Source organism: Adhaeribacter swui, from assembly GCF_014217805.1.
In the GTDB taxonomy this organism is placed as follows: domain Bacteria; phylum Bacteroidota; class Bacteroidia; order Cytophagales; family Hymenobacteraceae; genus Adhaeribacter; species Adhaeribacter swui.
In genome coordinates this window covers 5,363,442-5,421,112 of record NZ_CP055156.1, presented here as the reverse complement: position 1 = coordinate 5,421,112, position 57,671 = coordinate 5,363,442, and the positions used below count along the sequence as shown (strand labels likewise).

Genomic DNA, 57,671 nt, shown 5'->3' with positions numbered 1-57,671 from the left:
CCAGGGCTGGGTGCATTAGTTTTAATTTGCTTTTTACCAATTTGTAAGATAACAAAACCCAAAACTGCACAAAAAAACATAACACTTACCATAGGCAACACCGTTTGGTTATGCAACACGCTTACCGCCGCCGAGGCCAAGGCCCCTGCACCCATGCGCATGCAGCCCAGTAAAGCCGAAGCGCTACCTGCCTGCCGGGCAAAAGGGGTTAAAGATAACGCCGACGAATTAGGTACATTTAACCCCTGACCAGCTAAAAATATAAAAATTAAAAATATCAGGGCGTATTTATCGTACCAGTTGGCCCAGGCGCCTACAACCAGAATGGCACCCACCAATGTTTGTAAAGTTAAAGCAAACGTAAGAAGCTGTTCGCTGCTAAACCACTTGAGCAATGGCGTATTTAGTTGGGTAGAACCGATCATGGCGGCGGCCAACAGGGCAAATATCCACCCGTATTCTTGTTCGCTAACCTGGTAAATATTCATAAACACATCTGGCGAGCCCGATATATAGGCGAAAGGTGCCGCTGCTCCAATACCGCCGGCCAGCATATACGTTAAAAATTGAGGATTTTTTAAAACAGTATAAAAGTTTTGCAATACAGGTTGCGGCAAAAGCGATATGGTTTTATCGGGTGGGTGTCCGGCGGGTAAGGCAAAATAAATGCCTATTAACACTACCGCTACAATACCCGCTAACACAATAAAAATAAATTGCCAGCCAAAAGCGGCCGTTACGTAGCCTCCTACGGTAGGGGCAATCATGGGCGACACACTAATCACTAAAGTTTGTAGCGAAAGAACCTTTGCAATTTCGTTTACCGGAAAAAGATCGCGCACCAAAGCCAAAGCCGCTACCATCCCGGCGCAACCTCCAATAGCCTGAATAAATCGCATGGCTATTAACGTATTTGCTGTTTGCGTAAATGCGCAGGCAATAGTCGCTAGTACGTAAACAACTAAGCCCACATACAACGGATTTTTACGGCCAAACCGGTCGAGTAAGGGGCCATAAAGTAATTGCCCCAGCGCAATACCAATTAAGTAGCTGGTTAAAGATAATTGAATCTGATCGATGGAGGTATTTAAATCGCGGGCAATAGCTGGAAAGCCCGGTAAATACATGTCAATAGAAAACGGACTAATCGTAGCTAATGCGCCCAAAATAAAGATAATCCCGAAACGTTTTTTGGGGCTCATAACCTAGAATCTAAACAATAAAGCAAGTTCCCGGATTCTGGTTTGCTGCAACTACGAAACCAATCGAAAACTTACCGAAAATATAGAGTATACTGTTTCGGGCTGCTTTAGTTAAAATTATAGAGTGCTTTATTTCGGTTTTTTTATTGAGCTAAAATCAGAATTTTTAAATTTAGAATAGCTAGGTCAATAAGAACAACTCTATTAAGTCTGATGAAAGTTGGTTATTATTTAAATGAAGATAATTTTAAAAATTTAAAAATTAGGCGACTCGTGGAGCAGTTTGGAATTAGATTTTGGCTAAGTAACGCGATTAGGAGGGGGAGTTAAACATTAATAAAACAAAAAGAGAAAACCATATCGGTTTTCTCTTTTTGTTTTATTAATGAAATTTAAAGATTTTATAGTTCAGAGTACGATTTGCCTTTTACTAAAATCCGGAACACCATGGCGGCTTTGTCTTTGTATTGCTTTAAGGAGGAGCTTACCTGCGCGGCGGCGGCCCACTCGAAACTCACTTGTTCTACGGCAGCTTCTTTTACCTTTTTCGGAGCTAGTGCTATCGTGTTTTTTGCGCCAGAGTTATTCAGCCATTCTGCGGCTCCTTCGGGCGTAGTACAAATTTCCATTTTTACGGCTTTATTGGTTATAACTTTACGTTGCATATAAGCGGTAATTTCGTCCAGAATCAATAACTCGGGTAGTTCATAATTAGCCAGGTGCACAAACCGAATCACGCCAGCCGTTAAAATCCGGGGGCAGAAAACCGAAGTAAAGGTTCTTTGTAAATTTATATCGGTGTAAATTACATTCCGGACATCGTGCAGAAAGTAAATTATGTTATTTTCTTTGATAAACTCACTAACTACCGACGCACTTAACGCTAAATCTTCGGCGGTAGGGGATTGCTGCCAGCTTAACTGAACAAAGGAACGATCGGCTTCTACGGTAAGCAAAGCATTTCCTATTTCCAGCGTTTGAATACAGTTGGTTGTTTCCATAATAGTGCTATCGTTGGTACTCATGGGGTCGGTTGGTTTTTAGCAGATTATAAGATTAATTTATGGGTATTATGCTTTTGGTGTTGTTTTAGTAAATATATATGGTTTTGTTTATTAAAATATTTCCAAGGTAATCCAAAGCTTATTATTGAGAAATTGGCCGGAATAGTACAAGAATATTCTTGGTTAAAAACACAACTACCCCAGTGCGCGCAATAAATTACAGCAAAATAAAAAAACACGGAAGCCAAAGAGCTAAGGCAAAAATTAAAATCTTACCTGACTGATTAACTTACAAAAGAGAAAGGCTGCTTAATCCGGAATAAAGCTAGAAACAAAAAATCGCCGTAGTTCCGGTTTTAATACCATAATCAGGTGAAATAAAAAAGAAGAATTAAAGTCACCGCAGAAGCTGCTTTTCCCCGTGTATTGTATTATTTGTTTTTATGCCACAGATATCCTTATTTCCGGCTAACTAAATTTTTATGTTACTTTCGCCGTAAGGGTACTTCTTTTAAAATGAAAGTGGCCGGAATTACCTGGTTAACGCTTCTTTGTGAATACAAAATTTTAAAAATTTAAAAATAAACCCCTACTATCAGGTTTTAAACTGACCGATTATTTTAAACTGACCGATTATGTTACTAACCGAAAATGAAAAACAACCAGTAGCTATTGTAACGGGCGCCGGGCAAGGCATAGGCTTTGCCATTTGCCGGGAGTTAATGAAACAAGGAGCCGCGGTTGTTTTAAATGACTTGGATGCCGAATTAACGACCCAGGCCGCCGACCAGCTAAATAAAGAATTTGGCAAAGGTTGTTTAGGCGTGCCCGGTAATGCGGCCGATGTTACGTTTATAAATAACTTAGTTGCCACTGCAGTTAAAAACTTTGGAAAAGTTACCATTGCCATTGCTAATGCCGGCATCACTTTGTTTGGCGATTTTTTTACTTATACCCCGGAAGCTTTTCAGCAAGTAATGGATTTAAACTTGCGCGGAACTTTCTTTTTGGCGCAAGCCGTAGCCCGGCAAATAAAAGAACAACAAACGGGTGGCAGTATTTTATTTATGTCGTCGGTTACGGGGCATCAGGCGCATAAAAATTTAGCCGCTTACGGCATGACCAAAGCCGCCGTGGAAATGCTGGCTAAAAACCTGGTTATTGAATTATCCGCGTATAAAATAACGGTAAATGCCATTGCTCCCGGAGCTACCCTTACCGAACGCACCGTTTCGGAAGAAGATTACGAGAGTACCTGGTCCCGGCTTACTCCCTTGGGGCGGCCAGCTTCGCCGGAAGATATTGCCCAGGCCGCGGTGTTTTTAACTTCCGATAAAGCCCGGCACATTACCGGCCAAACCATTGTAATTGATGGCGGTTGGTCTTCCATTAGTCCTTCGCCGTATTAATAATTACTGCCGGTTTAGGGAAGCTGCTTTACTCTGTGGTGCTTAAAAGTTCATAACCTTTTTGCCGGTTTGTGGTTAAAATGGAGTAAAAACCTGTAGGAATAAAATTATTAAAAATTGACTTTTTAGTTTACGTCAATTTAACATTAACTTTTCAGTAGAAAATCGCTACTTCGCGTTAAAGCTTACTTGGAGTTTACCAATTCTTGTTACTTATGGCTAATCAAAATACTACCGAAACTTTAACCCAGCTCGATGAGCTAAGTATTAATACCATTCGTTTTCTTTCGGCCGATATGGTGCAGAAAGCCAATTCGGGACATCCGGGTTTACCTTTAGGCGCCGCTCCCATGGCTTACGTATTGTGGTCGCGTTTTTTGCGGTTCAACCCCCAGGACCCACACTGGCAAAACCGCGACCGGTTTATTCTTTCGGCAGGACATGGTTCGGCTTTATTATACAGTTTATTGCATTTGTACGGCTACGATTTGCCTATGTCGGAACTGGAAAACTTCCGGCAAATTGGTTCTAAAACCCCGGGCCACCCCGAATCCATGCTTACCCCTGGTATCGAAGTAACTACCGGACCATTAGGTCAAGGCTTTGGCAATGGGGTTGGAGTGGCAATGGCCGAGGCATTTTTAGCCGCCAAATACAACCGCCCAGATTTTAATTTAATCGATCATTATACCTATGGCATTGTAAGCGATGGCGATTTAATGGAAGGCGTAGCCGCGGAGGCTGCTTCTTTAGCCGGCCATTTAAAATTAGGCAAACTGATTTTTCTCTACGACGATAACGATATTTCGCTGGATGGCCCCACCAGTTTAGCCTTCACTGAAGATGTGCTGGCTCGTTTCGAAGCTTATGGTTGGCACACCCAACGGGTAACCGATGGCAACGACATCGAAGCCATTGACCAAGCCATTCGGGCGGCCCAGGCCGAAACCGAAAAGCCTTCTTTGATTTCGGTAAAAACCATCATTGGCTACGGCAGTCCGTTGCAGGGCACCAGCAAAGTACACGGCAATCCGCTGGGCGAAGAAAATTTAAAAAAAGCCAAAGAAACGCTCGGCTGGGATCCTGGCAAAAGCTTTTATGTACCCAACGAAGTCCGCGACCATTTACTGGAACCCGGACAACAAGGAGCGCAACTGCAAGCCAAATGGCAAAGGCTGTTTGATGAATACACTAAAAAATTTACCCAGGAAGGTGAAGAGTTACGCTTAACCTACAACGGTGAACTACCCCAAGGTTGGGATGCAGATTTACCCGTATTTACTCCTGCTGATTCCATGGCCACCCGGCAAGCCTCAGGCAAAACGTTGGAAGCCATTAAGAAAACGGTTCCTTGGATAATTGGCGGATCCGCCGATTTAGCTAGTTCCAACGAAATGCCGACCAAAGGCGAAGTTAGTTTTCAGCCGGGCAGCTACGACCACAGCAATATTTGGTTTGGAGTGCGCGAACACGGCATGGGTTCTATTTTAAATGGCATGGCTTCGCACCGGGGCGTACGCGTTTACGGCGGTACTTTCTTAACTTTCTCGGATTACATGCGCGGTGCCATACGTTTGGCGGCTCTTACCGAAGCGCCGGTTACTTACGTATTTACCCACGACAGCATTGCGTTGGGCGAGGACGGACCTACCCACCAACCCGTGGAACACGTGACCGCTCTCCGTACCATTCCGAATTTAACCGTAATCCGGCCGGCCGATGCCAACGAAACCGTAGAAGCTTGGCGGGTAGCCATGACCCGCATGAAAGGTCCGGTGGCTTTAATTCTTACCCGTCAGAAATTACCCACCTTCGACCGCAATAAGTATGCCCCGGCCCGTGACCTGGAAAAAGGCGCTTACATTCTCAGCGACGCCGTTGGTACCCCGGATGTTATATTTATTGGTACGGGTTCGGAGGTACAATTAGCTTTAGGCGCCCAAGCCGAACTTGCCAAAGAAAACATTAAAGCCCGGGTAGTAAGTATGCCGTCCTGGGAGTTATTTGATCAGCAAGACCAGGCATACCGCGATGCAGTACTGCCACCAGCTGTCCGGAAGCGGATAGCCGTAGAAGCAGGTATTACCCTGGCCTGGTACCGCTACGTAGGCACTGAAGGCGAGGTAATCGGCATCGATCGGTATGGTGAATCGGGACCAGGCGAAAAAGTACTGGAGGAATTTGGATTTACGGTTGCCAACGTGTGTGAAAAAGCCCGTGCTTTAGTAAAACAATAAACGCCATGAAAATAGGACTTGCCGCCGACCACGCCGGCTTTGAACAAAAGCAGCAGCTCATCAAACAACTGCGCGAAGCCGGACACGACGTAAAAGATTATGGCGCCCACCAGTACGACGCTCAGGATGATTACCCCGATATTATTGTGCCTTTGGCCGAAGCTGTGAGTAAGCAAGAAGTAGACCGTGGCATTGCCGTGTGCGGCAGTGGAGTGGGCGTATCGGTGGCCGCTAATAAGTTTCCGGGCATACGGGCGGCTTTAATCACCGAAAGTTACTCCGCCCACCAGGGTGTGGAACACGACGATTTAAATTTAATGTGTATTGGCGGCCGGGTAATTGGCCCCATGCTGATTTGGGAGTTAGTACAAGCTTTTTTGAACGCTGAATTTCAAAAAGAAGAACGCTTTCAACGGCGCTTAGATAAAGTTATCGCTTTAGAAAAAAAGAATAAATCATGAAAAGTTCTCTTGCTCAAATTTCATCTTTTGGCCAGAGTATCTGGCTAGATTATATCCGCCGCAAGTTTATTGCCTCCGGTGAGTTAAAAAAATTAATCGACGAAGACGATCTACGGGGAGTTACCTCTAACCCGGCCATTTTTGAAGAAGCCATTGCCCGCAGCGATGATTACTGGGACACCATCAAAACTTTATCCAAAACCGGTAAATCCACCGAAGAAATTTTTCTGGCCGTAGCCATTGAAGACGTGCAAAACGCCGCCGACGTTTTTAAAGAGGTTTACGAAAAAACAGATGGACTGGACGGTTACGTGAGTTTAGAAGTTTCGCCGATTCTGGCGCAAGATACCGCCGGAACCGTGAAAGAAGCCCAGGCCTCCTGGCAAACGCTCGCCCGGAAGAATGTAATGATTAAAGTACCTGGTACGCCCGAAGGTTTGCCAGCCATTACGCAGCTCATCAGGGAAGGGATTAACATTAACGTTACCTTGTTGTTTAGCCTGGAGCGCTACCGGCAAGTGGCCGAAACCTACGTGGCTGGTCTGGAGGAACGGGCACAAAAAGGTGAACCCATTGATAAAGTCGCATCGGTAGCCAGTTTCTTTTTGAGCCGGATTGATGCCCTGGTAGATCCCATGCTGGAAAAAGTAAAACAGAATGGCGGCGATCAAGCCGCACTGGCGGAAAAAGTGATTGGTAAAACCGCTATTGCGAGCGCCAAAATGGCTTACCAGATTTATAAAGAAGTTTTTAACTCAGATCGATTTAAAGCTTTAGCCGAAAAAGGAGCCAAACCCCAGCGTTTGTTGTGGGCCAGCACCAGTACCAAAAACCCGGCTTACCGCGATGTGTTGTACATTGAATCCTTAATCGGTCCGGATACGGTAAATACCGTGCCTATGGAAACGCTAAATGCTTTCCGCGACCACGGCGAACCGGCCGGCCGCTTGGAAGAAGGTACCGAAGAAGCCCGTAATTTGATTGCGGAATTACCGCAAGTTGGCGTGGATTTAAACGCGGTTACCAAACAGTTGGAAGAAGAAGGTATTCAAAAATTTATCAAACCGTTTAACAGTTTACTCCAGGTGCTGGAAGATAAACGCAAAGAAGCTGCCGCGGTATAATGAGTTCCACCACATCCATTAAAGCTCTTTTTCTGGACATAGGAGGAGTTTTACTTACCAACGGTTGGGACCGAAATGCCCGGAAACGAGCGGCCGAGAAATTTGATTTGGATTACGAACAACTGAACGAACGGCACCATCTTACTTTTGACACCTACGAATCGGGTAAGTTAACCCTGGAAGAATACCTGGACCGGATTGTTTTCTACGAACCGCGCCCATACTCGACCCAGGAATTTACTCGCTTTATTATGGAGCAAACCAGCCCTTTCCCGGACATGATCAACCTGATTACCGATTTAAAAAAACGCTATAATTTAAAAATTGCGGCGGTTAACAACGAAGGCCGGGAATTAAATGAGTACCGCATCAAGCATTTCGGGTTAAATAACTTCATGGACATGTTTGTTTCCTCGTGCTATGCCCATTTCAGGAAGCCAGATCACGATTTATTTCGCATGGCTTTAGATATAGCCCAAGTTTTCCCGGATCAAGTAATTTATGTAGATGACCGCGCCATGTTTGTACAGGTGGCCAGTAGTTTGGGTATGCACTGCATCCACCACACCGATTATAATTTAACCAGGCAAGCGCTGGCTAATTTAGGCTTAGTTTAAGTCCGGGTTTGCCGGCACCCAAAGTAGCTTGCCCGATCACGCGCAATAATTTTTAAAAAATTTTAAATCCGCAATTTCATTAACATTACTTAAGTTTTTATGAGCGATACATTATTCGATTTTGGCATGGTTGGTTTAGGGGTGATGGGCCGGAATTTACTATTAAACATGGCCGACCACGGATTTGCTGTTTCGGGCTTGGATCTGGATCCCAACAAAGCCTTAGCCCTGGAAAACGAAGCCGATAAAGGAAAGCCGGTAAAAGGCACAACCAACGCCGAAGAATTTATTCATTCGTTGCGCAAACCCCGGGCCTTAATGTTGCTGGTACCCGCTGGTAAAGCGGTAGATGCGGCCATTGCCAGTTTGTTGCCGTACCTGGAACCCGGTGACATCGTGATTGATGGCGGTAATTCGTATTTCCCCGACACGGATCGGCGGGTGGTGGAATTGGGCGAAAGAGGTTTGCACTTCTTTGGTATGGGTATTTCGGGTGGTGAAAAAGGCGCGCGCTTTGGTCCCAGCATGATGCCCGGCGGCGACCGGCAGGCTTACGAACGGTTGCGCCCGATTTTTGAAGCGGTGGCGGCCAAAGTAAACGGCGAACCCTGCGTTACTTTTTTAGGCAATGGCTCGGCGGGCAACTACGTGAAAATGGTGCACAACGGCATTGAGTATGGCATCATGCAGCTTATCGCCGAAATTTACGATTTCATGAAACGCGGTTTAGGTTTAAACGACGACCCTTTAGAACAAGTATTTAGCGACTGGAACCAGACCGAAGTACAATCTTTTTTAATTGAGATTACGGGCGAAATTTTAAAAAAATCCGATGACGTTACCGGCCAACGTTTGGTAAATGTTATTTCGGACAGGGCCCGGCAAAAAGGTACGGGTAAATGGACGTCCCAAAACGCCATGGATTTGCAGGTGCCCTTGCCAACGGTAGATATGGCTGTAACTATGCGCGACTTATCGGCTTACAAAGACGAACGCGTGCTGGCGGCGCAACAATTAGGCGGCATTTCTGCTAATGCGGCTGCCGATGCCGGAAACCAAGAAGTGATCAATCAGTTACGCAGTGCTTTTTACTTTGCCATGCTCGCGACTTACGCGCAAGGGTTTGTGCAATTGCGTACGGCTTCTAAGGCTTACAACTACGAATTAGATTTGCAGGAAGTAGCTAAAATCTGGCGAGGGGGCTGTATTATCCGGGCCGCTTGCCTGGAAGATATCCGGCAAGCTTTTGCGACTAACCCGGATTTGCCCAATCTTTTGCTGGATGCCAACATTGGTGCTGCTTTACACCAACATCAGGCAGACGTGCGCGCGATTGTAAAATTGACTATAGAAAAAGGTATACCCATGCCGGCCTTGCTCTCCACGATTAGTTATTTTGATGCTTACCGGAGCGCCATTTTACCTACTAATTTAATACAAGCGCAACGCGATTATTTTGGCGCCCATACCTACGAACGAATCGACCAGTCGGGCATTTTCCACACGCAGTGGAATTAAGCTAATCCGCAGCAAAGCTAGCGCTATTCAGAGCCAACTTGATTGCTTGATTTTAGCAAAATTTAAAAAATAAAAATGTTCCGGGTTGTAAAGAGGTCTTAGTGGAAGCAAGCTTTGCCTTTATTGCTCAGCAGCATTTAACAACTGATTAAATCTTTTTAGTAATACTTTTATGAAAACAGGCGGAAAAACAGAACCAACTGTAGTAGTTATATTCGGAGGAACCGGCGACTTAACAAAACGCAAGTTGGTTCCTGCATTTTATAATTTATTTCTGGATGGCTGGTTGCCCGAAAAGTTTGCCATTATTGGCTTAGGCCGCACGCCTTTAAACGACGAAGAGTACCGCCAGCGTTTATTCGATGGTCTTACGGAGTTCTCGCGCAGCGGTAAGCCAAGCCCCGAAAACTGGGAAAGTTTCAGTCCCGAAATCCTATATCATCAATCAGAGATAAACGATCCGGCCGCCTACACACAGTTAGTCGAAAAAATTGCTACTTTAGATAAAGCCTGGGGAGTACGCGCCAATCGCTTATTTTACCTGTCTATTGCGCCGCAGTTTATTGAGGCCGTAACAACCAACGTGCACGCTGCCGGTTTGGCCAGCGATGTGGCCCGTGACCGGATTATCGTGGAAAAACCCTTTGGTAAAGATTTAGAATCGGCGCGTCAGTTAAACCAACTGCTTACCCAAACTTTTAAAGAAAGTCAGATCTACCGTATCGATCATTATCTGGGCAAAGAAACAGTGCAGAATATTCTGGCTTTCCGGTTTGCCAATGCATTATTTGAGCCGCTTTGGAACCGCAATTACATCGATTCGGTACAGATTACGGTGGCCGAGCAAGTAGGCGTGGAAGAGCGCGGTGGGTACTACGAAGGAGTAGGTGCTTTGCGCGACATGATCCAGAACCACTTACTGCAAATTATGTGCATGGTAGCTATGGAGCCGCCCGTTTCATTCGAAGCCGAAGAAATCCGGAATCGCAAGGTAGATGTATTGCGGGCGGTGCGCCGGTACACGCCGGAACAGGTAAACTTGCACGCCGTTAGAGGGCAATACGGACCTGGTTGGATGCAGGGAAAACAAGTGCCCGGTTACCACGAGGAGCCCAACGTAGACCCGCACTCGAATACCGAAACCTACGCGGCCGTTAAATTTTTTATTGATAACTGGCGTTGGCAAGGCGTACCTTTTTATTTACGAACCGGTAAGCGCTTGCAGGAAAAAACGTCTTCCATTACGGTCCAATTTCGGCCGGTGCCACATTCCACTTTTTCGGCCTCTTTTTCGGAAAACTTGCTACCAAACCGTTTAACCATTAACATACAGCCACAAATGGATATCCGGCTGCGTTTTATGGCCAAAAGACCCGGTTTAGAAATGCAGCTAACCCCAGCCAAAATGGTTTTTGATTACGACGATTGTTCTACACAATCGCCGGAAGCGTACGAAACGTTGCTGCTGGATGCTTTGCAAGGCGATGCCACTTTGTTTATGCGTTCTGACCAGGTAGAAACCGCTTGGGAGGTAATTACGCCCATACTGGAAACCTGGGAGTCCCGGCCTTCCTTAGAATTTCCGAATTACTCCGCGGGCATGTGGGGTCCCGAAAATGCCGAGGCTTTAATCGCCCGCGAAGGTCACACGTGGGCCGTAACCATTTCGCGTAACGGGCAGGCTAAAGAGTCAAAAGAAAAAACGAAAGCATGATTCAAATTTTTAAAAATATCACGGCCTTAAGTCAGGCTGCTGCCGAGATTTTTGTGCAAGTAGCCCAGGCAGCCGTTAAAGAAAAAGGCAAGTTCTCCGTGGCCTTAACCGGTGGTTCTTCGCCGGAAGGTATGTACCGGTTATTAGCGCAATCCCCATACCGGGAGCAGGTTCCTTGGGAACAAACTTACATTTTCTGGGGCGACGAGCGCTGGGTGCCGCTTACGGATGAACGTAGCAACGCCAAAATGGCTTTTGAAACATTGTTAAGCCACGTACCAGTACCCAAAAATCACATTTACCCAATGTGGGCGGATGTGGCACCAGAACAATTCGCTTCTGATTATGAGGATTTATTAAAAAAGTATTTTGATGACGAAGAATTGCTGTTTGATTTAATGTTGCTGGGCATGGGCGATGATGGACATACCGCTTCGTTGTTTCCGGGAACGGCCGTGCTGCAGGAGCAAGACCGTTGGGTGCAAGCCTATTACTTAGAACCGCAACACATGCACCGCATTACGCTAACAGCGCCTTGCCTGAATCGGTCGAAAAAAATTATGTTTCTAACCTACGGCGAGAAAAAAGCCAATGCCTTGTACGAAGTGCAGGAGGGGGCCAGAAATCCGCAAAAATATCCCTCACAATTGATTGAGCCCTTAACGAAAGATGTGGTTTGGTTGGTGGATGAAGCTGCGGCTTCTAAATTGTAAAAATTTAAAAATTTCAACTTTAAGCTAATTTTACTGAATACTTAAGTTATAAGGCGGCGGCTGTTACTGCTAGCAATAATATAAATAGACTACTATCAGAATTATAGTTTCTGGAATGAGATAGAAGGGTAAATGGCGTTCGGGAAGGCTATTTACCCTTTCTTTCTTATAAATTACAGCAAATTATTTGTGGGAATATTTGTATTGTTTAGTAAATTAGCCGGTAAACTTAATTTTTATCCACTATGGCCCAGTATAAATTACAAGTTAATGGCCGGAGCTATCAGGCCGATGTAGAGCCGGACACCCCCTTGCTGTGGGTTTTGCGGGACCACCTGGGATTGGTTGGTACCAAGTACGGTTGCGGAATTGCGCAATGTGGTGCCTGCACCGTGCACGTAAACGGCGAAGCTACCCGTTCCTGCGTTTACCCGGTTTCGGCGGTTGGTACATCTAAAGTAGTTACCATCGAAGGTTTATCGCCCAAAGGAGATCATCCGGTACAAGCGGCCTGGAACGAAGTGGACGTGTCGCAGTGCGGTTACTGCCAAGCTGGCCAGATTATGACGGCTGCCGCTTTACTAAAGAAAAATCCGAAACCAACTTCGGCCGAAATCGATGCCGGTATGACGGGTAATATCTGTCGTTGTGGTACTTACCACCGCATTCGCGAAGCCGTTCAATTAGCCGCCACTAAAACCAAATAGCTATGTCAACGCAAGTACAAAATAGCCGGCGTAATTTTTTAAAAGTTTCCGCTGCGGCCGGTGGCGGTTTATTCCTGGGTTTTAATTGGTTTAGTACCGAAGCCGCAACTACCTCGGTTTTAGATGAAGCCGCCTTGGCCGCCGGGAGTATCGAGTTTAACAGCTACCTCAAAATAGCTACTGATGGTGTTATAACCATTTTTTCACCTAATCCCGAACTCGGCCAGAATATTAAAACTTCTTTCCCGATGATTGTAGCCGAAGAGCTAGACGCGGATTGGAGTAAAGTAAAAGTAGAGCAAGCCAAATTAGATAAAAAATACGAACGCCAATTAACCGGTGGTAGTGGGGCGGTGCCGCACTCCTGGCAACGTTTACGCAAAGCCGGTGCTACTGCCCGCCAAATGCTAATGGAAGCCGCCGCCAAACGCTGGAAAGTTCCGGTTTCGGAATTAATCACGGATAAAGGTGTGGTTTGGCACAAAAGCAGCAACCGTAAACTAACTTACGGCGAACTGGCTACCGAAGCGTCGCAAGTTCCGGTTCCTGCTGAAGTTAAGCTTAAAGATCGCAAGGATTTTAAATTAATTGGTAAGCCCATTAAAAACGTGGAGCACCAGGCCATTGTAACGGGTAAACCTCTTTTCGGGCTGGATTTTTACCGCGAAGGCATGTTGTTTGCCATGGTGCAACGACCCGCTTTTGGGATGAAGTTAAAATCTGTAGATTCGGCTGCTGCGAAAGCCATGCCAGGCATTGTGGATGTGGTTACGTTTAAAAATAGTGTAGCCGTGGTTGGTAAATCTACCTGGCAGGTTAAAAAAGCACGCGAAGCTTTAAAAATTGAATATGAAAAAGATGGCAACGTAGAAAGTACCGCTGACCACGACCGGATTTTGCAAGAGTTGCTGAACAAGCCCGACGCTACCGAGCGCCGCAAAGATGGCGACGTAGAAACCGCTTTCAAAAATGCCGCTAAAGTAGTTAAAAGTGAGTACCAGTGTCCGTTCTTGTCGCACAGTCCGATGGAACCCATGAACTTTTTTGCGCATGTTCGTCCAGACGGTGTAGAATTAGTTGGCCCAACCCAAACCCCGGATCTGGCGCGTACCGAAACGGCTAAACTGTTAAACATCGATCCTGAAAAAGTTACCGTAGAAATTACCCGTTTAGGCGGTGGATTTGGTCGGAGGTTAAAAGCCGATTATGCTTTAGAAGCCGTGGAAGTGTCTAACCTGGTAAAAGCTCCGGTAAAACTAATCTGGACCCGGGAAGATGACATGACCGGCGGATCTTACAGGCCAGCAGTACGTTACCGCTTTGAGGCTGCCTTGGATGCGCAAGGAAATTTAATTGGCTATAAGTTGCGCGGAGCCAGCATTAATGCCGGTAACTCTACCCGGGAACATAATTTCCCATCTGGCGCGGTAGATAACTTATTAATTGATTCTGTAGAACACCAATCCCCGATTACCACGGGACCTTGGCGGGCGCCCATTACCAACTTCCTGGCCTTTGCCGAACAATCTTTCCTCGACGAAGTGGCGCAAGCAGCAGGTAAAGACCCCGTTCAATTCCGCTTGGACTTACTGGATAAAGCCAAAGCCAAACCAGTAGGCGATATTAAATACGACATCGACCGGATGAAAGGCGTTATCAAGTTAGCGGCCGAAAAAGCGCAATGGGGTAAAAAGAAAGGTGTTTTCCAAGGTTTTAGCGTTTATTTCTCTCATGCTTCTTACGTGGCACAGGTGGGCGAAGTAGTGGTGCAAAAAGGCAAACCCGTTTTAAAGAAAATTTACGCAGCCGCTGATTGCGGCATTGTAGTAAATTTAAGCGGTGCAGAACAGCAAATGCGTGGCGGTATCGTGGATGGTATTGGCCATGCCATGTACGGCAACCTGGTATTTAAAGATGGTTTGCCTACGCAAAAGAACTTTGATACCTATCGTTTAATTCGATTAAAAGAAATTCCGGAAATTGACGTAAACTTTGTAGATAACGGCATAGACCCGACTGGTTTGGGCGAACCAGCTTTACCGCCAACTGGCGGCGCTGTAGCCAATGCTATATTTAAAGCCACCGGAAAACGTTTACGTAATCAACCATTCGCGGAACAACAAGAGCTTAAAGCAGTTATCTAGCATAGCAAAAATTTAAAAAAGCCCGAAGAAAACCTGTTTTTCTTCGGGCTTTTTTCTTGCTTAAACTTTAATTCTCACTACTTTAAAATTTTAAAAATAAATTCTTTTAAGTTTTGAAATTTATTGAACAAATGACTGATAATCAACAGGTTTGATTTGGTTTATTCCATTGCTATCCTGAATTATATGGATAGGGTAAGTGTTAAGATAATAGCCAGGTGAGTAAGTTTAAAAGCCTTTTACATCACCTTGGTATCAAAACATTTTACATATCTATACCGCATTATATGATAGCCGTTCAGGAAGAAGTAGTTGCTAAACCAGTAGTTCGTAAGTCTAAATTGTGGATGCCTAAGCGGGTGTTAATTACACCGGCTGCCTTGCAAGAACCTTGGGGGCAGCAGATGTACGAGCGGGTTAAATCGTTAGGTTTACCGGTAGAAGAGTTAAAGCAGAACCGTTTAACTGATTTACGCGGCGAAGATGAACGGGAAACTTACCGGAAAGCCAAAAGTACCTTAGCCATTGTAACGACTCCCGCGAGCGCTTTTAAATTACAACCCATTCCTCCATCAGCCGATTATCAGTTTCATTTGGCCGAGGGTTGTCCGGCGCATTGCCAGTATTGTTATTTAGCCGGTAGTTTACAAGGTCCCCCGGTTATCCGGACCTACGCGAACTTGCCGGCAATTCTGGAAAATTTAAAAAATTACCAAAAACCGGGTCAGGTTACCACTTTTGAAGCGAGCTGTTACACTGATCCTTTGGGTATTGAGCATCTGACAGGCAGCCTGTCTGAAACCATACGTTTTTTTGGAGAGCAGGAAAATATGCACTTACGCTGGGTATCTAAGTTCGACCAGGTAGATCATCTTTTAGGTTTAGCGCATAATGGCAACACGCATCCAAGGCTTAGCTTGAATACCAATTTTGTGGCTTCCCTGATGGAGGGCGGTACTGCTTCGGTGGATGCCCGGATTGAAGCTCTCCGGAAATTAGCTATGCCCAAAGCCATGGGTGGAGGAGGTTATAAGGTGGGGGTGGTACTGGCTCCCATTATGCCATTACCCGATTGGGAAGAACAATACACGCATTTACTTGACCGGATAGAACAAGCTTTAAACTTTCCGTGCGAGGTAACTTTTGAGCTGATCACCCATCGCTTTACTCCGGGGTCTAAAGCTTTATTGCAAGAATGGTATCCCAATACATCTGTAGATTTCGACGAAACTAACCGTACTTTTAAGTTTAATAAGTTCGGGGGCAAAAAGTTCGTGTATCCGGCCGTTACCATGGGTATGTTACGCAGCTTCTTTCAAAGCGAGTTGAAGCGGCGGTTTCCGGAGGCTCCCATTTTATACTGGACCTAAAGCAAAAAGGCAGGTTTTCCCTGCCTTTTTTGTTACCCAATTTTTTAAATTATTTGCTTTCCCGAACTATAAACTACAACAAAAAAGCCTTATTCAACAGCTTTTTTAAATAAGCTGTTTTAAGAATTGCAGCGCTTCCTGCGTGAATTGATTTATTTGGAATGCCTCCTGGAAATTTACTTCCGATGGATCCTGGGTTATGGCCTCGGCTAAAACATTTAAATGCTGGGCCAATTCTTCGTAATTTTCTTCTTTAGTACTGGTGTAGTTTTTTAATTCCATAGTGGGTGTTGGTATGCTTTTACTACAACTAAAATCAGGCTAATTGTTCAGGTTAAAATACGAAATCGCACTTCCTTTACTTCCTACAGGAGAAACCCAATTACTTTCCCGGAAAAATTAAAATCATCCGGGAGCACATTAAGTTAATTGCCAAAGATGTATTTTCCAGTACCTACTGATGATTTCAGATGATAAGAATAAAGTAGAAATTTTAATTTTTAAAAAAAATCGTTCTTAGAGCTTAAATTAAATAAAGCAAAGATGAAACTTAGCAAAAACTAACAGGAAAATGGCTTATTAAATAAATTATAAGTTACTGATTAACAGTACGTTTAATAACTTGTCGCCTGAACCATAGCCATTGCTGGACTGTTGTATTTAAGTATGCAGACATTTCAGCCTTCTACTATCTTTTATACTCTAGACGCGCTTAATGACCGTGGTCAGAAAGCTTTACTATCTCACCCAGCGGCGCAACACGAAGCTATTCAGCAGCATAATCGCTTGCCCGCTCTGGAGAGCAATCATTTTCAGGTAAAATCCGAAGTATTGGTTTTAGGTCGGTTAAAGACCTTGGTGTGCCGCGAAAGTGGCCGGAGTTCTGATTTTATTTCGCCGAGTTTAGCCAACGGCTGTATGGGCGCTTGTGCTTATTGTTACGTAGACCGGAACAAAGCCGTAAACCCAATTACCCTATTTACCAACACCGAAGAAATATTAGCGGCCGTAGATAAGCACGTGCAAAAACAAATTTGGCCCAAAGTGCCTAATCAAACCCACGCGCAGTTTTACACCTACGATATTGGTTGTAATTCGGATATTTCGGTGGATGCGGCTATATCGGATAACGTGCAGGTAGCCGTGGATTTTTACCGGAAGCACCCCAAAGCTTTTGCTACTTTTGCCACTAAATTTGTGAACCCCGAACTGCTCACCTACGATCCACAAGGTAAAGTACGGGTCCGGTTTAGTTTACTGCCGCACAAAGTAAGCAAATTGGTAGATGTCCGTACCGACTCCGTAGAAAAACGCATCTTAGCTATTAACGACTTTTACCAGGCTGGTTACGAAGTGCACGTTAATTTTTCGCCGGTTATTGTGTATGACGGTTGGCAGCAAGATTACCGCGAGCTTTTTGAGCAACTAAACGCGGCCGTGCACCCGAAGGTAAAAGAGCAAATGAGCTGCGAAGTTATTTTCTTAACGCACAATTTCTGGCAGCACCAAACCAACTTAGAAATTAACCCTAAAGCCGAGGCCCTTATCTGGACACCCGGAAACCAGGAAACCAAACGCAGCCAGTTTGGCGGTATTAACGTCCGGTACCAACATCAATTAAAGGCTCAATACATTGCCGAATTCAAACAATTACAGCAGGAAATTATTCCTTGGTGCCCCATTCGGTATATATTTTAAAAAAGAAGGCCGGTACTATACCGGCCTTTTTCATTTCGTAATCATTTTGTAATTATTAAATCCGACTGTAATCCGAATCAGATTCTTCCGGTTTAGTTTCTTTGCTACCAAATGGTTGATCATTCGTCCGGATACCGTTGGTATGGCCATCCATTTCGTCGTAGCTGCCTTCAAATTCAAAGCCGGGGCCTTGTGCTATAGATTCTTTACTATCCGGATCATTGGCCCCGTAGCCGGTAGATTCATTTCCGCCAATATGTAAGTTACTCAAAGAGTCTTTCTGATCGTTCCGTTCGGTTTCTCCATTCGGTCCCACGTTCCGGTAAGCGCTTGGATCCATTTGGTTGCCATTTGCTTGGTCTTGGTGGTAATCAGAGTTTACGGATTTAGGTTTATTAGGAGTTGTTTGTTTATCTTCTTCTGCTAATGCCATCGTAGTAATTGCTTAGTGAACTTATCTTTACGCAGCAATAGCAACTAGGTTATTTTTCAACCAACTCCATACAGGTTAATAAAAATTAAAACCAGGGAATTAACCTAGAGCGCCTCTAAACCGCAGGCTTACCTGTTCTACGTGTTGCTTAATCATCGTAAACTTCTCCGGGTTTTTAATTTCCGGTTCGGAGCTACCTTCCAATACCGCTTTAATATATCGTATTTCTTCTTTGGCCGATTTATCTGCCTGGTACTCCCGCGAAGGAGTGTAGGTAGTAAAAATGCGGTCTTCAAACTTCTTAATTAAAACTTGTAACTTTTGGGTTACAATGTCCAACATTTGATCTTTGGATTCGGCATCTTTCAATTTTTCAATTACCTTGATAGTGATTTCTTCCATCTGATTTTTAATTAGGTTTATACTACAAGCTAGTTCCGGTTAGCTGTTGGATAAAGGTTAACTTGCAAACCCCGGACTTAATCTTTTATTAAAATCTTGTTTGAATTTTATTATTAATAGGAGGGCATTTAAGTAGAACCTCCTCATTTTTTAAATTTTATTCCTGAACCGTTTTCTTCTCATCGCTAATACACTCTGATGGAGATATAACACCTGACTTTTAAATTAATCTGTTATATCGTATTATATTAAATAGGTTTCGTTTTAAATGATATAATTAGAAATTAATGTATTTATGTAGTTTGTAGCCTCAAATTTAAGGTATAAAATTTAAATATATGTAATATTTTGTAAAATTAACCTTAATTTTGATGCTTGTTTTATAGAATATAAAAATTTTTAAAAATTTAGAGTTATTTCAACTTTATAATAAGAACTACTTATTTCCATGCATTTAACCCCACGCGAAACGGAAAAACTATTGTTGTATTTGGCCGGTGAATTAGCTGAAAAAAGGCGGGCACGGGGCTTAAAACTAAATTATCCCGAAGCCATTGCTTTAATAAGCAGCCAGGTGCAAGAAGCGGCTCGTGATGGTAAAACCGTGGCAGAGTTAATGCATTTTGGGGCTACTATTTTAACCCGGGAAGACGTGATGGAAGGTATTCCGGAAATGATTGAAGAAATACAAGTAGAGGCCACCTTCCCTGATGGTACCAAACTCGTTACCGTGCATCATCCTATTCGCTAAATTAGAATTATAAGTACATGATTCCAGGAGAGTATTTTATTCCGAAAGGCGATATAGAAGCCAATATTGGCCGCCGAACCGAATCGCTGGTGGTAGTAAATACCGGTGACCGGCCGGTGCAAATAGGGTCGCACTGTCATTTTTTTGAAATAAACCCCGCGTTAGCTTTTAACCGGGAGCAAGCTTTTGGCATGCGTTTAAACATCCCGGCTGGCACCGCCGTGCGCTTCGAACCCGGCGAAGAAAAAACCGTGATGCTAGTAGAATTAGGTGGACACAAAAAAGCTTATGGTATGAACCAACTGGTAAACGGCGATACCACCAACCCCGAAGTTAAAAAGCAAAGCTTACTGAAAGCCGCTGCCGCTCAATTTAAGATGAATGGTTTATGAGCCTGAAGATAAACAAAATTAAGTACGCCAACATGTACGGCCCCACCACCGGGGATAAACTGCGGCTAGCCGATACCAATTTAATTATTGAAATTGAAAAAGATTATACGGTTTACGGCGACGAAAGTAAGTTTGGCGGCGGTAAAACCATTCGCGACGGTATGGGGCAATCCAGCACGGCTATGCGCTCGGAAGGCGTGTTGGATATGGTAATAACCAGCGTAATTGTGCTGGACCATTGGGGCATTGTGAAAGGAGATGTTGGCATTAAAGACGGCAAAATTGTAGGAGTAGGTAAGGCTGGCAATCCGGATATTATGGATGGCGTGCACCCCGATCTGATTATTGGCGCCTCCACGGAAGTGCACGGGGGCGCCGATTTAATTTTAACGGCTGGTGGCATTGATTCGCACATTCATTTTATTTGTCCGCAGCAAATAGAACACGCCCTGTACAGTGGCGTTACTACCATGATTGGCGGCGGCACCGGACCAGCCGATGGCACGAATGCCACGACTGTAACGCCCGGTAAATGGTTTATTCAAAAAATGCTTGAAGCCGCCGAAGCTTTTCCCATGAACCTGGGTTTTTTAGGGAAAGGCAATTGCGCCACCGAAGCTCCCCTGGAAGAGCAAATACTAGCGGGGGCCTTAGGTTTAAAAATTCACGAAGATTGGGGCGCCACTCCTGCCGTGATTGATGCTTCTTTAAAAGTAGCCGACAAATACGATGTGCAGGTAGCCATCCATACGGATACCCTTAATGAGTCTGGTTTTCTGGAGCATACCTTACAAGCCATTAACGGGCGGGTAATTCATACGTATCATACCGAGGGAGCTGGTGGCGGACACGCGCCGGATATTATCCGGGCAGCTTCGTTCGCCAACATTTTGCCTTCATCTACTAATCCCACCCGGCCTTATACCATTAACACCATTGATGAGCACCTGGATATGCTCATGGTGTGTCACCACTTAGATAAAAATGTGCCCGAAGATGTGGCTTTTGCGGATTCGCGCATCCGTCCCGAGACCATTGCGGCCGAAGATATTCTGCATGACATGGGCGTTTTTAGCATGATGAGCTCGGATTCGCAAGCCATGGGTCGGGTAGGGGAAGTAGTAACCCGCACCTGGCAAACCGCCGACAAAATGAAAAAACAACGCGGTTTTTTACCCGAAGATGCCCCGAAGAATAACGATAATTTCCGGGCCAAGCGGTTCGTAGCCAAATACACCATAAATCCGGCCATTACCCATGGCATTGCCACTTACGTGGGTTCTGTGGAATCTGGTAAAATGGCGGATTTAGTGCTTTGGAAACCGGCTTTGTTTGGCGCGAAGCCCGAAATGGTTATTAAGGGCGGAATGATTATCGCGAGTAAAATGGGCGACCCGAATGCCTCTATTCCAACGCCGCAACCGGTCATTTACCGGAAAATGTTTGGCGCGTTTGGCAAAGCTTTATATAAGACCTGCGCCACTTTCGTTTCGCAAGCTGCTTATGATCATGGCATTGTGGCGGAGTACGAACTAAAAAAAATGGTGTTGCCGGTAAGTAATTGCCGGAACATCAGCAAAAAAGATTTGATTCATAACGATCAAACACCCAATATCGAAGTTAACCCGGAGAACTACGAGGTACGCGTGGATGGCGAAAAAATAACCTGTGAACCTTTAAAAGAAGTAGCGCTGGCGCAACGGTATTTCTTATTTTAAGCTGCTGGAAATGGAAAAATTTAAAAAATACCTGTTCCAGCTAGATTGTAGTTTAATACAATGATTATAAAAGAAATAGTAGGAAACACGGCAAGTGTACCTATCAATAATCGGGAGATAGATTATTTGCACCTGGAGTGGTTTGAAACCACCAAACGCATTATTCGCAAAGAAACAGCAAATGGCCTGGAGCTTGCCGTTAAATTATGGCAGGAAGGTATCCGGTTGCAAGAAGGCGACATTTTATGGCTGGATGAGCAAAAAGCCATCGTGGTTTCCATCCTGCCTTGCGAAGCCATTGTCATCACCCCACATAATTTATTGCAAATGGGTACCATCTGCTACGAAATTGGGAATAAACATTTGCCCTTGTTTATTCAGGACGACCAGGTATTAGTATCCTACGAAGCGCCTTTATTTCGCTTGCTGGCCGCCGCGGGTTATGAGCCTACCATCCAAAAGCGGAAACTATTAAATATGTTAAAAGCCAATGTGCAACCCCACGAACACGGCCGGGAAGGTAAATCCAGCGAAACCTTATTTACCAAAATTTTAAATCTGACTACAAAAGCCTGATTATTTTGAGTGCAACTACCAACCTGCTGCATTTGCTGCAACTAGCCGATCCCATGTTACCCATTGGGGGATACAGCCATTCGTACGGTTTGGAAACTTACGTGCAACAGAACCTGGTAAATAGTGTTAGCTCCGCCAGCGAGTTTATTCAAAATATGCTTACCCAAAATATTTTTTACAATGATGCCGCCTTTGTTCATCTGGCTTATCTGACCGCAAGTTCCGGAGATTTAAAGCAATTGCTTTTACTTGATGAAGAATGTACCGCCCTGAAAGGTCCCCGGGAAATCCGGCAGGCCAGTCAAAAGTTAGGCATTCGGTTAATTAAAATATTTCAGCGCTTGATTCATTCGGAGTTTGCTATCGCCTACGAAAATGCCATTATTCAACAAAAAGCGTTTGGTCATTACAGTTTAATTTTTGGCTTGTATGCGCAGGCTTTCGGCATAAGTATTTTGGATGCTTTAACGGCCTTTTATTACAATGCGGCAGCCGGTTTAGTAACTAACTGCGTCAAGCTAATTCCTTTGGGGCAAATGGATGGTCAGGAAATTCTTTTTAAGCTACAAAGTACCATTAACCATCTGGTTCAGGAAAACTTAGTTCTGCCCAGGGACATGGTGGGCGTTTGTTCTGTGGGGTTCGACATCCGGAGCATGCAACACGAGCAACTTTATAGCCGCTTGTATATGTCCTGAAAATTTAAAATTTTAAAAATCCTTTTCCATGCATAATAAAGAACGGAAATACATTAAGATTGGCGTGGCGGGCCCGGTTGGCTCGGGTAAAACGGCTTTAATTGAGCGCTTATCCCGGCAGTTTGTGAATACTTACAGCGTTGGGGTAATTACCAATGATATCTATACAAAAGAAGATGCCGAATTTTTAACCCGCAATAGCCTTTTACCGCCAGAGCGAATTATTGGCGTAGAAACCGGCGGTTGCCCCCACACCGCTATTCGCGAAGATGCCAGTATGAACCTGGAAGCCGTCGACGAACTAGCAACCCGTTTTCCGGATTTGGATATAATTTTCATTGAAAGTGGTGGCGATAATCTTTCGGCTACATTTAGCCCCGAGCTGGCCGATGTAACCATTTTTGTGATTGATGTAGCCGAAGGCGATAAAATTCCTAGGAAAGGGGGACCGGGCATAACGCGTTCCGATTTATTATTGATTAATAAAATAGACTTAGCGCCCTACGTAGGAGCCAGCCTGGAAGTAATGGAGCGGGATGCGGCCCGCATGCGGCCGGGGCGTCCTTTTATCTTTACCAACCTCATGAACCTGCAAGGGCTGGACCAGGTAATTGCCTGGATTAAGAAGTTTGCTTTACTGGAAGATATGGTAGCTACAAAGCAGCCGGAATAGAATGATTAGTGAACTAAAAATTACGGTAGCCAATCGTTTAGGTAAAAGTTACGTTCAGCAAGCTTACGCCACCCATCCGTTTAAAATTGCGCCGGTGGGCGAGCATCCCGAAGATCCTACGCTACACTTAATGATCCGGAGTTCTTCACCAGGTATATTGGATAACGATCAACATCAGATCGAAATTAATGTAAACGAAAGCTGCCACTTAAATCTACAAACCCAATCGTACCAGCGGATTTTTAAAATGGAAACCGGGGCTACCCAGCAAATGGTAGTGAACCTGGCCTCACAAAGTCATTTTTGCTTTTTTCCGCATCCTTTGGTACCGCACGAGAACGCAAAATTTCAGGCGCACACTATCATAAACATGGATCAAAGTGCCAATGTAATTTGGGGCGATATTATAACCTGTGGCCGAAAATTTTCGGGTGAAGTATTCCGGTTTACTTCGTTGCGTACTATTTTAGAAATCTACCGCCACAAAAAACTTATTTTTAAAGATCACCTTTTGCTAACTCCCGGATCAAACCAGGTGACGGGAATGGGACAATTCGAAAATTTTACCCACCAGGCAACCTTGGTTTATGTGCCGGCTTGTCTAGAATCTTCCTTGTTGACTGACTTGCACGCCTATTTTTTAAAAAAAATAAATATTGCCGTTGGTATAACCGAGCTTGCCGCCAAAGGCATACTAATCCGGATTTTAGGACATAGCGGCGAATACTTGTTCTCTTGTCTTCAGGAAGTAAGTTCTTTACTGCAAAAAACAACCATAATTCCGGAAGCTGTTCTCACTCCTTTATAATAATGTTTACATGAATTCTGACTTGCAACTTTTACTCGTTACGGCTATTGGTATAAGTTTTATTCACACCTTAACGGGGCCTGATCATTATGTACCCTTTATTGCGCTTTCTAAATCCCGCAACTGGTCGGTATCCAAAACCATTGCGTGTACCGTAATTTGCGGATTAGGCCACGTGGGTAGTTCTATTGTGCTGGGCTTAATAGGTATTGGTTTGGGCTGGTCGTTATCTAAATTAAGTTGGCTGGAAGAAGTGCGCGGTGGCCTGGCGGGTTGGGGATTACTTTTATTCGGTATATTGTATACAATTTGGGGAATTGAACAAGCTTACCGCAACAAACCACATAAACATTTCGACGCGTACAATGATGGTTCCGTTTATGTGTATGAGCATCGCTCCGGCGAAATTGTTTATTCCCAGGATCGCAAGAAAGTTACCCCGTGGGTGTTGTTCATCATTTTTATTCTGGGCCCTTGCGAACCTCTTATTCCTTTGCTCTCGTACCCGGCAGCTCAAAATTCTACAGGAGGAATATTCTGGTTAGTAGGTATTTTCACGCTCTTTACTTTACTTACAATGGTACTTATGGTAATATTAGGTTATTACGGAATTTCGTTATTTAAAAGTGCTACCTTAGAACGTTACGTGCATGCCATTGGGGGAGCTACTATAATGGTATGCGGTATTGGCATGTTGTTTTTAGGATGGTAAATGTTCCCAATAAAGGTGTTTTAAACAAGCGGTAGATGATATAAGTAGCTTTTATTCTAACTTTAGTGCTTTAATTGTTTTATGATTACTGCCCAAAATGAAAAATTTTAAAAAATATTACATTATACCAGCCGAGCCGGAAGAAATTTACAATGCTTTAACCAATCCTGCTACCTTGCAGCTCTGGACTGGCGAAAAGGCAGAAATGTCTACGGAGCCTGGTTCCGAATTTTCGCTCTGGGACGATAGTATTGTGGGTAAAAATCTGGAGTTTGAAACCGGCCGCAAGATAGTGCAGGAATGGTATTTTGGCGAACAGGCGGAGCCGTCCATTGTGACAATCATTCTGCATCCTCATAAACAAGGCACATCCGTAGAATTACGGCACACCAATATTCCCGATCTGGATTTCGAGGATATTGTGGAAGGCTGGGATTCTACTTATTTTGGAGCACTGCAAGATTTTTACGACGAATAATTATCTGGTATTTTTATAGTTTTAAAAAGCTGATAGATTAATAGAATTGTTGCGGGAGATTTAATTAAATTTGTGTTTCTATGGCTTTATCTTTTACTTCTTTAAACTCCGGCAGCAACGCTAATTGTTATTACGTTGGTAATGAACAAGATGCAGTTTTAGTGGATGCGGGATTATCTTGCCGGGAAACCGAGAAACGTTTACAGCGCTTAAATTTATCTATAAAAAAGGTAAGAGCCATTTTTATATCGCACGAGCATTCTGACCATATTCGGGGGTTAGCCATGCTGGCCCGCAAGCACAAAATTCCGGTATTTATTACCCCAGCTACACTTGTTAATAGCCGCTTTACCACCGAAAGAATTATAACCGTGCCGTTAATTGGCCATAAACCGGTTACTATTGGCGAATTGCAGATTACCGCTTTCCCTAAGTTTCACGATGCCTCTGATCCGCATAGTTTTTTAATTTCTAGCCAAGGTATTAATGTTGGGGTATTTACCGATATTGGCCATGCCTGCGAACAGGTAATTTATTATTTTAAACAATGCCATGCCGCTTTTCTGGAGGCCAACTACGACGATGATTTATTAGATAAAGGGCCTTACCCGTATTATTTAAAAAACAGAATTCGCAGTGGTAAAGGGCATTTATCTAATAAACAAGCCCTTGACTTGTTTATAACGCACAAATCTTCCTATTTGAGTCACGTTTTACTCTCTCACCTTTCCAAGCAAAACAACTGCCCCCAATTAGTGCACGACTTATTTACGGATAATGCCGCCGGCACTAATGTCATTATTGCTTCCCGGTACGAAGAAACCCCGGTTTATACCATTTCAGCAGAATCAATTGCAGAGCCAATCTTATTTCCCGAATCAGCTACTGTTCTAAATAATTAATTTTTAAAAATTTTAGCTCAAACTAGTTTAGGTTTTAACGTGCTAGTCCATTGTTAAACAAGTAAGTTTTTCTTTTCCCGCGTACAAGCGTCCAAATTTCTAATCTTTTCCCCAGCTTGCCCTTACTTAAGTAAGTAGACAAATTAAAATATATAGGATAAGTTGGGGTAAAAGCTCACCTCCCAAGTTTAAGAGGGCAGTGTTGGTTGTTTTTTTATTAAAGTAGCGAGGGAAAATGAATATTCATTTTCGGCCAGGTTCTTAACTTCTGCTTTAGGACGGAGCCTACAATAAATAATTTTAAAAAATTGAGCTAAGTTGTTAATTATAGTCCCGGTTTTATCCCGGTCATCATAAAATTTGCGGCGGCGGCTTTTAAAACTAACTTTGTTGTAGTGTAACAAATTTAATTACGGCATGGCTATTTTATTGGCTATAGAAACTTCTTCTTCCATTTGTTCGGTTGCTCTTTTTCACGATCAGCAATTATTAGCGTTATCGGAGTTGCAAATAGAAAAGTCACACTCTTCGCATATCACGGTTTTAATCAACCAAATGATAGCGAATTGCAACTTATCTATGATGGATATATCCGCTGTAGCCGTTTCGAGTGGACCTGGTTCTTATACGGGCTTGCGAATTGGTACCTCAATTGCTAAGGGATTATGTTTTTCTCTGAACCTTCCGCTGCTGGAAGTGTCTACTTTGCACGCTTTAGCCAGTGCGCAAATCCAAATAACTCCGCAGGCGGAAAAATTTTTATTTTGCCCCATGTTAGACGCCCGTCGAATGGAGGTTTATACGTGTATTGTAAACCACCTGGGCGAAGAGCAATTTCCCATAAAACCCGTAATATTAAGTTCCTCTACTTTCGAGGAGTACTTAGTTAAGCAACCTATTCTGTTTTTTGGCAGCGGTGCTACTAAATTTCAGACTTTAATCGGTAATCATTCCAACGGTATATTTGTTCATTCATTACCTATTTCAGCAAAATACATGGGAGCCATAGCTTACCATAAGTTTAATACGCAACAATACGAAGATGTAGCTTATTACGAACCATTTTACCTGAAAGAGGTTTATATTACATCTGGTACCAAACTCAGCTAATTTTAAAAATGAACGACATTGTAAACAGAGTAGCCGAAAGCTCGCTTATAACTATAAACCTGGAAGAGTTAATTCATTCGGGTGAGCGGGTTGTCTATGATATTAAAGACAACTTGTTTATGGGTTTAATTTTAAAAGAAAAAGATTTCAGAGCCTTTATTAAAGAGAATGATTGGTCTACCTATTCTGGGAAAAACGTAGCCATAATCAATTCGGCCGAAGCAATTGTACCCACCTGGGCTTATATGCTTGTGGCAACTAAGTTACAAAAGTACGCGAATCGTTATGTCTTTGGTACTCTGGAAAATCTAGAGCAAACCTTAATCCAAGATGCCATTGCACAAATAAATGCAGATAATTATAGAGAGGCTAGGCTAGTAATTAAAGGATGCAGTAACATGCAAATTCCCAATTATGCTTACGTAGAAATTATGCATAAGCTTCTGCCTGTTGCCAACAGCATTATGTACGGTGAACCATGTAGTACGGTGCCCATATACAAGAAGCCGAAACCTTAATAGCAACTAAAATCAACGTTAAAATGGTAAATGAAAGCAATTTTTAAATTTTTGTCTAAGATTACCAATGAGTTAAATATATCTTCTAAATAAACATTTGGAAAAGGCATAATTAACCTATTATCTTTGTGCTCCCAAAAGGGGAGAAGGGTAGCTGACCCGCCTTTAGAGTTTAAGAATTTAAAATCAAGTAAAAAGAAATTAGCTTTTTGCTTGCTAAATTAAAAGTTTGTAATTAACTTTGTAACCTGGTTTGTTTAAAAAAACAAAGCTTGTAAATTGAGTTAATTAGCTAATCTAATTAAGAGTTCTTTAAATTTTTAAGTTTAAAATTTGACTTGTTGAAGCGGGAGGCGGCGGTTTTAAGACTGGCAAAAAGTTTTAAAAAAAGTGGCGAAAAGATTTGGAGGGAAGGAAAAGAATTCAGACTTTTGCACTCCCAATTCGGCAGCTGGTTGAAAGGGAAGTAAGGAGAGTGGAAAAAAGCGGGAGCCAGCAGGGAACTAAGCGGAGCGGTTTAAGCGTTGTGATTTAGGTTCTGGCGGGAAGGCAAGCAAAGAAGAGAGCAGAAAAAAAAATAAAAAATATTTTTGCTTTTAGATTTGGAGAAAATAAAAAAGATGCTGACCTTTGTGCTCCCAAATAAAAAGAAGGGTTTCTCCGGCAGGGAGGAAAGAGAAAAAGTAAAAAAAACAGCTACTAACTAATCAATAAAGAGTAGTACAAGTTCAACCAGGAAGTGGTTGGAGCAAGTTCTTTGAATGAGTGAAAAGAGAAAATAGCAAACCGCATAAGTGCTATATCTAACTTACGGGTTAGAGGGTCTTATGTTAAAAGAGAGCACAGGTAACGATCCAGCGAGACACAAGGAGCAGCAATGCTTCACAATAATATTCTACAATGGAGAGTTTGATCCTGGCTCAGGATGAACGCTAGCGGCAGGCCTAATACATGCAAGTCGAACGGGCTGGAGCAGCAATGCTTCAGTTAGTGGCGCACGGGTGCGTAACGCGTATGCAACCTACCTTTTATTGGGGGATAGCCCGGAGAAATCCGGATTAATACCGCATAATATCATTTGAGGGCATCTGAGGATGATTAAAGCTGAGGCGATAAAAGATGGGCATGCGTGTCATTAGCTAGTTGGTTGAGGTAACGGCTCACCAAGGCGACGATGACTAGGGGTTCTGAGAGGATGATCCCCCACACTGGTACTGAGATACGGACCAGACTCCTACGGGAGGCAGCAGTAGGGAATATTGGGCAATGGAGGCAACTCTGACCCAGCCATGCCGCGTGCAGGATGAAGGCCTTCTGGGTTGTAAACTGCTTTTATCTAGGAAGAAAATACTCTTGCGAGAGGAACTGACGGTACTAGATGAATAAGCACCGGCTAACTCCGTGCCAGCAGCCGCGGTAATACGGAGGGTGCAAGCGTTGTCCGGATTTATTGGGTTTAAAGGGTGCGTAGGCGGCTTCATAAGTCCGTGGTGAAAGCCAACAGCTCAACTGTTGAACTGCCATGGATACTGTGAGGCTTGAGTACAGACGAGGTAGGCGGAATGGATCGTGTAGCGGTGAAATGCATAGATACGATCCAGAACTCCGATTGCGAAGGCAGCTTACTAGGCTGTAACTGACGCTGAGGCACGAAAGCGTGGGGAGCGAACAGGATTAGATACCCTGGTAGTCCACGCTGTAAACGATGATAACTCGATGTTGGCGATACACAGTCAGCGTCTTAGCGAAAGCGTTAAGTTATCCACCTGGGGAGTACGCCCGCAAGGGTGAAACTCAAAGGAATTGACGGGGGCCCGCACAAGCGGTGGAGCATGTGGTTTAATTCGATGATACGCGAGGAACCTTACCTAGGCTAGAATGCGCGTGACCGCCTCAGAGATGAGGCTTCCCTTCGGGGCACAAAGCAAGGTGCTGCATGGCTGTCGTCAGCTCGTGCCGTGAGGTGTTGGGTTAAGTCCCGCAACGAGCGCAACCCCTATCTTTAGTTGCCAGCACGTCATGGTGGGGACTCTAGAGAGACTGCCTGCGCAAGCAGTGAGGAAGGTGGGGACGACGTCAAGTCATCATGGCCCTTACGCCTAGGGCTACACACGTGCTACAATGGGCGGTACAGAGGGTCGCTACTTAGTAATAAGATGCCAATCTCAAAAAACCGTTCTCAGTTCGGATTGAGGTCTGCAACTCGACCTCATGAAGCTGGAATCGCTAGTAATCGCGTATCAGCAATGACGCGGTGAATACGTTCCCGGGCCTTGTACACACCGCCCGTCAAGCCATGGAAGTCAGGGAGACCTGAAGACGGTAACCGTTAAGGAGCCGTTTAGGGTAAAACTGGTAACTGGGGCTAAGTCGTAACAAGGTAGCCGTACCGGAAGGTGCGGCTGGATCACCTCCTTTCTGGAGCTGATTGTTACAGCTTTACTTTAACAGGTTTGTTATTTTCTTTTCCTTATTCAAATCCTAAGAGGCTAACCACAGCAGGTGGTTGGTAAAACAAAAAAGAAGTGGCATCACAGCTGCGTGTAAGCCAAAGGGCGAAAAGCTGGGCAGAACGGATAGAGAGAAGAGGAAAGTTTAGAAGCCGGAGCTTGCCACTCAACTAAAAGCTGAGGGCTTGTAGCTCAGGTGGTTAGAGCGCTACACTGATAATGTAGAGGTCCCTGGTTCGAGTCCAGGCAGGCCCACTCTATAGAACTAGGGGGATTAGCTCAGCTGGCTAGAGCGCCTGCTTTGCACGCAGGAGGTCAACGGTTCGACTCCGTTATTCTCCACACTTCATTCAATTAAGTAAAGACAGCAGGTCTTTACTACACTTAGGGCAGATTATTAGAAGCCAGATGATTAACATCGAGGGTCTAAGATCTACAACTAAAAAGTTCTTTGACATAATGGTAAGAGAAGAAACTAGAGTAGACAAAAATACGAGTAAAGAGTAAACGATTTTATTAAGAAAGTTACTAAGGGCGTATGGGGGATGCCTAGGCTCTCAAAGGCGAGGAAGGACGTGATAAGCTGCGATAAGCTCGGGGGATTGGCACATACGAATTGATCCCGAGATTTCCGAATGGGGCAACCCGGCTGGTTGAAGACCAGTCACACCGCAAGGTGAGCAAACCCGGAGAACTGAAACATCTAAGTACCCGGAGGAAGAGAAAATAAGAATGATTCCGTTAGTAGTGGCGAGCGAACCCGGAAGAGCCCAAACCAGTATTGTTACGGCAATACTGGGGTTGTAGGACCACGAGGTGGGACTGAAAATTAAAGCTAAATTACCTGGAAAGGTAAGCCAGAGAAGGTGATAGCCCTGTCAGCGTAAGCTTTTCAGCCCTAGTGGGATCCTGAGTAGGGCGGGACCAGCGAAATCCCGTCTGAATCTGCCGGTACCATCCGGTAAGGCTAAATACTTTTGAGAGACCGATAGTGAACCAGTACCGTGAGGGAAAGGTGAAAAGAACCTTGAATAAAGGAGTGAAATAGAACCTGAAACCATACGCTTACAAGCGGTCGGAGGTCTTTCGTGGACTGACGGCGTGCCTTTTGCATAATGAGCCTACGAGTTACTCCTCTCTGGCAAGGTTAAATGTTTGAAAACATGGAGCCGCAGCGAAAGCGAGTCTGAATAGGGCGCATAGTCAGAGGGGGTAGACGCGAAACTTTGTGATCTACCCTTGACCAGGTTGAAGTGTGGGTAACACCACATGGAGGACCGAACCAGTTTCCGTTGAAAAGGATTTGGATGAGTTGAGGGTAGGGGTGAAAGGCCAATCAAACTGAGAAATAGCTCGTACTCCCCGAAATGTTTTTAGGAACAGCGTCGTGGTTAGAGTTTGCTAGAGGTAGAGCTACCGATTGGACTAGGGGGAGTCACATCCTACCGAATCCAGACGAACTCCGAATGCTAGTAAATATACACGGCAGTGAGGCTTGGGGTGCTAAGGTCCCAGGCCGAGAGGGAAACAACCCAGACCATCCGCTAAGGTCCCTAAATTTATACTAAGTTGAACAAAGGAGGTCCAGTTGCTTTGACAGCCAGGATGTTGGCTTGGAAGCAGCCATTCATTTAAAGAGTGCGTAACAGCTCACTGGTCGAGCGACAGGGCATCGATAATAATCGGGCATCAAGTATAATACCGAAGCGATGGATATGTAGTAATACATGTGGTAGGGGAGCATTCTCAACAGCGTCGAAGGTGCCTGGTAATGGGTGCTGGAGCGTTGAGAAAAGCAAATGTAGGCATAAGTAACGATAAGGCAGGTGAGAAACCTGCCCGCCGCAAGACTAAGGTTTCCTGAACAACGCTAATCGGTTCAGGGTTAGTCGGGTCCTAAGGCAATACCGACAGGTTAAGTCGATGGACAACGGGTTAATATTCCCGTACTAGCTTATTAGAGTGATGTGGTGACGGAGGAGTGAAAGGTCTGCGCACTGACGGAATAGTGCGTTGAAGTCCGTAGTTAAAAGTTTGGTAGGCAAATCCGCCGGACTTGATGAAAGACGATAGTACTCTGCGCCTTCGGGCAAGGAGATAATGACCCTAATCAGACTTCCAAGAAAACCCGCTAAGCGATTACTAATAAGCTACCCGTACCGTAAACCGACACAGGTAGTCGAGGAGAGCATCCTCAGGCGCTCGAGTGAATCACGGCCAAGGAACTCGGCAAAATGGCCCTGTAACTTCGGGAGAAGGGGCGCTTCCTTGCAGCGATGCAAGAAGCCGCAGTGAAAAGGCCCAGGCGACTGTTTAACAAAAACACATGGCTTTGCGAAATCGAAAGATGAAGTATAAGGCCTGACACCTGCCCGGTGCTGGAAGGTTAAGAGGGGGGGTTAGCCGCAAGGCGAAGCTCTGAATCGAAGCCCCAGTAAACGGCGGCCGTAACTATAACGGTCCTAAGGTAGCGAAATTCCTTGTCGGGTAAGTTCCGACCTGCACGAATGGTGTAACGATCTGGGCGCTGTCTCAGCCGTGAGCTCGGTGAAATTGTAGTCTCGGTGAAGATGCCGAGTACCCGCAACGGGACGGAAAGACCCCGTGCACCTTTACTATAGCTTAACATTGACTCTGGATAACTCATGTGTAGGATAGGTGGGAGACTATGAAGCGGCGTCGCTAGGCGTCGTGGAGTCAACGTTGAAATACCACCCTTGAGTTATTTGGAGCCTAATCTCGAAAGGGAAACAGTGTTTGGTGGGTAGTTTGACTGGGGTGGTCGCCTCCAAAAGAGTAACGGAGGCTTTCAAAGGTACCCTCAGCACGCTTGGTAACCGTGCGTAGAGTGCAATAGCAGAAGGGTGCTTGACTGTGAGGCCGACAAGCCGAGCAGGTACGAAAGTAGGATATAGTGATCCGGTGGTTCCGCATGGAAGGGCCATCGCTCAAAGGATAAAAGGTACGCCGGGGATAACAGGCTGATCTCCCCCAAGAGCTCATATCGACGGGGAGGTTTGGCACCTCGATGTCGGCTCGTCACGTCCTGGGGCTGGAGAAGGTCCCAAGGGTTCGGCTGTTCGCCGATTAAAGTGGCACGCGAGCTGGGTTCAGAACGTCGTGAGACAGTTCGGTCCCTATCTGTTGTGGGCGTAAGAAATTTGCGAGGACCTGACCTTAGTACGAGAGGACCGGGTTGGACCAGCCGCTAGTGCACCGGTTGTGGCGCCAGCTGCAGCGCCGGGTAGCTACGCTGGGATGAGATAAGCGCTGAAAGCATCTAAGTGCGAAACTCACCTCAAGATGAGATTTCTTTTAAGGGTCGTGAAAGATGATCACGTTGATAGGCGGTAGGTGTAAAGCAAGAAACTGCAAAGCTGAGCCGTACTAATTACCCGTAAGCTTTCTTAATAGCCCTTCGTTTTCTGGTTTACGCGGTGTTTACTGCCAAGGACTTCTCTTACCGTATTATGTTAAAAGACTAAAAAATAGCAAAGCTGCCTAGCGCAGCTTCCCAGCCAGGTGCTGGAGCACAATAATGGTGGTTATAGCGCGGGTGTTCACCTCTTCCCATTCCGAACAGAGAAGTTAAGCCCCGTAGCGCCAATGGTACTGCAATCACATGCGGGAGAGTAGGTAGCCGCCAACCCCCTTTCTTCTGAATAGCCTCTTTCCTTCAACCGAAAGAGGCTTTTCTGCTTTTATACCCCTACCTACCACCACCAAACCAAACAACTAACATACACCTCTCCCCAAACAACTAACAGTTAGCGAAACTCAAATAATCACAAAAATTTAAAATAGCGAAACAATTTAATATTCAGCAGTAAAAACATTCAATTAGTTTGATGCTATCACAGGTTAGATGATCGTTAATATACCTTTTGCAATCAAAGTATTTGCATAAGCAATAAGCATAGTTGATTTACTGCTCCTTGCAGGAAGCTTGGCTCAAATACAATAGGAAGTCTTTAGAAGAGGGGAAATACCAACTAGTGAAACCGACTAGTAATGAGCTGATCTGCTCTTTTAACACAACCTTTTATTGCATACGACCTACTAGTTATAGTACCTTTTATCTACTTATAAGTATGTAGCAGTCATTTAACTAATATTACTGCGGCGAGCACCAGCAGAATCTTCAATAATTTGTATATAACATCAGCAACAAGCTTAGCCATACGTAAGAAGAAATTAGGTTGAAGAGAGTAGGATTAAATTGAAAACAAATCTTAATAAAAAAGAAGATCAAATTCTCAAGTAAACACGTATTTTGACTAAATGAATTAGATATTACTAAATTATTTAGTCAAAATACGTGTTTTCTAAACTTTGTTGCTAAGTTATAGTATAATATTAGTAATTATATTAGGTAGCATTATTGCTTTAAGGAATTTTATTTTTAAAATTTTAAAATTTGCACAAATGGGTAAGTTTCAATCTCAACATCGACATTCCATTTTTTGTATTTTACCTCCATACATTTTGAGAAAGTTAGCCGAGAAAGGGGATGATAAACAACGTTCGGTTGCTCTAAAAGTTTTAAGTGGAGATATGACTTTCCGCAATCTTCGGGTTGGCACGCGGTTATCGACAGGCTTAAGTCGGAAACGTCTTTCGGCTTTTTTAGTAGCTGGTGATAAGCAGCGCACCATTTTTTCGGCAAACAATAGTGAAACTTTGCCAGGGGTTACAGTTCGTGCTGAGGGCAGCCCACCTTCCGGTGACCCGGCAGCAGACGAAGCCTACGATGGCTTGGGAGCTACTTATGATTTTTTCTGGGATCAATTTAAACGTAACTCCATTGATGATGAAGGCTTACCACTGCATGGTATAGTGCACTTCGGGGAAGATTATGCTAATGCTTTTTGGGATGGGCAACGTATGGTTTTTGGCGACGGCGATAATGAATTATTTAATCGATTTACTCTTTCGTTAGATGTAATTGCTCACGAACTTACTCACGGCCTTACGGAGGATGAGGCTCAACTTTTATATTCCGGCCAATCCGGGGCATTAAATGAATCGGTATCGGATGTTTTTGGCTCATTAGTTAAGCAATATACTTTAAAACAAACTGCCAAAGAAGCTGACTGGTTGATAGGTGCTGAGTTATTTACCGGCAAAGTACAGAGCAGTAACGGCCAAACCGCTGCTATCCGGTCGATGAAAGATCCAGGTTCGGCATACGATGATCCGGTACTGGGTAAAGATCCTCAACCCAAACACATGAAAGATTTTGTAAATACTTTTGAAGATAATGGTGGGGTGCATATTAATTCGGGTATCCCGAATCACGCTTTTTACTTAATAGCCATCGCACTTGGTGGAAATGCCTGGGAAAAAGCCGGCAGAATCTGGTACGAAACTTTACTTGATGCCCGGCTAAAGCCTAATGCTACCTTTCAACGGTTTGCTGAATTAACTATAGATAATGCTAAACGTTTTAATGCAGAATCAGTGGTAACGGAAGCTTGGAGCCGGGTAGGGATATCTACTTTAGTTTAAAAGCTAAGGAATTTCTGTAAAGTAAATTTTCATCTATTTAGTGCAGGCATCGGATCAATTTCATTAAATACATATCATATGTATTTATTGCTCCTTGATAGGTTAATTTCCAGGAGTGAAATATACCCGATGGTTAGATTGCTGTGTTTATAGTTTTAGGAATGTTGTGTGAAGGGGATACCCAAAGATTGTAACTTTAACGTACAATATTAAAGACACCACTTCAAAACTAAAGACTATGAAAATTTACTTTAAACCCGAAGGGGGATTTGGCTTTTTTCCGGGGTTAAATAAACCTTTGGAACTAAACAGCGAAAATTTGCCGCCCGATGAAGCCGAACATCTGCACCATCTCGTTCAGGAAGCTCAGTTTTTTGATTTGCCTAACCAGGAAACGGAAAATAACCGCGGAGCCGACCGGAAAAAGTATACTATTCAGGTAGAAGACCAAGACCAAAAACATTGGATTCAGTTTCACGATGCCGAAGATCATCCGCAACTCCATAACCTGTTAAATTATTTAAACCAAAAGCAGAAAGAAACGCGCTCCTAAAGCTTAGAAGCATTTTTTTAAGAATAGAGGTTAAAGAAGCAATGGCAAATTTAAAAAATTACGCAGGTTACTCAGAAACCTTTATTCATCCGGAACTACTAGTTACGATTCCACAACTGCAAGCGGAGCAGCAAGCCGATTTGGCTCCGGTAGACGGAACAACGAGTAACTTGGCGCACTACATTAACTACAGCTTGGCTTTAAGCAAAACAAGGGGTTTTCCCTATTTTGTAGCGGCCAATATTGATGGCGGCTTATTTAAAAAAGTTTCCCGTAGCGATAATTGGCGCAAAGATGACCGGATTGATTACGCGTACCAGTGGGGAGAGGAGTTATATAAAGCTCAGAAAAGCGACTTCGATAAAGGTCACATGGCAAAGCGCGAAGATGTACAATGGGGTAAAACGGTGGTAGAAGCCCGGGCAGCAGCCGATACTACTTTTTATTATACCAATGCCGTACCCCAACACGCCAAATTAAACCAACAAATCTGGGCCGAACTAGAAAATTACATCCTACACACCGAAAGTGTACCTAATAACTTACAAATTTCGGTATTTACGGGCCCAGTGCTCCGACTCACTGATCCGGTGTTTGTAACCAAAGTTTTAGATAGAGAAATTCAGTTGCCTACTTTATTCTGGAAAGTGGTAGTTTTTATGAAAGAAGATCAGCAGTTATACCGCGTTGGTTTTTTAATCGGACAAGAAGAATTACTCCGGCAAGCAAAAATTATTAAACCCCAACCAATTGAAAAAACTGCCTTACCAACCGACTTATTTTTGGATTTTGAAGATGCCGAAACCTACCAGGTAAATATTGCTACTATCGAACAATTAACAAAACTAACGTTGCCGATTGCTCAGGATGTTTACCAAGACACCCGGCCCATTAAATTAGTGTTGGAAGAAGTAGACGTAAATGCCCGCTTTGCCCCGGCAGCAGTCGCCGAACTAGGTTACCGCATATCAAACTTGGTAATTTAAATTTTTAAAAATTACGCTAAATAGTTGTAATCTATTAAATCGAACTGGTTACTACAAAGAATTGATAAGCAAAACTATAAACCTTAGTAAGCATGGCCCAAACGTATAGAGTTGCCGTAGAATTAAGTACGGAAGCCACTTTGCAATTATTTAAACTGGAAGGTTTTGTGATTGCCCTCACCCGCACCCTGGATAATGTTTACCGGATTGCTATCAATGATTTTCCGATTGATGGCGAACTGGATTATTACGTTCATTGCACCGGCTGGAATAAAACTACCTGGAGTTTAAAAATTTCGCTCGACGATAAAGACATTACGCCAGAACCCATACGCGGGGTAATAGAAAAAGGATATTCAGCGGTTAGAGGATCGATAAAATTTTAAATTTTTATGATAAAGGGTTTTTACGCAAAAACTTGGTTGGCTTGCTTTGTTTTTCTGTTTCTTGACTTTGTAAGCCGGGCTCAAACCTTTCAGCCAATTTTTGAAGATGGCGAAGGTCGAACTGCTATACTGGCTCCGATGGGTTATTTTGGGGTAAATACCGAAAACAGCAGCGTCCGCTTCCAATACTTCTATTCACGGTCAGCCTCCCAAGAAATTTTTACGGAGCCGCTTAAACGAAACCGTTTTTTCTGGGGTATTACGGTAGCTGGTTCGACCGCAGGTGGCCTAAGTAATTTATTTAGCTACGGTAGCTTTACACCCGGTACTTCCGCCAGTTTATTTGCGGGTCATCGGTCGCTGCTTTTTCCGGCTATAAGTAAAACCGGCGAACCGGTATTGCATGGTTCCCGGCAAATAGCCATTGAAGATTGGCTTACTTTGCGGGTAGGCGGACAAGCCGCTAATTACACGCTTTTTGATGCTAGCCGCGTTTTCGATGAGCAGTTATTTCAGGAAAGGTTTAGAGGTTACTCCACGCAATTGGCTTATACCGTACTTATTGGGGGAGCAACTTCCGTTGGAGCCTCCTGGGACGTAAGCCGAGTAAACAATATTGATGAACTTACCCCCATTAACTTTAAACAGCAAACCATAATTACCAGCCCGGGTTCCGGGCAAACTACCCGCATTTTTGAAGAAGAAGTAGATGCTTACTCAGGGGTTTACACCACCAATGTGGTAAATACTTATAGTGTGGATGCCGTACATTGTATTACACCTCGTTCCGAAATTAACTTTGCTCTGCACGGCTATGGCCGCTTAAAGCGCATAAATGAATACTCGGTTTACAAAGCAGGTTTGGGCTTTTATTTATTCCCAAAGAGCAAAGTGGCAGGAGGCTTGTTTGTCGAGTCTAATGATTTAACTAACAAAATTTCGGAAACAAAGAACTTTGCTAAAAGATTAGATGTAGGCCTCACCGTAAAATATGTACTACCAAAGTTAGGCGTACCTAGTCCGTGATTATGAGTTTTGGAGCGAACTTTTCAAATTTAAATTCATGCTAAAGTAGGCCATCCATGGCCAAACGAGCCCCGCCGGCTAAGAGGCAAACTTGCAAGTAGCAAACTAGATAGCACCGTAGTCTGGAGACTTGAAAAGGCTCCAAAGAAAAAAGTTTTAATACCTTTAACGAAAATTACTTTTGCAGGAAAGTACTAAAGAGCAATGCCGTTATTCCACTTTAAAAATGCCATTTTTAATAGCATAAAGTACTAAGCCAACCCGCGACTCTACCTGTAATTTTTTAAATAAACCTTCGCGGATAGCTTCTACAACCCGCGGATGCACTTTTAAGATGGGCGCAAATGCTTTGTAGCACAATTCGGTACAGGCTAATTTTAAAAATTCTGTTTCCCTTTCGCTGAGTTCAACCTTTACCTTTTTGGGTTTATTTAAATCTTCAATTAAAATAGCAGCTACGCGGGTAGAATAATAAGAACCTTCTTCTTCTAAAGTTTGCAGGGCCAGGCGCAACTCTGCCGGATCGGCATTTTTTAAAACATACCCGTTTACCCCCGACTTAAGCATTTTTTTAATGGTTTCGTTATCGTTGTGCATGGATAAGGCTAGTAACTTCACTTCGGGGTAACGCTGCTCCATCCACTGAGCAGTTTCAAAACCATCCATTACGGGCATGCTAATATCCAGGAGAACCACATCGGGCATTTCCTGGGGTACTAATTTCTGAATAAAATCGCGGCCGTTTTCAGCTTCCCAAACCACCGAGTAACCAGCAAAACCATTCACTAACTCCACCATTCCTTTCCGGAACAGTTTATGATCGTCTACCAGCACAACTTTTTTATTTTGGTCCGTTTGCATAGAGGTTGGTTTAAGAGGTGAGTGGTAATATTAGATGCGCCAGGGTTCCTTCGCCAGGTTGGCTATGCAAACTAAATTCTGCGCCAATTAATCGCGCCCGGTAATACATGTTATAAGTGCCAATACCTTTTACCGGAACGTACGGATCAACTTTTTCGGCTACTGAAAAACCTTGCCCATCGTCTTTAATGCTAAGAATCATTTTATCGGGCAGATACACTAAAACTACCGAAATATGTTTAGCGCCGGCGTGTTTTAAAATATTATTTAAAGCTTCTTGGGTTATCCTAAAAACAATTAGCTTTTTTTCCGGGTCTAGATTAGCTGCTTCTTCGCCGTGTACTTCTAACGTGGTAGTGTGATAGCCCGCCTTCTGAATTAAATTTAATTGAAATTGCAACGAAGCTGATAAACTCTGCTGGGTTACAAACTGGCTATTAAGTCTTTTAGATAAGTCGCGCAGGTCTTCGATGGCTTGGTCTAAGAGCTCTTTACTGGCACTAATTTTATGCGCAGTGCCGGCATAATCGTCCGGTTTAATCGTACTAATGTTAAGCCGGGTAAGGGAAAGTATCTGGCCGATATTGTCGTGAATTTCCTGGGAAATACTATGAAAGGTTTGTTCCTGCATTTCCAATTGGGCTTTAAGTTTTTCATTCTGAAAAATAATTTTAAGTTCTTCTTTTTCTTTTAGATAGGAAATTAAACGTTGTTTGTACGAATAAAATAAAGATATAATAAAGCCTGCAGTGAGCAGAAAAATTATGGTGCCGCCGGCAATTATTATAGAAATATCGGCCATAATTAAAAACTCAGCTTGGGCTTCCTAAAAATAGAGCGACACAAAAACGAAATAATAAAAGTGATGTACAAGGTGCACAGCAAGGGTAAGTAAATGTAATAATAATTCCAGCGGGCCATCCGTAACGATTGATCCAATAAAGCTTTCATTAAGCCTTCTACAAAAAAATCGCCTAAGGCAAAAAGCAGTAAACCATTGCTAATCCAAAACAAAGGCTCGGTTTTAAGATCGGTGATTTTTAAATGCACAAAAAGTTGTCGGTAATAAGCTAACACCCAAATACAAATAAAAAAATTGGTAAGAATAATAACGTAGGAGTTGTAAGTATCAGGGGGCTGAATGGTAAAAGCTAAAATGGCTGCCATAACCAAAACTAATGCAATGGAAACCAGAATTAGCTTCTTCATTATTTTAAACTCTATGTAGCAGTAATAAATGTAGGCATAAAAGCTGTACTGGATAGGTATTAAAATATGGTAAATAAACAGGTTGTTAATGGTATACGATTGCAGGTAACCCGCATACAACTCAAAAGGCAAGGTTACCAGCACAATAAAGCCAATAATTTTTTGCTCCAGAGTAAGCTGCTTCATTTTAAAAAAAAACAGCAGCAGCAGAATTGTCAGAAACGAAATATTTAAATATACATCAATCATTTTTCTACTACCAGCATCTAAGGAGGATAAGATGTATGCAAAACTACAGCAGCCTATCATTAGCCTGGTTCAGGCAATTGCTCCTGATTTAAAAAAGACGAATTTTTAAAAATTCAAAATTTACCAGGCCATCCTACGAAAATACTCCGCTGATTAAACGGTCGTTGCTGGTGCCACCGGGGGGGCATTTCCGTTCTTGCGGGGCTATGGCTGCAATAGCCGTTGTGGTACTTGCCAGTAAACTGGCATGATGCGGCTTAGATGTGCTGCCACCAGAGGAATTTAATGTGCTGGAATCCACGATAACTTCTTGATTATTATCTAATAAAGACATGTATAATTTATGGTTTTTGCCGTCGGGGGCGCAGCCATAATAGAGCCGCAGCGCCACAGGCTCTTTGCCTAACGCTTTAGCTGCTGCTTTTAAATCTTCTATTTCTTGCAACGGAAAAGCATAGGAGAAAATAAAATCATTAAAATTCTCTAGTCCTAATGTATCGCGCAAAAAATTGCGGAAGTTGGTGCAATCTTGGGTAATTACCGAAGAATTCTGATTTTTTTTAGACATCGCTTTTAAGATTAAAGGTGAAAAGAAGTAAGCCCGGATCAGGCTAAACCCGGCACTAAGTTATAAATCCTGGTTAATTAAAAATACGTGATTTTTCCCATACTAATCCTTGAAAATCAACTTGTTTTAAATGGGAGCAAACAGAATTTTTTTAAAAAATCCCCTAGGGCAGGTGCTTACCTTCCCCTTGATCGGGCAAAAATAAAAATGGAGCTTTGGTCTGTCGGGTGACATTTTACCAGACTATCCGGTTTGTTCATTTAATGCTTTTGTGCCATGAAAAAATCACCAACTTCCACCAGCCGCTACGCTCCCGGTAAATCTTTCGCTGATTTAGTAAATCTGTGGCAAAGACAATCTTACGATTCTGAGCAACATGAAACTAGCTGCCAGTGTTTGGTGTCCAATATGCCGGCATTGGCTATGAGCCCGTGCATTACCTGGGTTTTAGATTTACGCACTAAAAAATACGTTTTTGTAAGCAGTAATATGCAACGTTTGCTTGGTTACGCCCCCGAACAGTGGATGCAAGAAGGCATAAAATTTTTAAAAGAACGGGTGCATCCGGAAGATGGCCGGCATGTATGGAAATTGCTGCGCCAGGTCTGGAAATTTTTATTGGCTTTACCGGCCCACGTACGCCCGGAATACCGCTTTAATTGCGATTACCGCCTACAGAAAGCCAACGGAAGTTACACCCGGTTACTGGAGCAAAGCACTATTTTACCAACCGATAAGCGGGGAAGCGTGCGGTACATTTTGGGAGTTTGTACCGACATTACCGACTGGAAGAAAACGGAGGGGTTAACGGCTTCGGTTATATCGCCGCAAAACGAAACCTGCCTGGTGTGTACCTCCACCTCTACCGAAGCAGACGAACCTTCACCGTTTGAAGCCTTACTCAGCAAACGCGAAAAAGAAGTACTTAAGCTTATTGCCGATGGCTACAGCAGTAAAATCATTGCCGATATGCTCAGCATTAGTTTTCATACGGTAAACACTCATCGTCAGAAAATAATTGAAAAGACCAACGCTCCCAGCACGGGTGGATTGATTCAATTTGCCCTGAATAACAAACTTATTTGAATTATTGCCAGCGTTTGTCGCACTGCATAAATCAAAAAATTTAAAAATCTGATTAAATAATTTTTCCCGCCAGCAGGATACTTCTTTCCAGCTCTTTTCCTCTCTACTGGCAAGGCCCGAGATCCGCAACCGGTTTCGGGCCTTCACTTCTTTTATGGGGTTATTAGAACTTTATTTAAATTATTTAAAAACCTTTCTACTAAGGTCCTTGGTAGCGTTATTGGTTGATCTGCCTGTTTTAGGTTACCAAAGTTTAATAAGGTGGTATTTTCATTTAACATTCGGGGATTAAGAAACGAATCAATATTGAATTTGGGATTAGGGTCTTCCTGGCCAGATTCGCCGGCTTGCCACATTTGTAACATTCTTTGTTTATCAAACAACAATTCTTTCTGATTTTCGGGAGTATACAGATTCGGCGGGAAATAATGTAAATGGATGTTAATATCATCGGAATCAGGTAGGGCAGGAGTAACTAAATTATTTTTATTTAAAGCCATTAACATTTGCTCGGTAATTTGATTATTTACTGCCAAGGCAATCAATTGAGAAATAAGCGTATCATTGTCGCGGATTTCCGTTAACCAAACACTTACCAGCCGGTTTAAACTTTTTAAAACCCCACGATCTTCAAAAACGGTATCCAGTAAGGGCGTTATAGGTTGATTAATAATAACATCAATATCGTTAATTGTTTTATCTTTTAGAGCATACCGCAAGGCTTCGGTTAAAGGAACGGGTTCTAGTACTCCGCCATCAACGTAAACTGACTTCCCTTTTCTAGGATAATAAGACATAAACAAAGGTTGATTCGCGGATGCCCACATCCAATCTTTCATCTGCTCCGAATCCGTAATATTCTGCGAAGATTTATACTCCGTTTTCCCGGTTGTTAAATCTACTACCGTAACAGTAAAGCTTAATTTTTCCGGAGAGTTACGAATACTACTGTATTGCTCCGCTGAAACAAATTGATTAATCAGTTTGCGTAAATTTTTACTTTCGCCCAGGGTATTTTTACCTATAATTAAGCGGAAGATGGCCGGTAATGCTTTTATGTTGCCGGTTTTTGGATTAAAAGGATTTACATTAAAGATAGATCGTTGGGTAACCGATGTATAAGCCGTTTTAAGCGCATCAAAATGGTTCAGAACAATTAATGGGGCCATTAAACTTCCTGTACTGGTCCCATAAACTGTTCTATAAGGCCCATATTTAGTCGAGAGGTTTTTAGCAAATCCCGCCGCCCAAGCTCCCCGGGCACCACCTCCGCCCACTACCAATAAGCGATTGTTATACGCCGGCGTTTGCGCAAAAAGCTGACTGGAAAAATTTAAAAGAAGAAGTAATAATCCTAATGGATAAAATTTTCTCATGGTGATAGTACGGTTTTATCCAGCAATCAATGGTTTAAAATAAGAAAATTTAAAAAACGAACCGGATTTATCTAGAGTGCCTGTTGTAAAATTATAAATGGTGTAAATGCCAAGAATACTTGCTGTAATACAAGCTTAGGTGCATCTAACCCGATGAGTTAAATGAAAGAGTTAGAGTGCCTTGAAAGAGCCTGGAATTTTAAAATTTTAAAAATTTGGGTATTATAAAGGTGTTTTTTTGAGTCATCCTTGATCATCAAGGAAAATGGTAGCTGGAGAATTGAATTGGCAGACACGGAATAAATAAAATTAAAAAGCCTTCCTGAATTTTCAGGAAGGCTTAACCTATATGGAGTTAGATAATTTTAAAATTACTTGTTACCGTCTACTTCTTCGTAGTCAACGTCGGTTACGTGATCAGCGGCACCGTTGCCATTTTGGCTAGCACCACCTTGCGGACCACCGGCACCTTGACCGTTGAAACCAGCGCTACCATCTGCACCGGCACCTGGGTTAGCACCAGCAGCGTACATTTCTTGCGAAGCAGCTTGCCAAGCGTTGTTCAGGTTATTGATAGCAGTATCAATCGCAGCTACGTCTTTGTTGCCATGTGCAGTACGCAATTCCGCTAAAGCACTTTCAATCGCCGTTTTATTACCAGCAGACAACTTATCGCCGTATTCTTTTAACTGTTTTTCGGTCTGGAAGATCATCGAGTCGGCAGAGTTTAATTTTTCTACCTGCTCTTTGGCTAAACGGTCCGATTCGGCGTTAGCGGCAGCTTCCTGACGCATCCGTTCGATTTCGGCTTCGGATAAACCAGAAGAAGCTTCGATCCGGATTTTTTGCTCTTTACCAGTTCCTTTATCGCGGGCTGATACGTGCAAGATACCGTTGGCATCAATATCGAAAGTTACTTCAATTTGCGGCACACCCCGTGGAGCTGGCGGAATATCCGATAAGTGGAACCGGCCAATAGTACGGTTGTCGCGGGCCATTGGGCGCTCACCTTGCAACACGTGAATCTCTACACTTGGCTGGTTATCCGAAGCAGTCGAGAATGTCTCGGACTTTTTAGTAGGGATAGTAGTATTTGATTCGATGAGTTTGGTCATAACACCACCCATGGTTTCGATACCCAATGAAAGCGGCGTTACGTCTAACAGCAACACATCTTTTACTTCACCAGTTAATACCCCACCTTGAATAGCCGCACCAATGGCAACCACTTCGTCTGGGTTTACACCTTTAGAAGGTTTCTTACCGAAGAATTTTTCAACTTCTTCCTGAATGCGTGGAATACGAGTAGAACCACCTACTAAGATTACTTCGTCGATATCAGAAGTACTTACGCCGGCATCTTTCAAAGCCTGACGAACCGGATCCATCGAACGACGCACCAGGCTATCAGCTAATTGCTCAAATTTAGCGCGGCTTAATTTACGTACTAAGTGTTTCGGACCAGTTTGCGTAGCAGTGATGTACGGTAAGTTAATTTCAGTTTCCTGCGAGCTGGATAACTCCACTTTAGCTTTTTCAGCGGCTTCTTTCAAACGCTGTAAAGCCATTGGGTCCGTACGCAGGTCCATGTTTTCTTCCGACTTAAACTCATCGGCTAACCAGTTAATGATAACCTGGTCAAAGTCATCACCACCTAAGTGCGTATCACCGTTGGTAGAAAGTACTTCAAAAACGCCATCACCTAATTCCAGGATAGAGATATCAAAAGTACCACCACCTAAGTCGTAAACGGCAATTTTTTGATCTTTATGTTTTTTGTCTAAACCGTAAGCCAAAGCTGCGGCAGTAGGCTCGTTTATAATACGTTTTACATCTAAGCCCGCAATAGCACCGGCTTCTTTGGTAGCTTGGCGCTGCGCATCGTTAAAGTAAGCAGGTACGGTAATTACCGCTTCGCTCACGCTGGTACCCAGATAATCTTCGGCAGTTTGCTTCATTTTTTGCAAAACCATAGCCGAAATTTCTTGCGGAGTATACTGGCGATCGCCAATTTTAACCCGCACGGTATTGTTGCTGCCTTGAACTACTTCGTAAGATACGTTCTTTAACTCAGAAGCAACTTCGGAGTAGCCCCGGCCCATGAAACGTTTAATAGAAGCGATGGTATTTTTAGGGTTAGTGATTGCCTGACGTTTAGCCGGGTCACCCACTTTCCGTTCGCCATTACCATTATCCAGGAAAGCCACAATCGAAGGAGTAGTCCGGCGACCTTCACTGTTCGGAATTACTACCGGCTCGTTACCCTCCATTACAGCCACGCAAGAGTTGGTAGTTCCTAAGTCAATGCCTATTATTTTTCCCATTTTATGTTTATGTTTATTTTAGAAATCCTGTTCAGTAATTGATACTGCTTTAATAACAAGGGATATGCCAAGCGGTTTTTAAGGTAGAATTTGTGACATATTGTCATTTTACAATTTTTAATAATTTATCCCGGTCTTTTTCTTGCGCACGAACTGTCGTATCTACTCCTGCTTTTCAGCGGTTTTATGCTTAAACGGTCAAAATTGGCGGTGGTTTAGTATTTAGACAGGAAAACCAAAGGCTGATTTTTAATTTTTGATAATGCAAGTGCCTCGCTTCGGTCTGATAATAAGGAGAAATCCGGCTGAGTTTACAGATAAACGTATAGACAAAGGCTTTACAGCTAAAACCAAGCGGCCAGAAGCCGGACGATAAACATTACGAGCGTGGATGCTCGTGATTGATGTTCTTGCGTTGATTAACGAGAACCTTGTTTCAGCGCTTTTACTTCTTCTGGAGTTAAATAACGCCATTCTCCGGGAGCTAATTCACCTATCTGCAAAGGCCCGATACTTACCCGGATAAGTCGTAGTGTTGGGAAACCGACTGCGGCCGTCATTTTGCGAACTTGCCGGTTCATGCCTTGCGTAAGAGTTATCTGTACCCAGCTCGTCGGGATATTTTGCCGGAACCGGATGGGTTTGCTGCGCTCCCAAATACTGGGTTCTGGTTGGAGAAGCTTCGCTTTAGCCGGGGCCGTTTTAATATTTTTTAAAAAAATACCTTTCCGCAATTGTTCTAAAGCAGTTTCATCCGGAATGTTTTCTACCTGCGCCCAATAGGTTTTTTCAATTTTAAATTTCGGATCGGAAAGCCGGTGTTGCAACGCTTTATCATCGGTGAGTAAAACCAAACCTTCGCTGTCATAATCCAGGCGACCTACCGGGTAAATGTTGGGAACGGTAACAAAATCCTTAAGCGTAGCTCGTCCGTTTTCGTCGGTAAACTGGGTTAATACTTCGTAAGGCTTATTTAATAGAATGTAGGTGAACAAATGCTTGATTTAATTAAGATTTATTTAAAACTAAGTAGAATTAATCACTATAAGCAAATTTGATAGTAATTATTATACGTAAACTCTTTCAGTCCATTTTCTGAACTTTAAATTACTTGCGCGCTAAACCGTAAGAAATAGAGTTCTATACTGGTTTAAGATGATTGGTTCGTTATTGCATCATATCGGTTGTAAACAAAAAAGCCCGGCAGAACCGGGCTCTCATTTATATACTATATAGCTTATTTCCCAATCGGAATCTCGATATCAATGTTGTTAAATTTAATTTTGTCGTCTTCCAGAACAGCTTCTACTACAGCATCTTTCCGGATTTCGCCGGACAAGATCGCTTTCGATAACTCGTTCAAGATCTTGGTTTGCAACACGCGTTTCAGCGGACGGGCCCCAAATTGCGGATCGTAACCCAGTTCGCCCAAGTAATCCAGTACTTCATCGGTAGCTTCCAGACGGATACCAGCTTCCTGTAAGCGGTCCTGAATGTGTTTGAACTGAATGCTGACAATCTTGCGTAACTCGCTCTGAGCTAACGGACGGAACATAATTAGTTCATCAATCCGGTTCAGGAACTCGGGGCGCACGGTTTGTTTCAGCAACTCAAACACTTCGTCTTTGGTGCGCTCAATTACCTGTTCGCGGTTATAATCTTCCATTTCGGCAAAATTGCTTTGGATGATATGTGCGCCAATGTTGGAAGTCATAATGATGATGGTATTTTTAAAATTCGCCACCCGGCCTTTGTTATCGGTTAAGCGACCATCATCCAGCACTTGCAACAAGATGTTAAATACATCCGGATGCGCTTTTTCAATCTCATCCAGCAAAATAACGCTGTATGGTTTCCGGCGAACGGCTTCGGTTAACTGACCACCTTCATCGTAACCCACGTATCCCGGAGGCGCTCCAATCAATCGGCTTACGGCGTGGCGTTCCTGGTACTCACTCATGTCAATCCGCACCATGTTGTTCTCGTCGTTGAACAAGAAATCGGCCAGCGCTTTGGCTAACTCGGTTTTACCTACCCCGGTAGTTCCCAGGAAGATAAACGAACCAATGGGTCGTTTCGGATCTTGTAAACCCGCCCGGCTCCGGCGCACGGCATCCGAAATAGCGGCAATAGCTTCTTCCTGACCAGCTACGCGTTTACCCAGTTCTTCTTCCAGGTGTAACAGTTTTTCACGGTCGCTTTGCAGCATTTTACTTACCGGAATACCAGTCCATTTAGCTACTACTTCGGCAATATCTTCGGAAGTTACTTCTTCTTTCAGCATGGGATTACCATCTTGGTTGGCTTCTACCTGCTGTTGCAGTTCTTTTAATTTCTGCTCAGCCTCGGTGATTTTACCGTAACGCAGCTCCGCTACCCGGCCGTAATCGCCCTGGCGCTCCGCTTGGTCAGCTTCCAGTTTAAATTGCTCAATGAGCTCTTTTTGTTTCTGGATACCTTCAATAACCTGCTTTTCGTTTTGCCATTTGGCTTTCAGGTCGTCGCGTTTACCGCTTAAATCCGCAATTTCGCGGGATAAAACAGTTTCTTTATCTTTATCGTTTTCGCGGCGGATAGCTTCGCGCTCAATTTCGAGTTGCATGATGCGGCGCTGAATTTCGTCGAGTTCCACCGGCAAAGAGTCAATCTCAATGCGCAGTTTAGCCGCTGCTTCGTCCATTAAGTCAATGGCTTTATCAGGTAAGAAACGGTCGGAAATATACCGGCTCGATAACTCTACTGATGCAATAATGGCATCGTCTTTAATGCGTACGCCGTGGTGTAATTCGTATTTATCCTTAATACCCCGCAGAATCGAAATAGCATCCGGAATGCTGGGTTCATCCACCATTACGGCCTGGAACCGGCGTTCTAATGCTTTATCTTTCTCAATGTATTTCTGATATTCTTTTAACGTGGTAGCACCAATAGCATGTAACTCACCGCGGGCTAAAGCGGGTTTTAGTAAGTTAGCAGCATCCATGGCGCTCTCGCCGCCGGCACCCGCCCCAATTAAGGTGTGAATCTCATCGATAAAGAGAATAATTTCACCCTCAGAATCCGTAACTTCTTTAATTACCGCTTTTAAACGCTCTTCAAATTCCCCTTTGTATTTAGCACCGGCTACGAGTAAACCCATATCCAGGCTCATCAGGGTTTTAGATTTTAAATTTTCGGGTACGTCGCCGGAAACAATGCGCTGGGCCAAACCTTCTACAATTGCCGTTTTGCCTACGCCGGGTTCACCTAATAAAACCGGGTTATTTTTAGTACGACGCGATAAAATTTGCAGCACCCGCCTGATTTCCTCATCGCGGCCAATTACCGGGTCTATTTTACCGGATTGCGCCAGCTCGTTTAGGTTTTTTGAATATTTCTTAAGCGAATTGTACTTGGTTTCGGCGTTTTGGTCGGTCACTTTTTCGCCACCGCGTAATTCTTTAATGGCCGCTTTTAAATGCTTTTCATTAAACCCAACGTCTTTTAACAAGCCGGCCACATTATCGCGGCCCGCCAGAATACCTAGCAAAATATGTTCAATGGCAACGTATTCGTCTTTAAACTCTTTCAGGTAAGAGGTAGCTTTTTGCAAAGCCGCGGCAGCATCGTTGCTTAGGTAAGGGCTACCACCGCTTACCTTCGGATAATTCTCGACAATCTCATCTAGCTTGGTAGTAAGAATATTTTGGTTTACCCCCAGCTTCTTCACCAAAAACGTAATCACGTTCTCGTCGGTCTGCAGAATGCCTTTTAGTATGTGGCCGGTTTCAACGGCCTGTTGCTGGTTACCACCCGCAATTTCCGTTGCTTTCTGGATGGCTTCCTGCGATTTGATAGTATAATTATTAAAGTTCATAGCTCTATTTTCCTACGCTCACTGTTTTGAACTGTTATTATCAAAATACTCTCCAAGGGCTATTTGGGTTTGAATCCGGAAATAATGACTGGTTAAATTAGGTGCAAACAAGCGTTTTAAGTCATTTTGGCCGAATTTTCGAGCATGAGTACTTCATCTTTTACCTAAAGGAGCTTATGAGGCGAAGCTACCTTTGTACCAGGTGGCTTAACTGAAAACAGAAGCACCAATGGCATAACCAATAAAAATAAGCCCGTAGAAAACCAAAATCACAATCAGGAATATGCCCCAAAATTTAAAAAACGACTTTAACCGGGAAAAGGCAAAAGCCAGGTTTAACTCTTCGCCGTACAAAAGAGCCGCTTTGGTTTTAGTAGAAAATTGGTATAAATACAGCGTGGGAAAAAAATACAGCACCGCGAAAAACAACAGGTAAATGGTCATGATGGCGCCGGAACCGCCCGGTACGCTGGAGGGAGCACCCGGAAAGTTACTGGTTAAAGAATGCATGATAGAACCAAAAGTAAATGCCCCAATTACCATTAACCCAATAAATATAAAGCCCACAATCGCTAAAAATTGCGTCCATTTGGCGGTAAGTAATAAATAGTGGCGCATTTGGCTGGTAACCTGTAACTCCGACCGGGATGGTTCTAAACTACCGCCGGTAATTTGGTTTTCAATTTCCATGGTTGTTTTCCTGAAAAGGTTCGCAATTAGATTGAGGTTAATATTTAAAAATTTAAATTTCTGATTGCTATAAGGTAAGGATAAGTTCTAAATGCCCAAAATATAAAAAAGCTTCCGGCTGCAAGACCGGAAGCTTTTACCTGAAAACCATTAATGGCCGCAATCAAAAAAGATTTTTATTGCGATTTCTTGGTGCTTCTTTTGGGTTTAGTAGCCGGAGCCGGCGTTGTTTCCAGGGTAGTACCTGTTAAATTTTCGGCTACGGTGCCCGTGGCGGCTACAGCCGGATCTAAGGCTACTGCCGCATCTAAATTGGTAACGGTAGTGCTTTTGGCGCTTCTTTTCCGGGTAGTCGGAGCCGGGGTATTGGCTGCTGGCAAATCAAGACCGGGAGAAGTAGCGGTGGCCGCATTTGCTTTTTTGGCAGAAGCTTTCTTGGGTTTCGTAGTTTCTTCGGACTGTTTGTGCATGAGCGTCGCATTTAAAGCGTCCGGAAGGATAGAGCTTTGGGCTACTTGTATTTTGGCTTTAAAGGTAGGCACCGCCCGTTTGTCGCCGGCCAATAAAGCTTTGTAAGCGGTAGCGGCCACCTCTTCGGGCGTTGCTAAATCGCCCTGGGCAATTTTACTGTTCTGAGCACCCGCCACGTTAAAGAAGTTGGTGTCGGTGGCCGGTGGACAAAGTATGGTTACCGATACCGGCGAATCTTTTAATTCTTCCTGCAGAGCTTCGCTGAAAGATAAAATAAAGGACTTGGTAGCGCCGTATACCGCCTGCAAAGGAGTTGGTGTAAAAGAAGCCACCGAACCTACCTGCAATATTTTGCCGGAGCCTTGGTTAAGTAAGCGCGGTAAAAACAATTTGGTAAGGTGCACCAACGAAATAATATTCAGGTGAATCATGGCCAGTTCTTTTTCCAGGTTGGATTCCGTAAAAAGACCGAACTCACCAAAGCCCGCGTTGTTTACCAATACATTTATTTGCCAGCCTTGTTGCTGCACGTGGTCGAACAAGCGGTTGGGTGCATCGTCTTTGCTTAAATCAATGGCAATGGTGTTTAGCCTTACATTACTAAATTCGCTTTGCAATTGCCAGGCAGCGTGATCTAGTTTATCTACGTGGTGCGCTACCATAATTATGTGGTAATTATCGCGGGCAAATAAACGGGCTAGTTCAAACCCAATGCCGCTGGAAGCGCCTGTTATTAATACTGATTGATTTTGTACCGTTTCCATAGTTGTATTTAATTAAAATGAAAAAGCTTCCGGTACGCATCCGGGAGCTAGAATGTTTTATTCTTTTACGTTTTCTAATTGTTTCTTGGTTATGGCGGCATTCCACGCATCGGGTAGAGTAATGCCTTGCGCCGCATACATTTTAGCAACATAAGTTGGTAACACCCGGGCATCGCCATTCATTAATCCTTTATAACCTTCTTCGGCTACATCTACCGGCGATTGTACCTGCGATGAATTGGCAATTTTGGTGTTTTCCATGTTGGCTACCTCAAAAAAGTTGGTATCGGTAGGAGGGGGGCAAAGTAAGGTGAGCGAAATGCCGGTATCTTTTAGCTCTACTTGCAAAGCCTCGGTAAACGACAAAATAAAAGCCTTAGATGCTGCGTAAACCGATAATAGCGGATGCGGAATAAATGAGGCCACCGAACCTAATTGCAGAATTTTACCAGAACCTCGTTTAACCATATCTTGGGCAAAAAACTTGGTTAAAGCTACCAAAGAGATAATGTTGAGGTGGATTAGACCAATTTCTTTTTGTAGGTCAGTTTCCAGAAAAGAACCGCGTTCTCCAAAGCCCGCGTTGTTTACCAAAAATTCTACTTGCACTCCCCGGCTTTGTACATCCTGGTACAGTTGCGTAGCGGCTCCATCTTTGCTTAGGTCGCAAGCGATGCTTTCTACTTGTACGTTCGGGAATTCGGATTTAATCTTTTGAACGGCATCTTGTAGTTTCTCCTCGTGATGTGCCGTCATTAATACGTTATGCCCATCGCGCGCAAAGCAACGGGTTAACTCAAAGCCGATGCCGCTGGAGGCACCTGTTATTAAAGCTGTTTTACCTTGATTCAGATTCATATTTTTAAAATTTAAATAATTTGTTTTACCAGAAAGACATATTCTGTTCCTTAATACTAATTTTAAACAGAAGAGTTATAATCTGTTCTACAGGTTTTTCCTTATTTGCTTTTGATATATAAGCTTTTACCGGATATTATTTGATTTTACATCCTTCGAAATCGCAATAGATAAAACTATTTTGCAGCGGGGCCAGATGTATTTTATGGAAGGCCACGTAACAAACTTAGAAGAGTTAGTAAAAGATCAGTGGTGTGCCGAAATAACCGCTACCGACACTTACGAAGTAGAAATAATTTTATTCCGGGCCAAAGTCAAACATTTTGAATGCAGTTGTCCATAGGACCAAGGTCCTGTGTGTAAACATGTAACGGCCGTGCTGTATGCGCTGCAAAAAAACAAAGCAAAGGCCGGAAAAAAATCGGGTAAATCAACCAGCCAAAAAACACCCACTAAATAAGATTGCACCAATGAAAACGCGAATAAAAGCAGCTACCAATTTTTAGTTGAAGTAATGCAATACCTGCTTACGCTGGAAGGCGGTAAAGTTTTAGTAACCAGGTTATTGGCCGATTTTCGGGAAATTTTTAAAAAACGGCGTGCTTTGCTAACCGAATTAAACCAGTTACAAGTAAATTAAACGCTTGCGTTAAATCCTAAACTACAATCAACTCTTACTCTAACGCACCTCAGCCTTAAAAACGGCGGCATAATGATCGGCTAAACGGGTAGGCTCGGGTAATTTGTGTTTCCGGGTGGTAGCTAAAGCTATTTGGGTAGCGGTTTCTAAATCCATTAAATGACCCGCCGAAGCAAAAACCGGTTTTACTTTTTCTTTCGTGCGAATGGCATTGGCAATATGTTCGTTGCGGTGCATAACCGGACTAACAGCGCCCTGCTCCGGACCGGGCATTTCAAATTTACCTACTAAAACTTCTTTGGCTAAGCCCATGGTGGGTTTTTGCAAATGCACTCCCAAATGGCTAGCAATGCCCATGCGCCGGGGGTGCGAAATACCATGTCCATCTACCATAATTAAATCCGGTTTTTGGTTTAGCTTTTTATAAGCTTCCATCAAATTCGGCGCCTCCCTAAAAGAGAGCAAGCCAGGAATGTAAGGTAACTCCACCGGGCGGTAATGCCACACTTTTTCTATAATCTGTAAATCCGGGTAGCTCAGCAACACAAACACCGATAAAATATTTTCGCCGATAAAGGAAGAATCGCAACCCGCTATGGTGGTGATGGTAAAATCCGGTTTTTTTAAAATTACTTGTTTTTGCAGTTCGTGCTGCCGCGCGGTTAAGGTTTTTATTAACTCCGGATCAACGGGCGGATGGGTTTGATAATAAGCCATGCTAGGTATGTTTTTCTGCTTTACGCAAAAATTTACGTGCGGGGTTGTATTAATTACATGTGGTGCTAAAACCCTTTGCTCCTTATCATTTCTTACTAAATAGGTTTTGCGGAGACTTTAGCAGATCAGCTTTAGTAACCAGCCTGCCAGGCATTCTGGTTATCATTAAAACCTAAATTATTAAAGGAACAACAAACTTTTGCTTTACTAAACAGGAACAAACATATTTTATCGGTACTCTAATTTTAAATAACAATCCTAAAAACTATGGCGGCATTATCGATAATAGAGATTTTTTTGAGCTTTGGTTTTAGTAGGATATATCCAAAAATAGAAAGCCATGAAAAAATTATATATGTAATTTGTTATATATAATATTTTATATTACCTAAACTTAGGTATTGTTTTGGTGCTCGTAAGTGTATATCTATACATAATAAAAGTAAATTTTACTTATAAAATATAAACGAATTTATATAAACTGAATAATAATGGTTTTTAAATAAGTTTTTTTATAAACAAACTAATTTTTATTTTTACAAACCAGATGTAAAAAAATATATAAAAAATATTATTTTAGAACCTATAACCTGCTAATTGTACCACCTTCTAAAATTTACCTCATGTTTCTATTTACCGGAATAATCAGGTACGGCTAAGTAGGATAAAAACTCACGAGCAAACATCCACCAACCAGTACTATCGGTTAAAAATTGTGACCAAGCTGCTGCTTCATTAAAAATAAAGGTTTATAAATGGTGCCTATAAATCACGATTAATTAGGATAGTTACAATCATGTAATAGAATAAATTACTTTAATCATGCTGTTTAATTCTTTAGAATTCCTGCTCTTTTTCCCGGTTGTTACCTTATTGTTCTTCTTGTTGCCCCATCGTTTCCGGTGGGTGCTGCTGCTGGTAGCCAGTTGCTTTTTTTACATGTTTTTTAAACCCATTTATATTCTAATATTATTAATTACCATAATAATAGATTATTACGCGGGTATATTAATCCAGAATAGCCCTACTAAAAAGAAGAAAAAGTTTTACCTCATCTGGAGCTTAGTCGCAAACATTAGCGTACTGGCTATTTTTAAATATTTTAATTTTTTTAACGACAACATTACCTCCGTAAGTGAGTGGCTGGGCTACGAAAACCCGATTCCGTACTTAACCATTTTATTGCCTATCGGGCTTTCTTTCCACACGTTTCAGGCAATGAGTTATACCATTGAGGTATACCGCGGCCACCAGCCCGCCGAGCGCCACTTTGGTATTTATGCTTTGTACGTTATGTTTTATCCGCAATTAGTAGCCGGCCCCATTGAACGGCCGCAGAACGTTTTACACCAGTTTCACGAAAAGCAATATTTTGATTACGACCGGGTAGCGGATGGCTTAAAATTAATGGCCTGGGGCTTATTTAAAAAAGTGGTTATTGCAGACCGGCTGGCCTTAATGGTAAACCAAGTGTATAACAACCCCACCAATTACGACGGAATTTATTTAATTATTGCCACAGTTTTTTTTGCTTTCCAGATCTTCTGCGACTTTTCGGGCTATTCCGATATTGCCTTGGGTTCGGCGCAGGTAATGGGATTTAAACTGATGGAAAACTTCCGGCGCCCTTATTCGGCCAAAACCATAAAAGAGTTTTGGGGCCGGTGGCATATTTCGTTATCTACCTGGTTCCGCGATTATTTGTACCTGCCCCTGGGAGGTAACCGGGTAAGCAAATGGCGCTGGTATTACAACATTTTTATTGTTTTTTTGGTAAGCGGTTTTTGGCACGGTGCCAGTTGGAATTTTATTATCTGGGGCGCTTTGCACGGGTTTTACCAGGTATTTGGGTTTATAACCGCCCCCCAAAGAAATAACCTAGTTAAATTTTTACGGCTGGATAATTTTCCTCGGTTGTATAATGCTATTCAGGTAGTTACCACATTTTCTTTAGTGGGCCTGGCCTGGATATTTTTTAGAGCAAACACCTTAACCGATGCCTGGTACATTAGTACGCATCTATTTCAGAATTTCTGGGGCAGTACCCGGGAATTTGCACACCAGTTACTCTTCGAAAACAAAATATTGGGCCAATACAAGCAAGAATTTATCTTAGCGGTGCTCTTTATTTTACTTCTGGAGTACGTTCATTATTTGCAAAGCCAGCATAAACTGCGGTTGCAAATTGCCCATTTCCGCCCATTTTACCGGTGGGGTATTTATTCTGCTTACCTCCTGGTGTTCCTTTATTTTGGCGTGTTTAACTCTAACTCCTTTATTTATTTTCAGTTTTAATGAAGAAGATATTTTTAAAAATAAGTTTATTAACAGGCATTGTGGTCTTGTTAATGGTGCCTATTATCTGGCGGTTTAACGTGGGGCATTTAGATACTAACTATACCCGTTTAACTACCAATAAAGCTCCCTCCTTGATTATTGGCACCTCCCGGGCGGCGCAAGGAATATTACCGGTTATGTTTAAAGATGTAGCGCCCCAAATGCAAAACTTTGCGTTTACCATTATGCATACGCCTTTTGGACCCACGTATTTTGATTTAATTAGTAGAAAGTTAAAAAAAGATACCCGTAACGGCTTGTTTATAATCGCGGTAGATCCCTGGGCGGTTTCTTCCTTAAACCAGGAAGAAACCAAATCAGGTGAGTTAAGAGAGAATAAGGTATTTACTTCCAAAATCAGTCTTGTAAATTTTAATCCGAACCTGGAGTATATTTTACGGTATTACAGTCAACCTTTTTACACCGTGTTTGTGAAAGAAATGTATGATGTAATTAAAAAAGGAACCCCAGACACCAAATTGCATAAAGATGGGTGGTTAGAAGTAAACGTACCCGTAGATGCGGCTTCGGTAAAACGGCGCTTGCCCGGTAAATTAAAAGTATACCAAAAATATGTACGCGACGCTGCTATTCAACCCATCCGGATGCAATACTTAGAGCGTACCATTAACTTGCTGGATAAGCATGGGCAGGTATTTTTGGTGCG

The 57,671-nt window shown here is 43.3% G+C and carries 51 protein-coding genes, 2 tRNA genes and 3 rRNA genes (2 of these 56 cut by a window edge); 39 read left to right on the top strand and 17 right to left on the bottom strand.

What is annotated here, in order from left to right:
- Both HUW51_RS22445 and HUW51_RS22440 read right to left on the bottom strand, forming a co-directional pair.
- Positions 1–1,202: the 5' portion of a Bcr/CflA family multidrug efflux MFS transporter gene (locus HUW51_RS22445; RefSeq protein ID WP_185271831.1), read on the bottom strand. 55 nt of this gene lie to the left of the window's left edge; the window shows 1,202 of its 1,257 coding nt (coding positions 1–1,202); the start codon lies at positions 1,200–1,202; its stop codon lies off the left edge, out of view.
- Between the two features lie 401 nt (positions 1,203–1,603).
- On the bottom strand, positions 1,604–2,227 hold the full coding sequence (locus tag HUW51_RS22440; RefSeq protein WP_185271830.1) for a hypothetical protein: 624 nt from the start codon (positions 2,225–2,227) through the stop codon (positions 1,604–1,606).
- Between the two features lie 614 nt (positions 2,228–2,841).
- Here HUW51_RS22440 and HUW51_RS22435 point away from each other — a divergent pair.
- From HUW51_RS22435 to HUW51_RS22385, 11 genes are all read left to right on the top strand, one after another.
- The gene (locus tag HUW51_RS22435) at positions 2,842–3,615 is read left to right on the top strand and encodes an SDR family NAD(P)-dependent oxidoreductase (protein WP_185271829.1); all 774 of its coding nucleotides are present in this window, start codon (positions 2,842–2,844) and stop codon (positions 3,613–3,615) included.
- A 215-nt stretch (positions 3,616–3,830) separates the two neighbouring features.
- Positions 3,831–5,852, top strand: coding sequence for a transketolase (gene tkt / locus HUW51_RS22430; protein ID WP_185271828.1), 2,022 nt, complete (start codon positions 3,831–3,833; stop codon positions 5,850–5,852).
- Positions 5,853–5,857: 5 nt separating this feature from the next.
- On the top strand, positions 5,858–6,313 hold the full coding sequence (locus HUW51_RS22425) for an RpiB/LacA/LacB family sugar-phosphate isomerase (protein WP_185271827.1): 456 nt from the start codon (positions 5,858–5,860) through the stop codon (positions 6,311–6,313).
- Positions 6,310–7,437, top strand: a complete 1,128-nt coding sequence (gene tal / locus HUW51_RS22420; protein WP_185271826.1) for a transaldolase — start codon at positions 6,310–6,312, stop codon at positions 7,435–7,437. The genes HUW51_RS22425 and tal overlap by 4 nt, the downstream gene beginning before the upstream one ends.
- Positions 7,437–8,054, top strand: coding sequence for an HAD family hydrolase (locus tag HUW51_RS22415; RefSeq protein ID WP_185271825.1), 618 nt, complete (start codon positions 7,437–7,439; stop codon positions 8,052–8,054). The genes tal and HUW51_RS22415 overlap by 1 nt, the downstream gene beginning before the upstream one ends.
- A gap of 99 nt (positions 8,055–8,153) precedes the next feature.
- Positions 8,154–9,572, top strand: coding sequence for an NADP-dependent phosphogluconate dehydrogenase (gene gndA / locus HUW51_RS22410; RefSeq protein ID WP_185271824.1), 1,419 nt, complete (start codon positions 8,154–8,156; stop codon positions 9,570–9,572).
- A gap of 172 nt (positions 9,573–9,744) precedes the next feature.
- Positions 9,745–11,286: a glucose-6-phosphate dehydrogenase gene (gene zwf / locus HUW51_RS22405; RefSeq protein ID WP_185271823.1), complete on the top strand. Its 1,542-nt coding sequence runs from the start codon at positions 9,745–9,747 to the stop codon at positions 11,284–11,286.
- Positions 11,283–11,999 carry a 6-phosphogluconolactonase gene (gene pgl / locus HUW51_RS22400; RefSeq protein WP_185271822.1) on the top strand — a complete coding sequence of 239 codons (717 nt, stop codon included), beginning with the start codon at positions 11,283–11,285 and terminating at the stop codon, positions 11,997–11,999. Before zwf ends, pgl begins: the two co-directional genes overlap by 4 nt.
- A gap of 245 nt (positions 12,000–12,244) precedes the next feature.
- A complete protein-coding gene (locus tag HUW51_RS22395) occupies positions 12,245–12,706 on the top strand; it encodes a (2Fe-2S)-binding protein (RefSeq protein ID WP_185271821.1) in 462 nt (153 codons plus the stop codon).
- 2 nt (positions 12,707–12,708) lie between these two features.
- On the top strand, positions 12,709–14,850 hold the full coding sequence (locus tag HUW51_RS22390; RefSeq protein WP_185271820.1) for a xanthine dehydrogenase family protein molybdopterin-binding subunit: 2,142 nt from the start codon (positions 12,709–12,711) through the stop codon (positions 14,848–14,850).
- A gap of 287 nt (positions 14,851–15,137) precedes the next feature.
- Positions 15,138–16,220, top strand: coding sequence for an SPL family radical SAM protein (locus HUW51_RS22385; protein ID WP_185271819.1), 1,083 nt, complete (start codon positions 15,138–15,140; stop codon positions 16,218–16,220).
- A 105-nt stretch (positions 16,221–16,325) separates the two neighbouring features.
- On the opposite strand, the gene HUW51_RS22380 is transcribed toward HUW51_RS22385, so the two are convergent.
- Positions 16,326–16,502, bottom strand: coding sequence for a hypothetical protein (locus HUW51_RS22380; protein WP_185271818.1), 177 nt, complete (start codon positions 16,500–16,502; stop codon positions 16,326–16,328).
- A 384-nt stretch (positions 16,503–16,886) separates the two neighbouring features.
- Between HUW51_RS22380 and HUW51_RS22375 the strand changes: the two genes are divergently transcribed.
- Entirely contained in the window at positions 16,887–17,918 is a 1,032-nt protein-coding gene (locus HUW51_RS22375) for a spore photoproduct lyase family protein (RefSeq protein WP_185271817.1), read from the top strand.
- Between the two features lie 55 nt (positions 17,919–17,973).
- Here HUW51_RS22375 and HUW51_RS22370 read toward each other — a convergent pair whose 3' ends face one another.
- Together HUW51_RS22370 and HUW51_RS22365 are read right to left on the bottom strand one after the other, a co-directional pair.
- A complete protein-coding gene (locus HUW51_RS22370; protein ID WP_185271816.1) occupies positions 17,974–18,351 on the bottom strand; it encodes a hypothetical protein in 378 nt (125 codons plus the stop codon).
- A 99-nt stretch (positions 18,352–18,450) separates the two neighbouring features.
- Positions 18,451–18,753, bottom strand: coding sequence for a hypothetical protein (locus HUW51_RS22365; protein WP_185271815.1), 303 nt, complete (start codon positions 18,751–18,753; stop codon positions 18,451–18,453).
- Positions 18,754–19,201: 448 nt separating this feature from the next.
- Here HUW51_RS22365 and ureA point away from each other — a divergent pair, with 448 nt between their 5' ends.
- The 22 genes from ureA (at position 19,202) to HUW51_RS22255 (ending at position 38,998) form a co-directional block, all read left to right on the top strand.
- Positions 19,202–19,504 carry an urease subunit gamma gene (ureA, locus tag HUW51_RS22360; protein WP_185271814.1) on the top strand — a complete coding sequence of 101 codons (303 nt, stop codon included), beginning with the start codon at positions 19,202–19,204 and terminating at the stop codon, positions 19,502–19,504.
- 17 nt (positions 19,505–19,521) lie between these two features.
- Positions 19,522–19,896, top strand: coding sequence for an urease subunit beta (locus HUW51_RS22355; protein ID WP_185271813.1), 375 nt, complete (start codon positions 19,522–19,524; stop codon positions 19,894–19,896).
- Positions 19,893–21,614 carry an urease subunit alpha gene (gene ureC, locus HUW51_RS22350; RefSeq protein WP_185271812.1) on the top strand — a complete coding sequence of 574 codons (1,722 nt, stop codon included), beginning with the start codon at positions 19,893–19,895 and terminating at the stop codon, positions 21,612–21,614. The genes HUW51_RS22355 and ureC overlap by 4 nt, the downstream gene beginning before the upstream one ends.
- Before the next feature lie 60 nt (positions 21,615–21,674).
- Positions 21,675–22,190, top strand: coding sequence for an urease accessory protein UreE (ureE, locus tag HUW51_RS22345; protein WP_185271811.1), 516 nt, complete (start codon positions 21,675–21,677; stop codon positions 22,188–22,190).
- A gap of 5 nt (positions 22,191–22,195) precedes the next feature.
- Positions 22,196–22,888, top strand: a complete 693-nt coding sequence (locus HUW51_RS22340) for an urease accessory protein UreF (RefSeq protein ID WP_228466833.1) — start codon at positions 22,196–22,198, stop codon at positions 22,886–22,888.
- Between the two features lie 28 nt (positions 22,889–22,916).
- Complete coding sequence (gene ureG / locus HUW51_RS22335; protein ID WP_185271810.1) at positions 22,917–23,561, top strand: urease accessory protein UreG; 645 nt, start codon at positions 22,917–22,919, stop codon at positions 23,559–23,561.
- Position 23,562: 1 nt separating this feature from the next.
- The gene (locus tag HUW51_RS22330; protein ID WP_185271809.1) at positions 23,563–24,369 is read left to right on the top strand and encodes an urease accessory protein UreD; all 807 of its coding nucleotides are present in this window, start codon (positions 23,563–23,565) and stop codon (positions 24,367–24,369) included.
- Positions 24,370–24,379: 10 nt separating this feature from the next.
- Positions 24,380–25,081 carry a sulfite exporter TauE/SafE family protein gene (locus tag HUW51_RS22325; RefSeq protein WP_185271808.1) on the top strand — a complete coding sequence of 234 codons (702 nt, stop codon included), beginning with the start codon at positions 24,380–24,382 and terminating at the stop codon, positions 25,079–25,081.
- A 97-nt stretch (positions 25,082–25,178) separates the two neighbouring features.
- Positions 25,179–25,559, top strand: coding sequence for an SRPBCC domain-containing protein (locus HUW51_RS22320; protein WP_185271807.1), 381 nt, complete (start codon positions 25,179–25,181; stop codon positions 25,557–25,559).
- Positions 25,560–25,639: 80 nt separating this feature from the next.
- Complete coding sequence (locus HUW51_RS22315; RefSeq protein ID WP_185271806.1) at positions 25,640–26,461, top strand: MBL fold metallo-hydrolase; 822 nt, start codon at positions 25,640–25,642, stop codon at positions 26,459–26,461.
- Positions 26,462–26,878: 417 nt separating this feature from the next.
- Entirely contained in the window at positions 26,879–27,571 is a 693-nt protein-coding gene (gene tsaB / locus HUW51_RS22310; RefSeq protein ID WP_185271805.1) for a tRNA (adenosine(37)-N6)-threonylcarbamoyltransferase complex dimerization subunit type 1 TsaB, read from the top strand.
- Positions 27,572–27,579: 8 nt separating this feature from the next.
- Complete coding sequence (locus tag HUW51_RS22305; protein ID WP_185271804.1) at positions 27,580–28,089, top strand: DUF2480 family protein; 510 nt, start codon at positions 27,580–27,582, stop codon at positions 28,087–28,089.
- A gap of 897 nt (positions 28,090–28,986) precedes the next feature.
- Positions 28,987–30,507: ribosomal RNA gene (locus tag HUW51_RS22300) — 16S ribosomal RNA — on the top strand.
- A 213-nt stretch (positions 30,508–30,720) separates the two neighbouring features.
- A tRNA-Ile gene (locus HUW51_RS22295) sits at positions 30,721–30,794 on the top strand.
- A gap of 13 nt (positions 30,795–30,807) precedes the next feature.
- Positions 30,808–30,881: transfer RNA gene (locus HUW51_RS22290), tRNA-Ala, on the top strand.
- Between the two features lie 176 nt (positions 30,882–31,057).
- Positions 31,058–33,950, top strand: a 23S ribosomal RNA gene (locus tag HUW51_RS22285).
- Positions 33,951–34,076: 126 nt separating this feature from the next.
- Positions 34,077–34,188 (top strand): 5S ribosomal RNA (rrf, locus tag HUW51_RS22280).
- The 16S, 23S and 5S rRNA genes sit together here with 2 tRNA genes alongside, the layout of an rRNA operon.
- An 836-nt stretch (positions 34,189–35,024) precedes the next feature.
- Complete coding sequence (locus HUW51_RS22275) at positions 35,025–36,047, top strand: M4 family metallopeptidase (RefSeq protein WP_228466831.1); 1,023 nt, start codon at positions 35,025–35,027, stop codon at positions 36,045–36,047.
- A gap of 238 nt (positions 36,048–36,285) precedes the next feature.
- Complete coding sequence (locus HUW51_RS22270) at positions 36,286–36,600, top strand: protealysin inhibitor emfourin (RefSeq protein WP_185271802.1); 315 nt, start codon at positions 36,286–36,288, stop codon at positions 36,598–36,600.
- A gap of 41 nt (positions 36,601–36,641) precedes the next feature.
- Positions 36,642–37,586: a DNA/RNA non-specific endonuclease gene (locus HUW51_RS22265; RefSeq protein ID WP_185271801.1), complete on the top strand. Its 945-nt coding sequence runs from the start codon at positions 36,642–36,644 to the stop codon at positions 37,584–37,586.
- A 92-nt stretch (positions 37,587–37,678) separates the two neighbouring features.
- A complete protein-coding gene (locus HUW51_RS22260) occupies positions 37,679–37,972 on the top strand; it encodes a hypothetical protein (RefSeq protein WP_185271800.1) in 294 nt (97 codons plus the stop codon).
- A 6-nt stretch (positions 37,973–37,978) separates the two neighbouring features.
- A complete protein-coding gene (locus HUW51_RS22255; protein ID WP_185271799.1) occupies positions 37,979–38,998 on the top strand; it encodes a hypothetical protein in 1,020 nt (339 codons plus the stop codon).
- Positions 38,999–39,208: 210 nt separating this feature from the next.
- Here HUW51_RS22255 and HUW51_RS22250 read toward each other — a convergent pair whose 3' ends face one another.
- The 4 genes from HUW51_RS22250 to HUW51_RS22235 form a co-directional block, all read right to left on the bottom strand.
- Positions 39,209–39,859 carry a response regulator transcription factor gene (locus HUW51_RS22250; protein ID WP_185271798.1) on the bottom strand — a complete coding sequence of 217 codons (651 nt, stop codon included), beginning with the start codon at positions 39,857–39,859 and terminating at the stop codon, positions 39,209–39,211.
- 10 nt (positions 39,860–39,869) lie between these two features.
- Complete coding sequence (locus HUW51_RS22245; protein WP_185271797.1) at positions 39,870–40,661, bottom strand: sensor histidine kinase; 792 nt, start codon at positions 40,659–40,661, stop codon at positions 39,870–39,872.
- A 2-nt stretch (positions 40,662–40,663) separates the two neighbouring features.
- On the bottom strand, positions 40,664–41,254 hold the full coding sequence (locus HUW51_RS22240) for a hypothetical protein (RefSeq protein WP_185271796.1): 591 nt from the start codon (positions 41,252–41,254) through the stop codon (positions 40,664–40,666).
- A gap of 196 nt (positions 41,255–41,450) precedes the next feature.
- Complete coding sequence (locus HUW51_RS22235; RefSeq protein WP_185271795.1) at positions 41,451–41,885, bottom strand: hypothetical protein; 435 nt, start codon at positions 41,883–41,885, stop codon at positions 41,451–41,453.
- 276 nt (positions 41,886–42,161) lie between these two features.
- Between HUW51_RS22235 and HUW51_RS22230 the strand changes: the two genes are divergently transcribed.
- Positions 42,162–42,971, top strand: a complete 810-nt coding sequence (locus tag HUW51_RS22230) for a LuxR C-terminal-related transcriptional regulator (RefSeq protein WP_185271794.1) — start codon at positions 42,162–42,164, stop codon at positions 42,969–42,971.
- A 152-nt stretch (positions 42,972–43,123) separates the two neighbouring features.
- Here the strand turns inward: HUW51_RS22230 and HUW51_RS22225 are convergent, their stop codons facing one another.
- The 7 genes from HUW51_RS22225 to HUW51_RS22195 form a co-directional block, all read right to left on the bottom strand.
- On the bottom strand, positions 43,124–44,347 hold the full coding sequence (locus tag HUW51_RS22225) for a patatin-like phospholipase family protein (RefSeq protein WP_185271793.1): 1,224 nt from the start codon (positions 44,345–44,347) through the stop codon (positions 43,124–43,126).
- A gap of 371 nt (positions 44,348–44,718) precedes the next feature.
- Positions 44,719–46,671, bottom strand: a complete 1,953-nt coding sequence (gene dnaK, locus HUW51_RS22220) for a molecular chaperone DnaK (RefSeq protein ID WP_185271792.1) — start codon at positions 46,669–46,671, stop codon at positions 44,719–44,721.
- Positions 46,672–47,090: 419 nt separating this feature from the next.
- A complete protein-coding gene (locus HUW51_RS22215; protein ID WP_228466829.1) occupies positions 47,091–47,666 on the bottom strand; it encodes a pseudouridine synthase in 576 nt (191 codons plus the stop codon).
- A 242-nt stretch (positions 47,667–47,908) separates the two neighbouring features.
- Entirely contained in the window at positions 47,909–50,527 is a 2,619-nt protein-coding gene (clpB, locus tag HUW51_RS22210; protein ID WP_185271791.1) for an ATP-dependent chaperone ClpB, read from the bottom strand.
- 207 nt (positions 50,528–50,734) lie between these two features.
- Entirely contained in the window at positions 50,735–51,217 is a 483-nt protein-coding gene (locus tag HUW51_RS22205) for a DUF5362 family protein (RefSeq protein ID WP_185271790.1), read from the bottom strand.
- Positions 51,218–51,393: 176 nt separating this feature from the next.
- Positions 51,394–52,452 (bottom strand): SDR family NAD(P)-dependent oxidoreductase, encoded by a 1,059-nt coding sequence (locus HUW51_RS22200; RefSeq protein WP_185271789.1) that lies wholly within the window; start codon positions 52,450–52,452, stop codon positions 51,394–51,396.
- Between the two features lie 57 nt (positions 52,453–52,509).
- A complete protein-coding gene (locus HUW51_RS22195) occupies positions 52,510–53,310 on the bottom strand; it encodes an SDR family NAD(P)-dependent oxidoreductase (protein ID WP_185271788.1) in 801 nt (266 codons plus the stop codon).
- 196 nt (positions 53,311–53,506) lie between these two features.
- On the opposite strand from HUW51_RS22195, the gene HUW51_RS22190 reads away from it, so the two are divergent.
- Together HUW51_RS22190 and HUW51_RS24805 are read left to right on the top strand one after the other, a co-directional pair.
- Positions 53,507–53,653, top strand: a complete 147-nt coding sequence (locus HUW51_RS22190) for a hypothetical protein (RefSeq protein WP_185271787.1) — start codon at positions 53,507–53,509, stop codon at positions 53,651–53,653.
- A 171-nt stretch (positions 53,654–53,824) separates the two neighbouring features.
- Entirely contained in the window at positions 53,825–53,950 is a 126-nt protein-coding gene (locus tag HUW51_RS24805; protein ID WP_262891300.1) for a hypothetical protein, read from the top strand.
- A gap of 39 nt (positions 53,951–53,989) precedes the next feature.
- On the opposite strand, the gene nfi is transcribed toward HUW51_RS24805, so the two are convergent.
- Complete coding sequence (nfi, locus tag HUW51_RS22185; RefSeq protein ID WP_185271786.1) at positions 53,990–54,667, bottom strand: deoxyribonuclease V; 678 nt, start codon at positions 54,665–54,667, stop codon at positions 53,990–53,992.
- 822 nt (positions 54,668–55,489) lie between these two features.
- Between nfi and HUW51_RS22180 the strand changes: the two genes are divergently transcribed.
- Both HUW51_RS22180 and HUW51_RS22175 read left to right on the top strand, forming a co-directional pair.
- Positions 55,490–56,962, top strand: coding sequence for an MBOAT family O-acyltransferase (locus tag HUW51_RS22180; protein WP_185271785.1), 1,473 nt, complete (start codon positions 55,490–55,492; stop codon positions 56,960–56,962).
- Positions 56,962–57,671 carry the 5' portion of a hypothetical protein gene (locus HUW51_RS22175; RefSeq protein ID WP_185271784.1) on the top strand. It continues 271 nt past the right edge of the window, so only the first 710 of its 981 coding nucleotides appear in the window; its start codon is at positions 56,962–56,964; its stop codon lies beyond the right edge, outside the window. The genes HUW51_RS22180 and HUW51_RS22175 overlap by 1 nt, the downstream gene beginning before the upstream one ends.

Coding starts and splice junctions, on each gene's coding strand:
- HUW51_RS22230 (WP_185271794.1), top strand. CDS start 42,162: ATGAAAAAATCACCAACTTCCACCAGCCGCTACGCTCCCGGTAAATCT.
- HUW51_RS22195 (WP_185271788.1), bottom strand. CDS start 53,310: ATGAATCTGAATCAAGGTAAAACAGCTTTAATAACAGGTGCCTCCAGC.
- HUW51_RS22315 (WP_185271806.1), top strand. CDS start 25,640: ATGGCTTTATCTTTTACTTCTTTAAACTCCGGCAGCAACGCTAATTGT.
- HUW51_RS22390 (WP_185271820.1), top strand. CDS start 12,709: ATGTCAACGCAAGTACAAAATAGCCGGCGTAATTTTTTAAAAGTTTCC.
- HUW51_RS22330 (WP_185271809.1), top strand. CDS start 23,563: ATGATTAGTGAACTAAAAATTACGGTAGCCAATCGTTTAGGTAAAAGT.
- HUW51_RS22385 (WP_185271819.1), top strand. CDS start 15,138: ATGATAGCCGTTCAGGAAGAAGTAGTTGCTAAACCAGTAGTTCGTAAG.
- ureG (WP_185271810.1), top strand. CDS start 22,917: ATGCATAATAAAGAACGGAAATACATTAAGATTGGCGTGGCGGGCCCG.
- tkt (WP_185271828.1), top strand. CDS start 3,831: ATGGCTAATCAAAATACTACCGAAACTTTAACCCAGCTCGATGAGCTA.
- HUW51_RS22240 (WP_185271796.1), bottom strand. CDS start 41,254: ATGAAGCAGCTTACTCTGGAGCAAAAAATTATTGGCTTTATTGTGCTG.
- HUW51_RS22395 (WP_185271821.1), top strand. CDS start 12,245: ATGGCCCAGTATAAATTACAAGTTAATGGCCGGAGCTATCAGGCCGAT.
- HUW51_RS22440 (WP_185271830.1), bottom strand. CDS start 2,227: ATGAGTACCAACGATAGCACTATTATGGAAACAACCAACTGTATTCAA.
- HUW51_RS22180 (WP_185271785.1), top strand. CDS start 55,490: ATGCTGTTTAATTCTTTAGAATTCCTGCTCTTTTTCCCGGTTGTTACC.
- HUW51_RS22415 (WP_185271825.1), top strand. CDS start 7,437: ATGAGTTCCACCACATCCATTAAAGCTCTTTTTCTGGACATAGGAGGA.
- HUW51_RS22365 (WP_185271815.1), bottom strand. CDS start 18,753: ATGGAAGAAATCACTATCAAGGTAATTGAAAAATTGAAAGATGCCGAA.
- HUW51_RS24805 (WP_262891300.1), top strand. CDS start 53,825: ATGCAATACCTGCTTACGCTGGAAGGCGGTAAAGTTTTAGTAACCAGG.
- clpB (WP_185271791.1), bottom strand. CDS start 50,527: ATGAACTTTAATAATTATACTATCAAATCGCAGGAAGCCATCCAGAAA.
- HUW51_RS22325 (WP_185271808.1), top strand. CDS start 24,380: ATGAATTCTGACTTGCAACTTTTACTCGTTACGGCTATTGGTATAAGT.
- HUW51_RS22320 (WP_185271807.1), top strand. CDS start 25,179: ATGAAAAATTTTAAAAAATATTACATTATACCAGCCGAGCCGGAAGAA.
- nfi (WP_185271786.1), bottom strand. CDS start 54,667: ATGGCTTATTATCAAACCCATCCGCCCGTTGATCCGGAGTTAATAAAA.
- HUW51_RS22205 (WP_185271790.1), bottom strand. CDS start 51,217: ATGGAAATTGAAAACCAAATTACCGGCGGTAGTTTAGAACCATCCCGG.
- HUW51_RS22265 (WP_185271801.1), top strand. CDS start 36,642: ATGGCAAATTTAAAAAATTACGCAGGTTACTCAGAAACCTTTATTCAT.
- HUW51_RS22190 (WP_185271787.1), top strand. CDS start 53,507: ATGTATTTTATGGAAGGCCACGTAACAAACTTAGAAGAGTTAGTAAAA.
- HUW51_RS22225 (WP_185271793.1), bottom strand. CDS start 44,347: ATGAGAAAATTTTATCCATTAGGATTATTACTTCTTCTTTTAAATTTT.
- ureC (WP_185271812.1), top strand. CDS start 19,893: ATGAGCCTGAAGATAAACAAAATTAAGTACGCCAACATGTACGGCCCC.
- HUW51_RS22425 (WP_185271827.1), top strand. CDS start 5,858: ATGAAAATAGGACTTGCCGCCGACCACGCCGGCTTTGAACAAAAGCAG.
- tsaB (WP_185271805.1), top strand. CDS start 26,879: ATGGCTATTTTATTGGCTATAGAAACTTCTTCTTCCATTTGTTCGGTT.
- tal (WP_185271826.1), top strand. CDS start 6,310: ATGAAAAGTTCTCTTGCTCAAATTTCATCTTTTGGCCAGAGTATCTGG.
- gndA (WP_185271824.1), top strand. CDS start 8,154: ATGAGCGATACATTATTCGATTTTGGCATGGTTGGTTTAGGGGTGATG.
- HUW51_RS22375 (WP_185271817.1), top strand. CDS start 16,887: ATGCAGACATTTCAGCCTTCTACTATCTTTTATACTCTAGACGCGCTT.
- HUW51_RS22235 (WP_185271795.1), bottom strand. CDS start 41,885: ATGTCTAAAAAAAATCAGAATTCTTCGGTAATTACCCAAGATTGCACC.
- HUW51_RS22305 (WP_185271804.1), top strand. CDS start 27,580: ATGAACGACATTGTAAACAGAGTAGCCGAAAGCTCGCTTATAACTATA.
- HUW51_RS22435 (WP_185271829.1), top strand. CDS start 2,842: ATGTTACTAACCGAAAATGAAAAACAACCAGTAGCTATTGTAACGGGC.
- HUW51_RS22200 (WP_185271789.1), bottom strand. CDS start 52,452: ATGGAAACGGTACAAAATCAATCAGTATTAATAACAGGCGCTTCCAGC.
- HUW51_RS22260 (WP_185271800.1), top strand. CDS start 37,679: ATGGCCCAAACGTATAGAGTTGCCGTAGAATTAAGTACGGAAGCCACT.
- HUW51_RS22380 (WP_185271818.1), bottom strand. CDS start 16,502: ATGGAATTAAAAAACTACACCAGTACTAAAGAAGAAAATTACGAAGAA.
- dnaK (WP_185271792.1), bottom strand. CDS start 46,671: ATGGGAAAAATAATAGGCATTGACTTAGGAACTACCAACTCTTGCGTG.
- HUW51_RS22245 (WP_185271797.1), bottom strand. CDS start 40,661: ATGGCCGATATTTCTATAATAATTGCCGGCGGCACCATAATTTTTCTG.
- pgl (WP_185271822.1), top strand. CDS start 11,283: ATGATTCAAATTTTTAAAAATATCACGGCCTTAAGTCAGGCTGCTGCC.
- HUW51_RS22255 (WP_185271799.1), top strand. CDS start 37,979: ATGATAAAGGGTTTTTACGCAAAAACTTGGTTGGCTTGCTTTGTTTTT.
- ureE (WP_185271811.1), top strand. CDS start 21,675: ATGATTATAAAAGAAATAGTAGGAAACACGGCAAGTGTACCTATCAAT.
- ureA (WP_185271814.1), top strand. CDS start 19,202: ATGCATTTAACCCCACGCGAAACGGAAAAACTATTGTTGTATTTGGCC.
- zwf (WP_185271823.1), top strand. CDS start 9,745: ATGAAAACAGGCGGAAAAACAGAACCAACTGTAGTAGTTATATTCGGA.
- HUW51_RS22370 (WP_185271816.1), bottom strand. CDS start 18,351: ATGGCATTAGCAGAAGAAGATAAACAAACAACTCCTAATAAACCTAAA.
- HUW51_RS22270 (WP_185271802.1), top strand. CDS start 36,286: ATGAAAATTTACTTTAAACCCGAAGGGGGATTTGGCTTTTTTCCGGGG.
- HUW51_RS22250 (WP_185271798.1), bottom strand. CDS start 39,859: ATGCAAACGGACCAAAATAAAAAAGTTGTGCTGGTAGACGATCATAAA.
- HUW51_RS22355 (WP_185271813.1), top strand. CDS start 19,522: ATGATTCCAGGAGAGTATTTTATTCCGAAAGGCGATATAGAAGCCAAT.